Annotated in this window: 54 protein-coding genes (1 of these 54 cut by a window edge); 45 read left to right on the top strand and 9 right to left on the bottom strand. The window is 68.4% G+C overall.

Translation table 11 applies throughout. The annotated features are described in order from the left end of the window. From ACYVLV_RS00270 to ACYVLV_RS00235, 8 genes are all read left to right on the top strand, one after another. Positions 1–360, top strand: the end of a protein-coding gene (locus ACYVLV_RS00270; RefSeq protein WP_460806690.1) for a threonine aldolase family protein. 648 nt of this gene lie to the left of the window's left edge; only the last 360 of its 1,008 coding nucleotides appear in the window; its start codon lies off the left edge, out of view; the stop codon is at positions 358–360. Further along, complete coding sequence (locus ACYVLV_RS00265) at positions 357–1,199, top strand: phytanoyl-CoA dioxygenase family protein (protein WP_460806688.1); 843 nt, start codon at positions 357–359, stop codon at positions 1,197–1,199. Before ACYVLV_RS00270 ends, ACYVLV_RS00265 begins: the two co-directional genes overlap by 4 nt. 34 nt (positions 1,200–1,233) lie before the next feature. Then, a complete protein-coding gene (locus ACYVLV_RS00260; protein ID WP_460806684.1) occupies positions 1,234–2,778 on the top strand; it encodes a sodium-dependent transporter in 1,545 nt (514 codons plus the stop codon). Beyond that, the gene (locus ACYVLV_RS00255) at positions 2,775–2,909 is read left to right on the top strand and encodes a methionine/alanine import family NSS transporter small subunit (protein ID WP_460806682.1); all 135 of its coding nucleotides are present in this window, start codon (positions 2,775–2,777) and stop codon (positions 2,907–2,909) included. Before ACYVLV_RS00260 ends, ACYVLV_RS00255 begins: the two co-directional genes overlap by 4 nt. Before the next feature lie 45 nt (positions 2,910–2,954). Continuing rightward, complete coding sequence (locus tag ACYVLV_RS00250; protein ID WP_460806681.1) at positions 2,955–4,046, top strand: sigma-E factor regulatory protein RseB domain-containing protein; 1,092 nt, start codon at positions 2,955–2,957, stop codon at positions 4,044–4,046. Further along, positions 4,046–5,008 carry an ABC transporter ATP-binding protein gene (locus ACYVLV_RS00245; protein ID WP_460806678.1) on the top strand — a complete coding sequence of 321 codons (963 nt, stop codon included), beginning with the start codon at positions 4,046–4,048 and terminating at the stop codon, positions 5,006–5,008. The genes ACYVLV_RS00250 and ACYVLV_RS00245 overlap by 1 nt, the downstream gene beginning before the upstream one ends. Beyond that, positions 5,005–5,820, top strand: coding sequence for an ABC transporter permease (locus ACYVLV_RS00240; RefSeq protein WP_460806676.1), 816 nt, complete (start codon positions 5,005–5,007; stop codon positions 5,818–5,820). Before ACYVLV_RS00245 ends, ACYVLV_RS00240 begins: the two co-directional genes overlap by 4 nt. A 72-nt stretch (positions 5,821–5,892) precedes the next feature. Continuing rightward, positions 5,893–6,672: an esterase/lipase family protein gene (locus ACYVLV_RS00235; RefSeq protein ID WP_460806673.1), complete on the top strand. Its 780-nt coding sequence runs from the start codon at positions 5,893–5,895 to the stop codon at positions 6,670–6,672. A gap of 23 nt (positions 6,673–6,695) precedes the next feature. Here ACYVLV_RS00235 and ACYVLV_RS00230 read toward each other — a convergent pair whose 3' ends face one another. The 3 genes from ACYVLV_RS00230 to pknB all read right to left on the bottom strand — a co-directional run bounded on the left by ACYVLV_RS00230 (position 6,696) and on the right by pknB (position 10,670). Then, positions 6,696–7,550: an NADase-type glycan-binding domain-containing protein gene (locus tag ACYVLV_RS00230; protein WP_460806670.1), complete on the bottom strand. Its 855-nt coding sequence runs from the start codon at positions 7,548–7,550 to the stop codon at positions 6,696–6,698. A gap of 109 nt (positions 7,551–7,659) precedes the next feature. Further along, the gene (locus ACYVLV_RS00225) at positions 7,660–8,547 is read right to left on the bottom strand and encodes a deoxyribonuclease IV (RefSeq protein WP_460806667.1); all 888 of its coding nucleotides are present in this window, start codon (positions 8,545–8,547) and stop codon (positions 7,660–7,662) included. 26 nt (positions 8,548–8,573) lie between these two features. After that, positions 8,574–10,670 (bottom strand): Stk1 family PASTA domain-containing Ser/Thr kinase, encoded by a 2,097-nt coding sequence (pknB, locus tag ACYVLV_RS00220; protein WP_460806665.1) that lies wholly within the window; start codon positions 10,668–10,670, stop codon positions 8,574–8,576. Positions 10,671–10,842: 172 nt separating this feature from the next. On the opposite strand from pknB, the gene ACYVLV_RS00215 reads away from it, so the two are divergent. The 3 genes from ACYVLV_RS00215 to ACYVLV_RS00205 are packed head-to-tail and all read left to right on the top strand — an operon-like array spanning position 10,843 to position 12,228. Further along, positions 10,843–11,226, top strand: coding sequence for an Rv2175c family DNA-binding protein (locus ACYVLV_RS00215; RefSeq protein ID WP_460806663.1), 384 nt, complete (start codon positions 10,843–10,845; stop codon positions 11,224–11,226). Positions 11,227–11,236: 10 nt separating this feature from the next. Further along, positions 11,237–11,779 (top strand): guanyl-specific ribonuclease, encoded by a 543-nt coding sequence (locus ACYVLV_RS00210; protein WP_460806661.1) that lies wholly within the window; start codon positions 11,237–11,239, stop codon positions 11,777–11,779. Beyond that, positions 11,776–12,228: a barstar family protein gene (locus ACYVLV_RS00205; RefSeq protein ID WP_460806659.1), complete on the top strand. Its 453-nt coding sequence runs from the start codon at positions 11,776–11,778 to the stop codon at positions 12,226–12,228. Before ACYVLV_RS00210 ends, ACYVLV_RS00205 begins: the two co-directional genes overlap by 4 nt. 207 nt (positions 12,229–12,435) lie before the next feature. Here ACYVLV_RS00205 and ACYVLV_RS00200 read toward each other — a convergent pair whose 3' ends face one another. Next, complete coding sequence (locus ACYVLV_RS00200; RefSeq protein WP_460806658.1) at positions 12,436–13,596, bottom strand: polyprenyl synthetase family protein; 1,161 nt, start codon at positions 13,594–13,596, stop codon at positions 12,436–12,438. Positions 13,597–13,666: 70 nt separating this feature from the next. On the opposite strand from ACYVLV_RS00200, the gene metF reads away from it, so the two are divergent. Continuing rightward, positions 13,667–14,566 carry a methylenetetrahydrofolate reductase [NAD(P)H] gene (metF, locus tag ACYVLV_RS00195; protein WP_460806654.1) on the top strand — a complete coding sequence of 300 codons (900 nt, stop codon included), beginning with the start codon at positions 13,667–13,669 and terminating at the stop codon, positions 14,564–14,566. Between the two features lie 18 nt (positions 14,567–14,584). On the opposite strand, the gene ACYVLV_RS00190 is transcribed toward metF, so the two are convergent. Continuing rightward, entirely contained in the window at positions 14,585–15,892 is a 1,308-nt protein-coding gene (locus ACYVLV_RS00190) for a phytoene desaturase family protein (RefSeq protein WP_460806652.1), read from the bottom strand. Between the two features lie 10 nt (positions 15,893–15,902). Continuing rightward, on the bottom strand, positions 15,903–16,373 hold the full coding sequence (locus tag ACYVLV_RS00185; protein ID WP_460806650.1) for a YbaK/EbsC family protein: 471 nt from the start codon (positions 16,371–16,373) through the stop codon (positions 15,903–15,905). 60 nt (positions 16,374–16,433) lie between these two features. Here ACYVLV_RS00185 and ACYVLV_RS00180 point away from each other — a divergent pair, with 60 nt between their 5' ends. From ACYVLV_RS00180 to ACYVLV_RS00150, 7 genes are all read left to right on the top strand, one after another. After that, on the top strand, positions 16,434–16,874 hold the full coding sequence (locus tag ACYVLV_RS00180) for a hypothetical protein (protein WP_460806649.1): 441 nt from the start codon (positions 16,434–16,436) through the stop codon (positions 16,872–16,874). A gap of 196 nt (positions 16,875–17,070) precedes the next feature. After that, positions 17,071–17,517 (top strand): DUF6504 family protein, encoded by a 447-nt coding sequence (locus tag ACYVLV_RS00175; RefSeq protein ID WP_460806648.1) that lies wholly within the window; start codon positions 17,071–17,073, stop codon positions 17,515–17,517. Then, positions 17,517–17,975, top strand: a complete 459-nt coding sequence (locus tag ACYVLV_RS00170) for an SAV_6107 family HEPN domain-containing protein (RefSeq protein WP_460806647.1) — start codon at positions 17,517–17,519, stop codon at positions 17,973–17,975. Before ACYVLV_RS00175 ends, ACYVLV_RS00170 begins: the two co-directional genes overlap by 1 nt. Positions 17,976–17,981: 6 nt before the next feature. Then, complete coding sequence (locus tag ACYVLV_RS00165) at positions 17,982–21,890, top strand: DNA polymerase III subunit alpha (protein WP_460806643.1); 3,909 nt, start codon at positions 17,982–17,984, stop codon at positions 21,888–21,890. 28 nt (positions 21,891–21,918) lie between these two features. Further along, a complete protein-coding gene (locus ACYVLV_RS00160; RefSeq protein WP_460806641.1) occupies positions 21,919–22,644 on the top strand; it encodes a methyltransferase domain-containing protein in 726 nt (241 codons plus the stop codon). 36 nt (positions 22,645–22,680) lie between these two features. Further along, on the top strand, positions 22,681–23,874 hold the full coding sequence (gene dinB / locus ACYVLV_RS00155) for a DNA polymerase IV (RefSeq protein ID WP_460806640.1): 1,194 nt from the start codon (positions 22,681–22,683) through the stop codon (positions 23,872–23,874). 167 nt (positions 23,875–24,041) lie between these two features. Further along, positions 24,042–24,536 (top strand): DUF3040 domain-containing protein, encoded by a 495-nt coding sequence (locus tag ACYVLV_RS00150; protein ID WP_460806639.1) that lies wholly within the window; start codon positions 24,042–24,044, stop codon positions 24,534–24,536. A gap of 49 nt (positions 24,537–24,585) precedes the next feature. On the opposite strand, the gene ACYVLV_RS00145 is transcribed toward ACYVLV_RS00150, so the two are convergent. From ACYVLV_RS00145 to ACYVLV_RS00135, 3 genes are read right to left on the bottom strand one after another with little or no spacing between them, the layout of a single operon-like run. After that, on the bottom strand, positions 24,586–26,991 hold the full coding sequence (locus ACYVLV_RS00145) for a transglutaminase family protein (RefSeq protein ID WP_460806638.1): 2,406 nt from the start codon (positions 26,989–26,991) through the stop codon (positions 24,586–24,588). After that, positions 26,988–28,271 carry a DUF58 domain-containing protein gene (locus ACYVLV_RS00140; protein WP_460806636.1) on the bottom strand — a complete coding sequence of 428 codons (1,284 nt, stop codon included), beginning with the start codon at positions 28,269–28,271 and terminating at the stop codon, positions 26,988–26,990. Before ACYVLV_RS00140 ends, ACYVLV_RS00145 begins: the two co-directional genes overlap by 4 nt. Next, positions 28,264–29,292, bottom strand: coding sequence for an AAA family ATPase (locus ACYVLV_RS00135; RefSeq protein ID WP_460806635.1), 1,029 nt, complete (start codon positions 29,290–29,292; stop codon positions 28,264–28,266). The genes ACYVLV_RS00140 and ACYVLV_RS00135 overlap by 8 nt, the downstream gene beginning before the upstream one ends. Positions 29,293–29,660: 368 nt before the next feature. Here ACYVLV_RS00135 and mraZ point away from each other — a divergent pair, with 368 nt between their 5' ends. The 26 genes from mraZ to ACYVLV_RS00005 all read left to right on the top strand — a co-directional run bounded on the left by mraZ (position 29,661) and on the right by ACYVLV_RS00005 (position 57,242). Next, entirely contained in the window at positions 29,661–30,089 is a 429-nt protein-coding gene (gene mraZ / locus ACYVLV_RS00130; RefSeq protein ID WP_460806633.1) for a division/cell wall cluster transcriptional repressor MraZ, read from the top strand. A 288-nt stretch (positions 30,090–30,377) separates the two neighbouring features. Beyond that, positions 30,378–30,527, top strand: coding sequence for a hypothetical protein (locus ACYVLV_RS00125; RefSeq protein WP_460806630.1), 150 nt, complete (start codon positions 30,378–30,380; stop codon positions 30,525–30,527). A gap of 9 nt (positions 30,528–30,536) precedes the next feature. Continuing rightward, positions 30,537–31,535 carry a 16S rRNA (cytosine(1402)-N(4))-methyltransferase RsmH gene (gene rsmH, locus ACYVLV_RS00120; RefSeq protein WP_460806629.1) on the top strand — a complete coding sequence of 333 codons (999 nt, stop codon included), beginning with the start codon at positions 30,537–30,539 and terminating at the stop codon, positions 31,533–31,535. 4 nt (positions 31,536–31,539) lie between these two features. Beyond that, on the top strand, positions 31,540–32,232 hold the full coding sequence (locus tag ACYVLV_RS00115; protein WP_460806627.1) for a hypothetical protein: 693 nt from the start codon (positions 31,540–31,542) through the stop codon (positions 32,230–32,232). A gap of 59 nt (positions 32,233–32,291) precedes the next feature. Next, complete coding sequence (locus ACYVLV_RS00110; RefSeq protein ID WP_460806625.1) at positions 32,292–34,025, top strand: peptidoglycan D,D-transpeptidase FtsI family protein; 1,734 nt, start codon at positions 32,292–32,294, stop codon at positions 34,023–34,025. Positions 34,026–34,039: 14 nt separating this feature from the next. After that, a complete protein-coding gene (locus ACYVLV_RS00105) occupies positions 34,040–35,578 on the top strand; it encodes a UDP-N-acetylmuramoyl-L-alanyl-D-glutamate--2,6-diaminopimelate ligase (RefSeq protein ID WP_460806623.1) in 1,539 nt (512 codons plus the stop codon). Then, positions 35,571–36,959, top strand: coding sequence for a UDP-N-acetylmuramoyl-tripeptide--D-alanyl-D-alanine ligase (locus ACYVLV_RS00100; RefSeq protein WP_460806619.1), 1,389 nt, complete (start codon positions 35,571–35,573; stop codon positions 36,957–36,959). Before ACYVLV_RS00105 ends, ACYVLV_RS00100 begins: the two co-directional genes overlap by 8 nt. Next, the gene (gene mraY / locus ACYVLV_RS00095) at positions 36,956–38,065 is read left to right on the top strand and encodes a phospho-N-acetylmuramoyl-pentapeptide-transferase (RefSeq protein WP_460806617.1); all 1,110 of its coding nucleotides are present in this window, start codon (positions 36,956–36,958) and stop codon (positions 38,063–38,065) included. Before ACYVLV_RS00100 ends, mraY begins: the two co-directional genes overlap by 4 nt. Continuing rightward, positions 38,047–39,558, top strand: coding sequence for a UDP-N-acetylmuramoyl-L-alanine--D-glutamate ligase (murD, locus tag ACYVLV_RS00090; protein WP_460806612.1), 1,512 nt, complete (start codon positions 38,047–38,049; stop codon positions 39,556–39,558). Before mraY ends, murD begins: the two co-directional genes overlap by 19 nt. A 22-nt stretch (positions 39,559–39,580) precedes the next feature. Then, a complete protein-coding gene (gene ftsW / locus ACYVLV_RS00085; protein ID WP_460806611.1) occupies positions 39,581–40,822 on the top strand; it encodes a putative lipid II flippase FtsW in 1,242 nt (413 codons plus the stop codon). Between the two features lie 26 nt (positions 40,823–40,848). Next, positions 40,849–41,949 carry an undecaprenyldiphospho-muramoylpentapeptide beta-N-acetylglucosaminyltransferase gene (gene murG, locus ACYVLV_RS00080; RefSeq protein ID WP_460807386.1) on the top strand — a complete coding sequence of 367 codons (1,101 nt, stop codon included), beginning with the start codon at positions 40,849–40,851 and terminating at the stop codon, positions 41,947–41,949. Further along, on the top strand, positions 41,946–43,373 hold the full coding sequence (gene murC / locus ACYVLV_RS00075; RefSeq protein ID WP_460806609.1) for a UDP-N-acetylmuramate--L-alanine ligase: 1,428 nt from the start codon (positions 41,946–41,948) through the stop codon (positions 43,371–43,373). Before murG ends, murC begins: the two co-directional genes overlap by 4 nt. Continuing rightward, a complete protein-coding gene (locus ACYVLV_RS00070) occupies positions 43,366–44,157 on the top strand; it encodes a cell division protein FtsQ/DivIB (protein WP_460806607.1) in 792 nt (263 codons plus the stop codon). Before murC ends, ACYVLV_RS00070 begins: the two co-directional genes overlap by 8 nt. 221 nt (positions 44,158–44,378) lie before the next feature. Then, positions 44,379–45,599: a cell division protein FtsZ gene (ftsZ, locus tag ACYVLV_RS00065; RefSeq protein WP_460806605.1), complete on the top strand. Its 1,221-nt coding sequence runs from the start codon at positions 44,379–44,381 to the stop codon at positions 45,597–45,599. Between the two features lie 4 nt (positions 45,600–45,603). Next, entirely contained in the window at positions 45,604–46,290 is a 687-nt protein-coding gene (pgeF, locus tag ACYVLV_RS00060) for a peptidoglycan editing factor PgeF (protein ID WP_460806604.1), read from the top strand. Further along, positions 46,287–46,991, top strand: a complete 705-nt coding sequence (locus tag ACYVLV_RS00055; protein WP_460806603.1) for a YggS family pyridoxal phosphate-dependent enzyme — start codon at positions 46,287–46,289, stop codon at positions 46,989–46,991. Before pgeF ends, ACYVLV_RS00055 begins: the two co-directional genes overlap by 4 nt. A 61-nt stretch (positions 46,992–47,052) precedes the next feature. Then, positions 47,053–47,589: a cell division protein SepF gene (locus ACYVLV_RS00050; protein WP_460806601.1), complete on the top strand. Its 537-nt coding sequence runs from the start codon at positions 47,053–47,055 to the stop codon at positions 47,587–47,589. A 7-nt stretch (positions 47,590–47,596) separates the two neighbouring features. Further along, entirely contained in the window at positions 47,597–47,884 is a 288-nt protein-coding gene (locus tag ACYVLV_RS00045; protein ID WP_460806599.1) for a YggT family protein, read from the top strand. Positions 47,885–48,030: 146 nt separating this feature from the next. After that, positions 48,031–48,798 carry a DivIVA domain-containing protein gene (locus tag ACYVLV_RS00040; protein WP_460806598.1) on the top strand — a complete coding sequence of 256 codons (768 nt, stop codon included), beginning with the start codon at positions 48,031–48,033 and terminating at the stop codon, positions 48,796–48,798. A 174-nt stretch (positions 48,799–48,972) separates the two neighbouring features. Then, positions 48,973–49,884: a TraR/DksA family transcriptional regulator gene (locus ACYVLV_RS00035; RefSeq protein ID WP_460806597.1), complete on the top strand. Its 912-nt coding sequence runs from the start codon at positions 48,973–48,975 to the stop codon at positions 49,882–49,884. Between the two features lie 32 nt (positions 49,885–49,916). After that, on the top strand, positions 49,917–50,438 hold the full coding sequence (gene lspA, locus ACYVLV_RS00030; protein ID WP_460807384.1) for a signal peptidase II: 522 nt from the start codon (positions 49,917–49,919) through the stop codon (positions 50,436–50,438). Continuing rightward, positions 50,435–51,379 carry an RluA family pseudouridine synthase gene (locus ACYVLV_RS00025; protein ID WP_460806595.1) on the top strand — a complete coding sequence of 315 codons (945 nt, stop codon included), beginning with the start codon at positions 50,435–50,437 and terminating at the stop codon, positions 51,377–51,379. Before lspA ends, ACYVLV_RS00025 begins: the two co-directional genes overlap by 4 nt. After that, the gene (locus tag ACYVLV_RS00020) at positions 51,369–52,097 is read left to right on the top strand and encodes a GNAT family N-acetyltransferase (protein ID WP_460806593.1); all 729 of its coding nucleotides are present in this window, start codon (positions 51,369–51,371) and stop codon (positions 52,095–52,097) included. Before ACYVLV_RS00025 ends, ACYVLV_RS00020 begins: the two co-directional genes overlap by 11 nt. 19 nt (positions 52,098–52,116) lie before the next feature. After that, positions 52,117–52,896, top strand: coding sequence for an oxygenase MpaB family protein (locus tag ACYVLV_RS00015; protein WP_460806591.1), 780 nt, complete (start codon positions 52,117–52,119; stop codon positions 52,894–52,896). Positions 52,897–53,094: 198 nt separating this feature from the next. Next, positions 53,095–56,664, top strand: a complete 3,570-nt coding sequence (gene dnaE, locus ACYVLV_RS00010) for a DNA polymerase III subunit alpha (RefSeq protein WP_460806589.1) — start codon at positions 53,095–53,097, stop codon at positions 56,662–56,664. 56 nt (positions 56,665–56,720) lie between these two features. After that, positions 56,721–57,242 carry a hypothetical protein gene (locus ACYVLV_RS00005; protein ID WP_460806587.1) on the top strand — a complete coding sequence of 174 codons (522 nt, stop codon included), beginning with the start codon at positions 56,721–56,723 and terminating at the stop codon, positions 57,240–57,242. The last annotated feature ends 107 nt before the right edge of the window (positions 57,243–57,349 follow it).

Below are 57,349 nucleotides of genomic sequence, written 5' to 3'. Positions count from 1 at the left end.
AAGGACGCCGTGGCCGAGGCGAGGGTGTGGCGCAAGCGCTTCGGGGGTGGGATGCGGCAGACCGGGATCCTGGCGGCCGCGGGTCTCCACGCCCTGGACCACCACGTGGAGCGGTTGGCCGACGACCATGTCCACGCACGTCTGCTCGCCGAGGCGTGTGGTGTCGATCCGCAGTCGGTGGACACCAACATCGTGGTCGTGGAGCGTGAGGACGCCGCCGACGTCGTACGCCGGGCCGCAGAGGCCGGCGTACGCATCGCCACGGTCGGGCCGCGAACGGTACGGATGGTCACCCACCTCGACGTTGATCGCGAGCAGACCGAGCACGCCGCCAAGATCCTCGGTGACATTCTCCGGTGAGCGGGGACTACCAGACCGCCGACCACGCGCGGAAGTACGCCTCGACCGCGGGCACCCAGCCGCCCATGGACCCGGACCTGAAGCAACGCTGCCTGAACGATCTCGAGCGCGACGGCTACACGATCGTCGAAGGTGTCTTCGACGAGACGGAGTTGGCGGCGGTCCGCGCAGGGGTGGAGCCGCTCTTCGTCCACGACGGCGGTCGCAACGAGTTCGAGGGTCTGCGCACCCGCCGCCTCTACTCGCCTCTCGACGAGACGACCGTGCTCGACGAGATGGTCGAGCATCCGATCGCCCTCGGGCTTCTGGATGACCTCTTCGAACCCAACTACCTGCTCTCGCAGTTGCAGGTCATCGACATCGCGCCCGGTGAGAAGGCGCAACCGTTGCACCCGGACGACGCGTTCTACCCCTGGCCCCGACCACGTCCGGCGCTCGGCGCGGCGACGATCATCGCGGTCGACGACTTCACCGAGGACAACGGTGCGACCGTGGTGTTGCCGGGCAGTCACCTCTGGGACGACCACTATCCGACCGAGGACGAGACTGCCACGGCCGTGAAAGCGGTGATGCCGGCCGGCTCGATGCTGTTCTTCCTCGGGACCACCTGGCACGGCGGGGGTGCCAATCACACCGACCGTTCCCGGATGTGCGTCACCGCGCAGTACTGCCGACCGTGGTGCCGGCCCCAGGAGAACTTCAGTCTGTCGGTCAGCCGTGAGCGGGTGGCGGCGTCGAGCGAGCACGTACGCCGTCTGGTCGGCTACAGCATCCATCCGCCGTTCATGGGCTTCGTGCGAGGTCAGCACCCGAAGCGGCTGCTCGAAGAACTAGGGTGACCCAGAACACCCCAACTGACCCTCGGAGCAGCCGATGAGTACGCACAACGTCGCGGAGCAGGACGCCAGCAGGGGGTCTTTCTCCAGCCGCAAGGTCTTCATCTTCGCCGCCATCGGTTCGGCCGTGGGGCTCGGCAACCTGTGGCGCTTCCCCTACGTGGCCTACGAGAACGGCGGTGGGGCGTTCCTGATCCCCTACCTGGTCGCACTGCTGACCGCGGGTATCCCGTTCCTGCTGCTCGACTACGGGATCGGCCACCGGTTCCGGGGCTCTGCTCCGCTGTCCTTCGCGCGGTTGCGCCGCGGGGCAGAGGGCCTGGGCTGGTGGCAGGTCGGGATCTGTTTCCTGATCGCCGTCTACTACGCGGCGGTCCTCGCCTGGGCCGTGCGGTACGCCGTGTTCTCGGTCAGCCAGGCCTGGGGGTCGAAGCCCGAGGAGTTCTTCTACGGAGAGTTCCTCCAACTCGGCGATCCCGGCGTGAGTGCCTCGCCCGTCTGGGGCGTACTCGTGCCGATGCTCGTGGTGTGGGTCGTGGTGATCGGTGTTCTGCTGCTGGGTGTTCAGCGGGGGATCGGCGCCACCGCCGCAGTCGCGATCCCGATCCTGATCGTGTGCTTCACCATCCTGGTCGTGCGTTCCCTGTTCCTGCCCGGCGCCGGCGCCGGACTCGATTCGTTCTTCACCCCCGAGTGGGGCGCACTGCTTCAGCCGTCGGTCTGGGGGGCCGCCTTCGGGCAGATCTTCTTCTCGCTGTCGATCGGCTTCGGCATCATGATCACCTACTCCTCCTACGTCGACCGTGACACCGACATGCCCGGTTCGGCCGTGGTGGTGGGCCTGTCCAACTCCGCCTTCGAACTGCTGGCGGGTATAGGGGTCTTCGCGGCTCTGGGCTTTCTTGCCCAGGCCAGCGGCATGGCCGTCGACGAGGTGGCCGCCGACGGCATCGGGCTGGCCTTCATCGCCTTCCCGGCGATCATCAGCGAGGCTCCGGGCGGGGCCGTGATCGGAGTGCTCTTCTTCGGGTCCCTGGTGATCGCAGGCCTGACCTCGCTCATCTCGGTCATCGAGGTGGTCATCTCCGCGGTCCGCGACAAGTTCGAGATGACCCGGGCCGCGGCGACCGTCTGGGTCGCGGTGCCGATGGCGCTGCTGAGCCTGATGTTCCTCTCGACCACCAGTGGGCTCTACGTGCTCGACATCCTCGACCACTTCCTCAACCAGTTCGGGATCCTGCTGGTGGCCGTCGTGTCCATGCTCGTGGTGGCGTGGGGCGTCCGCGCCCTGCCGATGTTGGGGGCTCACCTCAACGACGGCGGCTCGATACCGATCGGGTTGTGGTGGCGGGCGCTCATCGGGGTCGTCACCCCGCTTGCGCTCACCGGCGTCCTGGTCGCTGCACTGTGGGCGGACATCAAAGACCCCTACGGGGGCTATCCCGCCTGGATGCTGCTGGTCTTCGGGTGGGGAGCAGCGGTGGCGGTGGCCGCCTTCGGCTTCCTGGTGGCTCGAGTGCCGTGGCGACGGGGCACCGACCTGTCCGATCCGGAAGTCGAACGAGTGGAGGGAAACCGATGAGCGCCTCAGCCATCGTGATGATGATCGTGTCCATGCTGATCATCTGGGGCGGTCTGGTGGTGGCGATCATCCACCTGAACCGCTCCACCACTGGACTGCCGGAGGGTTCCGAGGTCCATCGCGACCTGTGAACTAGGTCCGTTCGGCGTACGCACCACCCCCGTAGGCTCGAATGAATGACGCCCCTACGACGCTGGCTCCTCGTGGTGGTCGGCGTCGTGCTCGTGGTGACGGTGCCGCTGGCGGTCCGCGAGGTCCCGGCACCGAGCAGCAACGTGAGCGCTGGGGATCTCCTGGACCTGGTCCGCGGGTCGAGCGACCAGCCCTACAGCGGGTACGTCGAGAGTCGGGGGACCCTGGCGCTTCCCACGGTCGACAGGTTCACCGACGTCGGCGCGGTTCTGGGGGACGAGTCGAGGCTTCGGGTGTGGTGGCGCGGCGAGGACGCGTGGAGGGTCAACCGGCTCAAGCTGGCCGGGGAGACCGACCTCATCCACGTCGGAGACCTGACCACCGAATATGACTACGAGGACGCCACGGCGACCACCAGTGTCGACCCCGACATCCGCCTACCCCGGTCCTCAGACCTACTTCCGCCGCTCCTCGCGCGTCGTCTCCTGGGCGACGTCACCGACAACGACGTCGCACGACTGGGCACCCGACGGATCGCGGGTCGCGTCGCACCCGGGCTGCGGGTCACCTCCCCGGACGACACGAGTCGGATCGCGCGGGTGGACCTGTGGGCCGACCCCGACACCGGCGTACCCCTGCGCGTCGAGGTGTACGCCGTCGACGGGGTCGTCGCGGCGGTCTCGACGGCCTTTGCGGAGTTCTCGACCACCACGCCCGACCCGGACCAGGTGATCTTCGAGCCGTCCCCGACGATCGAGACGCAGTTCGACGAGGTCCTCGACATCGCCGACGCGGCCAATCAGTTCGCGCCGTTCATCCCACCCTCCGCAGTGGGCGGGCTGGCCCAGACCGACGCGACCCGGGGCGCGGTGGGCGTCTACGGATCCGGGCTGACGCAACTGATCACCATCCCTCTGCGGGGTCGGGAGGCCCGTCCCCTGCGTGACCAACTGCAGAAGACACCGGGGAGCACTCTGGAGCCCGAGGGCACGCTGGTCCCGTTCGGTCCGCTCGCCGTTCTGCTCACAGGGGAGGGCGACGACGGCGGTTGGCTGATCGCCGGAACCGTCAGCGGGGACCTGCTGGCCGCCTCGGCGCGCGATCTGTTCACCGACACCGTGTTCGTAGGAGACTGATGACCGATCCGGACCCCCGACCTTCGGTGATTCGCACGGAGGCCCTGACCAAGCGGTTCCGTTCCATCACCGCCGTCGACGCCATCAGCCTCGACGTCCGCGAGGGTGACGTCTACGGCTTCCTGGGGGCCAACGGCTCGGGCAAGACGACCACCGTGCGCATGCTGCTCGGCCTCGTCCTCGCCACCTCCGGGCACGCCGAGGTGTTGGGCCAGGCCATGCCGGCGGCGGCGGGCCGGGTGCTGCCGGACGTCGGCGCGATGATCGAAGGACCTGCGGCCTACCCTCACCTCTCCGGGCGGCGGAATCTCACCCTGCTCGACGCGATGGGTCGCGGATCCTCCCGTTCGGGGCGATCCACGCGCGTAGGCGAGGCGCTCGAGCAGGTCGGCCTGTCGGGTGTGGACGCCCGGCCGGTGAAGGCCTACTCCCTGGGCATGCGGCAACGACTCGGTCTGGCGGGGGCGCTGCTGCAACGACCGCGGCTACTGATCCTCGACGAACCCACCAACGGGCTCGACCCGCAGGGGATCCGCGACATCCGCGCGCTGCTGGTGCGTCTGAGCGCCGAGGGCACCACGGTGTTCCTCTCCAGCCATCTGCTCGCCGAGATCGACCTGATGTGCACCCGGGTCGGCGTGCTCGACCAGGGTCGGCTCGTCCTCCAGGACCGTCTGGAGAACCTGCGCGGCCCCACCGGCCGGGTGATCGTGAAGACCCCCGACGCGGGTCTGGCTCGCGAGGTTCTTGCAGACGGAGACCGGGCACGGGTGCAGGATGCGATCGGCGACCGTCTGGTCATCGCCGGTGCGACCGCCCCGGACCTGAACGCGCTCTTGGTGGCGGCCGGCGTACGCATCGGTGAACTGACCCTGGAGCGCCGGACGCTCGAGGAAGTCGTTCTCGAGGCCAGCACGGCCAGCGCGGATGTCCATGAGCCCACCCCGGGGGTCGCCTCGTGATCCGGGTCGAACTCTCCAAACTGCTGCGCAACCGACGGACCTGGGTGACGATCGCGCTCATCAACGCCCTGCCGGTGATCGTCGCGGTCCTCCTCGCGGTGACCAACCTCGGACCCCGACCCGGTGAGGGGCCCGCGTTCCTCTCCGCGGTGCTCACCGACGGCACCCTCTATCCGTTGGCCGCACTGGCCATCGTCCTGCCACTCTTCCTGCCGATCGCGGTGTCCATCGTCGGCGGCGAGGCGATCGCCGGGGAGTCCCAACTCGGCACGCTGCGCTACCTGCTGGTGCGTCCGGTAGGGCGCCTGCGCCTGTTGGTCGCCAAACTCGTCGCCGTGCTGGCCTTCGTCGTCGTCACCGTGATCGTGGTGGCGGTCGTGGCCTACGTCCTGGGGATCACCCTGCTCGGCACCGAGTCCCTGACGACCGGCGCCACGAGCGTCTCCGGCACCAGCTTCTCGACCCCGGAACTGGTGGGGCGGACCACCCTCGCTTTCACCTACGCGATGCTCTGCATGGCCGGGGTCGCGACGATCGCGCTGTTCCTCTCGACCGTCGCCGACCTCCCGCTCGGGGCCGCTCTCGGCACGATCTCGATCTTCATCGCCTCGACCCTGTTGCTGACCCTGGACGCGGCCGAGGTGTTCTGGCCCTACCTGCCGACCCGCTACTGGTTGGCGTTCGTCGATCTGTTCCGCGACCCCATCCTCTGGCGCGACCTGGTCAAGGGAACCCTGCTGCAACTGGTCTACATCGGAGCCTTCTTCGGCGCCGCCTGGGCGAACTTCGCCACCAAGGACATCGCCGACTGAGCTGACCGGGCCGGGTCATCGGACGGGTCCACAGGGCTTGGCCGCTGGGCACACCCAGGCAGACTCGGAGGCATGTCCCCGCAACGTCGTCGCCTGTTCATCGCTCTGGCGGGCCTCGTGGTCGGCGTCCTCGTCTTCATCGCCGCGGCCGCCCGCGTCACCGGGGACGATCCGGTCGAACCCGTCGACCAGGAGTCGGTCGGTCCGGTGCTGCTCCTGCCGGGGTACGGCGGCAACACCAACTCCCTCGAGGTGCTCCAGGCCGCGTTGATCGACTCCGGCCGGGACGCCCGCATCATCGACCCACCCGGAGACGGCACCGGTGACCTGGTTGAGCAGGCTCAGCAGGTGGAGCAGGTCGCCTCGAGCCTGGTCGCACAGGGCGCACCATCGGTCGATGTCGTGGGCTACTCGGCCGGGGGAGTCGTGGCCCGGGTGTTCGTGGACTCCGAGGGCGGCGGGTCATTGGTACGCCGGGCGGTCACGCTGGCCTCCCCGCACCACGGCACCGACATCGCGGCCCTGGCCGGGGGACTGGCCCCCGACGCCTGCCCCGCGGCCTGTGAGCAACTCGTTCCCGACTCCGATCTCCTACGGGGACTCAACGTCGACGACGAGACGCCCGCGGGACCGGAGTGGGTCAGTCTGTGGACCACCGACGACCAGACCGTCGTACCGCCGTCGTCTGGGAGCCTGGACGGAGCGGTGGACTACTCGATCCAGTCGGTGTGCCCGGCTCTGGTGGTCAGCCACGGGGACGTCCCGCGGACTCCTGCGGTGATCGCGATGGTGCTCGATGCGCTAGGGCCCGAGACACCGCTGGTGCCGACAGCGGAGAGCGTCTGTTCCTGAACTCAACCGGTGAACGGCGACCGTCAGGCCGCGGTGCCGAACAGCAGGACTTCGCTGATCGCGGTGTAGTCGCGCGATGCCGGGCCCGACCCCGGGTCGGTGACCGCATCGATGGTCATCGTGACGGTGGTGGTGGTGACCGGATCGATGTCGATGCTCTGCATCGTGCGGTCCTCGGCGAAGTCCTGACGCACGGTGGTGCCGTCATCGAAGGTCCAGGTGACCGACTCGATACGTCGGTTGCCGTCGTACCAGTCGAGCGATCCGGCGCTCTTCGCGTAGCCGTTGATGAGCCCGACGCGGGTGAGAACGGCTCGCGCAGGGAAGGTCAGGGTGATCTCACCACCGGTGGCGTCGCCCGGGGTTCGCCACGTGGTGCCGGGGAGGCCGTCGACCATGTTGGCCGCGTCGTAGCGGACCAGATTCCTCGAGGTGTCCCGGCCCGGTGAGGCTGTGCCCGGGACCTCGGGCATCGCGAACCGGATGAGGTCCTGCGGCTCCTCTCGCTCCTCCTCAGGACCCTGCGTCCTCGGCTCCGCGGGCCCGCTCGCCGAAGGCGCTCCGCCGGAAGCCGCAGCCAACTCGGCGGCCGTCGGTTCGGAGTCGTCGCCGCTGGCGCCACCCAACAACCACGCACCTACCCCGGCGGCCCCCGCCAACAGGACGAGGCCGATCACGAGCACGGGCAGCCAGGCGATGAGGGGTCGTCCCTCGACCTCTTGCCGGTGCGGAGACGCAGCAAACGGTCGATCGGGCGGCAGATGGGACGTCGGGTCGGGGATCAGTTCGGGATGGGGTTCACCGTCGATCGGAGTCCCACAGTTCAAGCAGAACCGGCCCACGTCGACGCGGTGGCCGCAGACCCTGCAGGTGTCCATCTCGCCTCCCATGGTCGATACGGCCAGCCCGGACCCCAGTCAGCCTACGGGGGTGGACCGACACCCGGAAACGAGCAGACGATCCGCAGCCGAACCCCAGCCGGACGACTCACATCGCGGTGGAGGCCCGCAACTCTTTGAGCAGCGGCAGGTCCGGGTCGTCGGCCGTGCGCGACCCCGGGGTCTCCAGGATGAACGGAACGCCCTCGGTGGCCGGGTGAGCGAAGAGTTCGGCGAAGGCACCGGTGCCGATGTGCCCCTGCCCGATCTTCTCGTGCCTGTCCTTCATCGCTCCGCGAACGTCCATCGAGTCATTGGCGTGGATCAGCCGCAGTCGGTTCGCTCCGCCGATCTCGACGATCCGGTCGACGGTGGACGTGGCCCCGCCGTCCTCGTCGAGCGGCGCCCCGGCCGCGAACACGTGACAGGTGTCCAGGCAGATCCCGGCCTTGGGGTGGTGGTCGAGCGCCTCCAGGTAGGGGTCGAGGTCCTCGACCCCGGCGCACAGGCTGCGCCCCTGCCCGGCGGTGGGCTCCAACAGCAGCCACGGTGCAGCGTCGTCCGCGATCGTCTCGAGCAGAGGCAACAGACCCTCGCGCACCTGACGCATCGCCGCGGCGTACCGCGCGGTGGCGCCCTCGCGGTCATTGCTGGGATCGACGTACGACCCGGTGTGCACGACCACCCCCTCGGCCCCGATCTCGGCGGCCCGCTTCAGGTTGTGCGCCACCAGCGCGACGGACTTCTCGTACGTCGCCGGGGTGGGGGAACCGAGGTTGACCAGGTAGGGCGTGTGGATGAAGGTGCGGATCCCGCCCTCCGCGGCGGAGGTGCGAAAGGCAACGTCCTCGGCAGGTTTGCCCGCCGACAGTGCCCATCCCCGGGGGTTGCCGACGAAGACCTGCAGGGTCTCGCAGCCGAGCTCCTCGGCGTCGGCCAACGCGCCAGCGGCCAGACCCTTGCCGACCAGGACGTGGGTTCCGATGGGATTGCGCATGGGCGCAGGCTAGTGCGGTGCGGCGCTCAGACCACGTTGAGGGTGATGGTGCTGCCCTTGGGGACCAGCTCTCCCGAACCGGGGTCGGTGCTGAAGACGAAGCCCAACGGGTTGGAGCTCCTCGACTGCACCTCGACCTCGAAGCCGAGGTCCTCGAGCCGGTCGGTGGCCGCACTCACCCCGAAGGCCCGAACCGAGGGGACCTCGACCAGTTCGGGACCCTTGGAGACCACGAAGGAGACCGACTCGCCTCGGAAAACGGTGCCGCCGCTGGGGTTCTGGGAGATCACGGCGTCCTTGGCGACGTCGTCACTGAACTCCTCGGAGGCGACCTCCGCGACCAGCCCGCGCTTCTCGTAGGCCGCGCGTACGTCCTCGATGTCCTTGCCGACCCAGTCGCCCACGTTGATCGGTTTGCGGCCCTTGCTGATGATCAGATCGACCGCAGCGCCGGGACGCAGGGTGGTCCCCGACGCGGGCCTGCTGCCGATCACGACCCCCGCGGCCACCGTCTCGGAGAACTTCTCCACGCTCTCGTCGTAGGCCAGGCGCACCGTGAGCAGGGCGTCCTGAGCCTCATCCTCGGTCATGCCCGCGACCTCGGGGACGTCGTAGCGTTCCTTGCCGAGGGACAGTTGCAGGGTGAGCGACCCGTCGCTCAGCACACGGGATCCGGCGGCCGGATCACTGCTGATGACGGCACCGGCCGGCACGGTCTCGGAGTACGTCGGGTCGTCGTACTCATAACCCAGGCCGGCTGCATCCAACTTCGCCTCGGCGGCGGACTGCTCCATCCCCAGCACCCCGGGGGTTGTGGTGTAGCGAGCGAACCCGAACCAGTACGCCGCGCCGCCCCCGCTCAGGGCGAGGACCAGAGCCAGTAGGAACAGCAGAGGCCCCTTCTTGGGTCGCTTGCCGCGCGCTGGCTTCGAGGATCCTCCCCGGCCCGCGGCGGCCGAACTCGCCACCCCGGAGGGCGGGGAGGGCGGACGGGGTCCTCGTTCGCCTCGCTGCGGGGTCGCAGGAGAAACCGGTGGTGGGTCGGCCACCGGGTAGGTCACGGTGTACTCCCGGTCGTCGGGCTCGTGGTCCTCGGGGGAGGGCCCGCCCGCCGGGGTCGGCGCCAACAGCGTCGCCATCTCCTCCTCGTCCCACGGCTCCGGCGTGGTGTCCCGCAGCTGACGCGTGGTGGAGGTCAGGGCCAGATCCTGGGTCAGTTCGGGATCCTCACGGACCCCGGCCGCCAGCGCGTGGCTGACCCGGTGCACCTGATGGAGCAGGACCGATGCGTCGGCGGGACGCTGCCCACGGTCCCGGGCGGTGGCGCGCGCGACCAGGGCGTCGACGTACTCCGGGATGCCGGGGACCAGGCTCGAGGGGGCGGGAACGTCCTCGTGAACGTGCTTGTAGGCGACCTGGATGGGGGTCTCGCCCTCATGGGGTTTGGTTCCGGTCAGCAGTTCGAACAGGACGACGCCCGCGGCGTACACGTCCGCTCGAGCGTCCGCGCGACCCTCGATGACGAGTTCGGGGGCCAGGTAGGAAACGGTTCCGATCAGGACCCCGGCGGTCGCGGTGTGCTGGGTGTCGGCGCTGATGGCCTTGGCCAGACCGAAGTCGGCCACCTTGATACGACCGTCGTCGGCGATCAGGACGTTCTCGGGTTTGATGTCGCGATGGATGATCTGGGCGCGATGGGCCGCGCTCAGGGCGGACAGGATGGGTTCGACCAGTGCCAACGCCTTGGACGGTGACATCGGAGCTTCCTTGGCGATGGTGTCGCGCAGCGTGTGACCGTGGATGTACTCCATGGCCAGGAACACCACGCCGTCGTCGTCGCCCTGGTCGTAGACCGACACCACGTTGGGATGGGAGAGCTTGGCCGCCGAGCGCGCCTCACGCACGAAGCGGGTGGCGAAGTCGTCGCCCTCCCCAAGCCCGGCGTGCATGATCTTGATCGCCACGGTTCGGTCCAGGCGAAGGTCGGTGGCCTCGTAGACCGAGGCCATCCCGCCACGGGCCACTCGCCCGGCGATCCGGTAGCGACCTTCGAGTAGCCGCCCGGTCATGGGGTCGCCAGATCGAGCGTCGTTGCCGTTGGTGGCGTGACGATCTGATGGCACGGGCGACCCTCCTGCGACCGGATGGGGAAGGATCCGGGGTCTCGATCCTACGGATGCGCACCCGATTTGGCTCGTGTGCGGGGAGTGCGGCGTGGCGTGAGGCATCTCGCACCCGGGGCAGCAGGCGCTTCACGGTGGCCGGGATTCGTGCCTGAGGTGATATCAAGTGCTTATGAGCGCTCCCCTCGCCGATGCCGACCTCGACGCACTCGTTGCCGATTGGATCGATTGGGCCGAGGCGGCCCGACGGTTGGGTGTCACGGTCTCCCGCGTCCGCACCATGATCCGTGAACACGAGTTGGCGGCCGCCGTACCCCGGGAGGGTGCGGGGCAGCAGATCCCGGCGGACTTGATCCAGGACACCGACCTGGGCCCCGGCCCCGTCAAGGGCCTGCCGGGTCTGTTGACGGTGCTGCACGACCAGAACTTCGACGACCGCGAGATCATCGCGTGGTTGTTCATCGTTCAGGAGGACCTGCCGGGTCGCCCGATCGACGCGCTGCGCGAGAACCGCGGGTCCGAGGCCAAGCGCCGCGCACAGTCGATCGACCTCTGAGGCCACGGCAGTGACGACGCCGACCGATCACTGGCAGCGCAAGCCGAAGAAGAACAAACAGCGCAGCGAGTTCCTCGGCATCCTGCTCGTCCTGGCCGTCGCCATCGGGATCTGGCTGATCAACGGCCGGGACCCGGGGACCCCGACCGCTGTCCTGCCCTCACAGGAGTCCACCGTGAGCGCAGGGGTGCGGCCCAGCGCCCCGCCCACGTTCTCCTCCTCGGGGAAACCCATCGAGGAGTCAAGCGAGGCCTCGGACGTCGACCCCGACTCCGGACTCCCGCTGATCTCCGAGTCGGAGCTGCCTGAGGAAGCGCTGGATGTCCTCGACCGGATCGACGCTGGAGGACCCTTCCGTTACGACAAGGACGGTTCCCGTTTCGGGAACTTCGAGGGGATCCTCCCCGACGAGTACGACGGCTACTACGCGGAATACACCGTCGACACTCCTGGCGTTTCGCATCGGGGGGCACGCCGGATCGTGACCGGTGCCAGCGACGAGTACTACTGGACCCAGGACCACTACGAGTCCTTCTCCCGGATCGCGCGTTGAGCGGACTGGCGCCGGTTCTCGCGGGCCGCGAGCCCACAGGCATGTTCCGCTGGGCCGCGGAGTTCACCGCGCAGGATCTGACCACCACCTTGGAGGTGGCCGGCTGGCGCCTGGCTTCAGTGGACGGCGCCTACGCCCAGACCAAGGCCGAGGTCCTCGCCGCCCTGGGGGTGGCTCTGGACCTCCCGGACTACTACGGCGCGAACTTCGACGCCCTGGCCGACTGCCTGGGTGACCTGGAGACCCCCACGGTCCTGCTGTGGGACGACTGGGGTCCCTTCGCTCGGGCCGACGAGCGCGCTTTCTCGATTCTCCGTCGCATTGTCGAGGGCCGCGCCATCGACACCAACTCCACGAACCCGACCAACCCCATCAAACCCACCAACCCCGGCTTCCTCGTCCTGCTCCGCGGCGAGGGCCCCGATCTGGACATCCCCCTCCTCGACTGACCACGAAGTTCGTCAAATGGGGCGCCGAGGTTCGTCAAATGGGGCGCTTGATCGCGTCTGGCTGATCTCGCGTACCCATCTCGCGAACTTCGTGTCCCCATCTCGCGAACTTCGCGTCCCCATCTGGCGGACTTCGTGTCCCCATCTCGCGAACTTCGCGTCCCCATCTGGCGGACTTCGTGTCCCCATCTGGCGAACTTCGTGGGGCTAGACGGTGCGACGGGTGGCGGCGGCCGCGAGCTGACGCAGTACGCCGCACGCCCGCTCGTCCAGGGATGCCGCACCGGAGGGGTCTGGGTCCAGGGCGGTCACGGCCACCGAGGTGAGTTGCTCGATCACCGCCTCGACCTGGGCGTTGGCGCCCGAGGCATCGATGATCCGACGCAGGTCGTCGACGGCCGCGGGGGAGAGGTCGGTCCCCAGCCCGGCGTCGAGGGTGGCCGCGTCCTGGCGGTCTGCCGCGTCGAGGGCCAAGGCGACCAACACCGTCCGCTTGCCCTCGATCAGGTCCCCGCCAGCCGGCTTGCCGGTCGCCGCCGGATCGCCGAAGACGCCGAGAAGGTCGTCGCGCAGTTGGAAGGCCTCGCCGACCGGGAGCCCGAAGGAACTCAGCCGCGCCAGGACGTCCGGGCCACCACCGGCCAGGGCGGCGCCGATCTGCAGGGGTCGTTCGATGGAGTACTTGGCGGACTTGTAGCGCAGCACCGTCATCGCGGCGTCGACATCCGCCCGACCCCGGGCCTGCACCGAGACATCGAGGAACTGCCCGGCGATCACCTCGGTGCGACAGTCGTCGAAAACCTCCAGTGCCGGTCCGACCCGCTCCCAGGGAAGCCCGCACCGGCGCAGCATCTCCTCGGCCCAGCCGAGGAGCAGGTCTCCGAGCAGGATCGCCGCGGCGGCGCCGTACTGCTCGGGATCCCCACGCCAACCGTCTCGACGGTGCTCGGCCTCGAAGGCGCGGTGCGTGGCCGGCCGACCACGACGGGTGTCGGAGGCGTCCATGTAGTCGTCGTGGACCAACGCGCTCGCGTGCAGCAACTCCAGCGCCGCACAGGCCCGCACCAGCGCGGACGGGTCCGGCGTGGCGGGGGCCGCCGCGTGGTAGCCCCACCAGCAGAACGCAGCCCGGAATCGCTTGCCCCCACGCACCGCTTCGCGAGCGGACCGCACGAGCCGTTCGGCGTCGGGGCCCAGGGGAGCCAGGCGAGCAGCCTGGTCGTCGAGGAACGCATCCAGGGTCGTTTGGATCTCGGCCCGGAAGGCGGTTCCGTCCCAGGGCCCATCCGCGGGCCCATCAGAGGGCCGGACGTCTGACCCGTCAACTGGATCGACGGGCGGTTGATCGGGGGCACCAGAGACGCTCACGTTTGCGAGACTAGTAGCCGTACGTAAGACACATCGGGCCGGGCCGACGCTCCCCTCATAGACTTGGGGCATGACTCAGGACCAGCAGCCGGCGAGCCGCCGCATCGGCGAACTCATCCGAGCCGGTGAACGATCCTTCTCCTTCGAGTTCTTCCCGCCCAAGGACGACGAGGGCGAGCGGATCCTGTGGAGGTCCATCGGCGAGCTCGAGCCGCTGTCCCCGACCTTCGTGTCGGTCACCTACGGTGCCGGCGGGGCGACCCGCGACCGCACGGTGGCGATCACCGGGCGTATCGCCCGGGAGACGACCCTGGTGCCGATGGCGCACCTGACCTGCGTGGGCCACACGACCGACGAGATCGGGGGGATCCTGCGGGAGTTGTCCGACGCGGGGGTCCAGAACGTGCTCGCCCTGCGCGGGGATCCGCCGGCCGGTCCGGGGACCGCGTGGACCAGCACCCCCGGTGGCGTCGAGTACGCCTCGGATCTGGTGGCCTTCATCCGCAGGAGCAGCGACCTGGCGGTGGGGGTCGCGGCCTTCCCCGAGGGGCACCGCGACGCCTCGGACCTGGACGCCGACACTGCCGCGATGAAGGCGAAGTACGACGCTGGCGCGGACTTCGCGGTCACCGAGATGGTGCTGCGGGCCAATGACTACTTCGCCCTGGTGGAACGGTGCCAGGCCATCGGCGTCGACTTCCCGATCATCCCGGGCATCATGCCCATCCTGAACGTGAACTCCATGCGCAAGATGGTGGAGTTGTCCGGTCGCGAGATCCCCGCGGAGGTGACCGCCCGGATCGAGCCGCTGGCCGACGACCCGGCGGCGGTTCGCGCCGAGGGCATCGCGATCGCGACCGAGTTGTGCGACACCCTGCTCGAGCGGGGCGCGCCCGGCCTGCACTTCTACACGTTGAACCGCTCCAAGGCGACGCGAGAGATCTACGCAGGCCTGCAGGCCACCGTCTGAATCAGATCACCGTCTGAGTCAGGCCGCACCGATCGACTGCGCCACCAAGGCGGCGGAGAGCCCGACGAGGTGTACGCCGGACCCAGGTGTGGAGTGGGCCCCAGCGGCGTACACGCCGGGGATGGGCGTGGTCGGCCCGAGGCGGTGGCGCACCGTGGCCCGGCCCTGCCACATCACTCCCATGGGAGACCCACCCCACCCCTCGACGAGTTCGCGGGGACTGAGGTCGATGCGGGAGACGATGTTCTCGCGCACGTCGATGCCGTGTCGGGCGAGTGCCCGCAGCACGTCCTCCGCCAGTTTGCCGCGGCCGTGCACCGTCCAGGCGTGCTGGCCCTCGGGCGCGACGCCACCGGTCCGGACGATGAGCATCGGGTCGCTGTGCAGGACCACCTCGTGCGGCAGATCGGGGACGTCGCCGTCGAGCCCGAGGTGAGCGATCACCGGGGGGATGGCCGGCATCGAGGCGGCGACGTACGACGCCAACGCGGGTAGCCGTCGAGGGTCGATGGCGCACACGATGTGGTCCGCGGCCACCTCGCCGACCGCGGTGCTGACCGCGACCCCTCGTCCACCGCGCACCACGATGTCGCGCGCCTGGTTCTCGAGCAGCACGGTGACCTTGCGGGTCGCCAGCCGTCGCTCCAGGGCTGCGGTGAGTTCGCCCATGCCGCCCGGGACCTCCCAGCCGCCGAAGCACTGCTCGAGATAGGCCTCCAACCCCATCCAGGCGGGCACGTTGCGCAGGTCGTGGCCCTGGGCGACGAACGGGTGCCCGGCGACCACGGCGAGGCGTTCGTCGCGGAACTGACGACGCAACCGCTTGTGCAGGGTCTCCCGACTGCTCAGCAGCGCAGCGACCTCACGTGGGCGGTCCGCGGCGGCGGTGGGGACCTCGAAGTAGTGCCGGCGCAGGGTCTCCCAGACCTCGTTGAACGAGTCGACGTACCCCGCCCAGATCTTGCCGAGCCCGGGCCCGAGCTCATCGAAGGCGGCGACCTGGGCGACCACCGACCCGCCGGGGAGGCGGACCGAGGTCTTGTCCTCGAAGCGGTGTTCGCGCAGGACCTCCAGCGGCTTCAACTCCGCCTTGAGTTCGGCCTCCAGGGGCCGCCCGGACTTGCGGAAGAGATCGCGCATCACGGCGGGAACGATCAGCGAGGTGGGGCCGCCCTGCCAGGTGAACCCGTCCTGGGTGACCGGTGCCATGGCTCCGCCCAGCACCCGACCCGACTCCAGGAGAGTCACCTCGTGGCCGAGTTTGGCCAATCGTGCGGCACTCGCCATCCCGGCGAGCCCGCCGCCGATCACCACCACCTTCGCCATGCCGCTGACCCTAGACGTCGATGGTCACCGCGCCGGTCATGGCCACGATTTCGGCGTACGTCGTGGAGAACACAGCTGCGGGATGGCCGGCGGCGGCCCACAGCACGTCGTACCGCTCGAGCCAGGAGTCCAGGTAGGTGGGCACCGGCGAGGGATGGGCGATGGGGGAGACTCCGCCGATCGCCTGTCCGGTGTGCTGTTTGACGAAGTCGGGCTTCGCCCGCGACAACCGGGGTACGCCGATCGCCTGCGAGGCCTTCGCGGTGTCGACCCGGTGGGCACCGGAGGTGAGGATCAACACAGGAGCACCCTCGGCGTCGAAGAGCAGGCTGTTCGCGATCGCCCCCACCTCACAGCCCAGGGCCTGGGCAGCCAGTGCGGCCGTGTGGACCGAGTCGGGCAGGATGACGACCTCGCCGACACCACCGCGGCGGAGATGCTCATCTCGGAAGCGACTGATCGAAGGATGCTCGGTTGCCATGGATGGGACCATAGGGGAAGTCGGTCACGACGAGTCCACAGTGCGAGGGAGAACCAGACAGTGAAGTTGCCGGATTCGGTGCTCCGTGCGATCTGGGGCCTGCGCGCGTTGGTTCTCGTCGGAGCCGTGACCGCAGCGCTGGTCGTGGTCTTCCGGGACGATCTGATCGCCTCCTGGTCGGTCGGGCACCCGATCGACAGCGCGATCAAGCCGCCCGCCTTCGTGCCGGTGGCCCTGGTGTTGTTCTTGGTCACCGCCGGGCTGATCCTGGTGCTGGTGCCCTTCCTGCGCACCGCCCACCCCTGGGCGCGCTACTCGTTGGTGTCGATCGTGCTGGCGGTCCTGTTGGCGACCGTCGCCGGACTCCGCACGGACCCTCCGGTGGTCTTCGTGGTGATCTCGGCCGCCTCGATCCTGCTCGAGTTCGTCATCCTGGCCCTGCTGTTCCACCGGGACACCAGCGCTTTCCTGCGCGGGTCGACCATCGCCATCGACGCCTGAGGGCGACTCGCGCAGGGCCATCGGCCCGGTCCTCCACAGCCTGGGTGATCTGTCCTTGACGGGATGTCGGTGGGCGGGTGTACCTTGCAGATGTTCGAACACGCGTTCGAACGACTCGGTGAGGCGATCTCGATCTGCACCGCCGAGCCTTCATCCCTGAGCTCTGTTCTCGGGGGCGGTTCGAGAGGAGAAGGCGATGCGACGCTACGACGATCCGGTGGAGGTGCGCCGAGGTTGGGTGAGCAACTCCGGGCCCGACGGACTGAACGGTCAGGACGGTCAAGGCGGTCAGGAGGGCCCCGAGCAGTTCCTCTGGCGCGGGAGGCTGTGGAAGGTGCGCACGGTGGTGGCCCAGTGGGTCGAGACCGGACCGTGGTGGCTGGGTGCGGACGCACGAGCGACCCGCAGTGAACTGGTCGGGGAACTGGTTGGGGAACTGGTCGGTGCCGAGACCGGCCCCACGGGAGGACCCACCCAACTCCCCACCCAGCCCCGTTCGATGGGGGAGCTCCTCGAGGAGTGCGAGATGTGGCGGGTGGAGGCCTCGCGTGCCATGGGGACGGTGCCCGGCTCCAGCGGCGTCTTCGACCTCTCCTTCAGCTGGTCCGATGCGTCCTGGCGACTGGTCGGGTGTGTGGACTGATGACGCTTTCGACCCGGCCGGTGGAACAGGCCAATCCCTACGCCCTTCCCGCGACCACGCATTCCTATCTGCTCCGGTCGGCGGAGTCACTGAGCGAGGCGATGGCTACCCCCGACATCCCGACCCGTTACGCCTGCGCCCATGTCGCCGCGCTGCGGGCGGCAGCAGCATTGCTCGCGGCGAGGGCGCAGCCGGCGCCGGCCCGACGACGCCCTCAGAAGAACGCCTGGGTGCTGTTGAGCGAGGTGGCTCCCGAACTCGCCGAATGGGCCCGGTTCTTCGCGGCCGGTGCGGCGAAGCGGGCCGCGGCGGAGGCGGGATCGATCCGGGTGGTCACCGAGCGTGACGCCGATGACCTGGTGCGTGACGCCGACCGGTTCCTCGGAGTCGTGGAGCAGATGCTCGGACTGGTTCCGCACGCACCCGCACAGGTGCGCCTCGTCCGACACGTGAGTTGATGCTGAGTGTCCGACCCGTTCGTCCACCTTCACGTCGCCTCCGGCTACTCCCTGCAGTACGGCGCCTCGCACCCTCACGTCCTGGTCGAACGAGCCGTCGAGCAGGAGATGGACACCCTCGCGCTGACCGATCGGGACGGCACCTACGGTGCGGTCAAGTTCGCCAAGGCCTGTTCGCAGGCCGGGATCAACCCGGTCCTGGGGGTGAGCCTCGCCTACCGACCGGTGGGGTGGGCATCGGGGCAGAACCCGAGCAGAAGCCCCACGAGGAACCCCGTCCGAGGCGGCGCCTACCGCGATCAGCCCGTCGAGCAGGGCGGACTGCCACGGGCACGGTTCCTGGCGTCGGCCGACGGGCCAGGGGGTGGCCGGGCAGGGTGGGCTGCGGTGTGTCGGTTGATCTCGGCGGTCCAGTTGGCGGGGGACCGGGGGACTCCGGTGCTCGACCTCGAGACGGCGACCGACGAGGTCCGTGAGCTCCTGGCGAGCAGCAACCTGATGGTTCTCCTGGGCAGCGACTCCGGATTGGGTCCTGCGGTGACCCGTCGTCGTGACGACCTCGCGGCGGCCGCGCTGCGGGGGTGGCAGGAGGTGGTGCCACGCTCCCATCTGGTGGTGGAGGTGGTCTCCCACCGGTTGGGGGCGACCGGTCAGGGGTGGGGCCCGGGCACCACCGCCCACGCGGCGCGACTCTCGAGGATCGCCGACCGGGCCGGACTCGGCGTCGTGTTGACCAACGCGGTCCGCTACGCCGACCGCAGCGACGCGGTCACCGTGGACGTGCTCGATGCGGCACGACGGCTGGTGGCCCTGGATCGGCGGCATCTGGACCGGGTCAACGCCGAGGGCTTCTTGAAGTCGGGCAAGCAGATGTACGAGATCGCCGAGGAGATCTGCCGGGCCGGTGGGTTCCAGGGCAGGTCCGGTGGCGACCCTGCCCGGTCACTGTTGGCGGCGACCCGCGCGGTCGCCGACCGGTGCGCGTTGGATCCGCGTCGTGACCTGGGCATGGGGGAGGTGCACTTCCCAGAATTCGGAGGCGGCGACGCAGACGGGTCCTTGCGCGCTCGCTGCGAGGGGGCGATCGGCCATCGGTACGGATCGGCCCCCCGACAACGGATCTGGAAGCGACTCGACGACGAGCTGGAGTTGATCCGGGGACTCGGCTACGCGTCGTACTTCCTCACCGTCGGCGACGTCACCGATCTGATCAAGCAGATGGGGGTGCGTTCTGCCGCTCGGGGATCCGGCGCCGGCAGCCTGGTCAACTACCTCCTCGGGATCTCGGGGGTGGATCCCATCCGCCACGGCCTGCTGATGGAGCGTTTCCTCTCACCACTTCGACGCGCTCTTCCCGACATCGACATCGACGTGGAGTCGGCGCGACGGCTGGAGGTCTATGAGGCGATCCTCGACACCTACGGCGGGGAACGATGCGTGTGCGTCTCGATGATGGACACCTATCGCGTCCGGCACGCGGTGCGTGATGTCGGGGCGGCGTTGGGGATGCCGCCGGCGGAGATCGACACGATCGCGAAGATGTTTCCCCACATCCGGGCCCGTGACGCCCGGGCCGCCCTGCGGGATCTTCCCGAGTTGCGGGCCGCCGGCCTGGCCGAGGAACGACTCGACCTGATGTTCGGTCTGGTCGAACGCCTCGACGGGTTGCCTCGCCATATCGCGATGCACCCCTGCGGGGTGTTGCTCTCCGATGCGACCCTGCTCGACCGCACCCCGGTCGAGGCCAGTTTCGCGGGTTTTCCGATGAGCCAGTTCGACAAGGACGACGTGGAGGAGTTGGGTCTGCTCAAACTCGACGTCCTCGGGATCCGGATGCAGTCCTCGATGGCCCATGCCCTGGCCGAGATTCGACGCACCGACGGCGTCGAGATCGATCTGGACGACGAGGTCCAGGTGCCCTTCGACGATCAGCCGACCTATGACCTGATCAGTTCGGCCAAGACCCTGGGGATCTTCCAGATCGAGTCACCGGGCCAACGCGAACTGGTCGGCAAGTCCGGGATCGAGACCTTCGGCCAGATCATCGCCGACATCTCGCTGTTCCGGCCCGGCCCGGTCAAGAGCGACATGATCACCCCCTATCTGGAAGCCAAACAGGGGTGGAAGAAGCCGGTCTACTTCCACCCCGATCTGCGACCGATCCTGGCCGACACCAACGGGGTGGTCGTCTTCCACGAACAGGTCATCGAGCTGATCGCTCAACTCACCGGCGTCGGGTACGCCGAGGCGGACGAGAAGCGCCGGGCCCTGGGGAGCCCCGAAGGCATGAGTGATGTGCGGATCTGGTTCCACCCTCGGGCTCTGGGGCGGGGCTACCCGTTGCCGGTGGTGGAGAAGATCTGGTCGGTGATCGAGGCGTTCGCCTCGTTCGGTTTCTGCAAGGCCCACGCCGCGGCGTTCGCGCTGCCCACCTACCAATCGGCCTGGCTCAAGACCCACTGGCCGGCCCACTTCCTGTCCGGGATCCTCACCCACGACCCGGGGATGTATCCCAAACGACTGATCCTCGACGACGCCCGGCACCTCGGCATCACCGTGCTGGGCCTGGACGTCAACGCCTCCGAGAAGACCTACTCGGTGGAACCTCTCCGGGGGGCTCCGCCCCCCGGAATCCCCCCGAAGAACACGGAGGCGCTTCGCGCCCGCTCATCCGGTTCCGTAGAACCAGGCGAGCTCCGCTCGCGGTTCTACGGAATCCGACTCTCCCTCTCCGAGGTCAAGGGGATCAGCGAGGCCGAGGTCGACCGGATCGTGGCGGCCCGACCCTTCACCTCGCTGACCGATCTGTGGCACCGGACAGGGGTCTCCCGGCCGATCATGGAGCGACTGGTGCTGGCCGGTGGCTTCGACGCCACCTACGGGACCGGATCCACGCCCTCCTCGGCGGGAGCCGACGACGGGGTACGCCGTCGTGGTCGGGTGACGCGCCGCGACCTGTTGCTCCAGGTGGCAGAACTGGACCGACAGTCCAGATCGATGGCTCGGCAGGCGCGTGGCCGCGGCTCCTCACGCGGACTGCGAGGGTCGGCGCCGGCTCGCGCACGGGCGGTGCAGGCGGCACAGGTGCGGGAGGCGGCGCTACGCAACAGCACGGACTCCCGATCCCGAGAGGAGCATCAGCACTCAGATGGGGGTCCGGAGCGACACCCGCTGGCCGAGGCCGGGGTCTGGGCGAAGGCGGCCGCACAGAGTCGCGCCACCCCGGCCGCGAGTGAGGTCACCTCGGTGCAGCTCTCCCTCGATCTCGGTGACGGACCGCGGGAGGGTGAGGTCTCCGGGCTCCCGGAGATGACGGCGGCGGAGTCCACGGCCGCCGAGCTGGAGATCCTCGGACTCGACGTCAGCCGACACGTCCTCGATGCCTACGCCCCCTTCCTCGACGAGCTCGGCATCACCCGCAGCGCCGAGCTGCTGAGTCGCCGCAGCCACTCGGAGATCCTGGTCGCCGGCGTCAAGGTCGCCACCCAGACCCCACCGATCCGGTCGGGCCGCCGGGTGGTGTTCCTGACCCTCGACGACTCCACCGGACCGGTCGACGCGACGTTCTTCGAGGACGCCCAGGGCTCGTACGCCACAACGGTCTTCCACTCCTGGCTGCTGGTGGTCCGAGGTGTTCTGCGGCGAACCGGCCACCGGGGGGTCTCGCTACGAGCCACCGGCTGTTGGGAACTCTCGGCGTTGCACGCGCATTGGCAGCACCACGGGATCGAGGCGGTGCACGAGCAACTGGCGATCGTGCCTCCCCGCCTGGGTGAGGAACCCGCCCAGCGACGGGTGCTGGTGCACTCCAACGGCTCCAAGATGTCGCCCTACTCCGATATCGGGCCCGCCGGGGAACCCACCAAACAGGTCTCACGTGCTCTGTGGCACCGCAGCCCGGGGAGTGCCGGATGAGGGGAGAGATGGGACTAGGGTGGAAACCATGTCGGCCAGTGAGAGACGAGGTGCCGCCCGGACCGCTGTTGTGTGGGACGGGTTGCGACCGGTGCTCGAAGCATTGTCAACCGGTCAGCACGATCAGGCACCCGCCCGGGTGCTCGACATCGGGGGTGGCACCGGAGGATTCGCGGTCAGAGTGGCTCAGCTCGGTCACTCGGTCACGGTGGTCGATCCCAGTCCTGACGCGTTGGCCTCCCTCGATCGCCGCGCCCGTGAGCTCGGGGTCCAGGTCACCGGCGTCCAGGGCGACATCGACGGGCTGCCCAACCTGGTCGGTCCGGCCGACCTCGTGTTGTGCCACGGCGTGCTCGAGGTCGTCGACGACCCGGCGGCGGCCCTGGTTCGGATCCGCGAGGTGCTCCGCCCCGGCGGGGTGCTCAGCCTTCTGGTCGCCCAACGGCACGCGGCGGTCATCGCCCGCGCCATGGCCGGACACTTCACCGCAGCGTTGGCGTTGCTCGACGAGACCGCGCCGCAGGGCCGGGCCGGTCGCCGGTTCACCGCTGCGGAGACGACGTCTCTGCTCACCGACGCCGGTTTCGAGGTCACCTCGACCCACGGGATCCGGATCTTCGCCGACCTCGTCCCCGGCTCCCTGCTGGACCTCGAGCCCGGTGCGACGGCCGCGCTGGTCGAACTCGAACGGGTCGCAGCAGAGCGCGAGGAGTACCTCCCCCTCGCGATGCAGTTGCACCTGCTCGCGACCTAACGCACCCCGCTGGACCAGCGGCGTGGGGGTGGCCCGATGAGTGTGCCCACCCCGATCCTGCACGTGGACATGGATGCCTTCTACGCCTCGGTGATGGTGCGCAACCGGCCCGAGTTGCAAGACGTCCCGGTCATCGTGGGCGGTGGTCACCGAGGTGTGGTGTTGTCGGCCAACTACCTCGCCCGTCAGTACGGCGTTCGCTCGGCGATGCCGGGGGCTCGGGCACGACGGCTGTGTCCCCAGGCGGTGGTGCTCTCACCTGACTACGACACCTTCTCGACCGTTTCGGTGGCGGTGATGGAGAACTTCCGTCGGGTCACGCCCCTGGTGGAGGCGATCTCGCTCGACGAGGCGTTTCTCGATGTTCGCGGCGCCATCCGCAGACTCGGTTCCCCGATCCGGATCGCCGAACAGATCCGGGCGGTGATCCACGACGAGCAGGGCATCAACTGCTCGGTCGGTGTCGCTTCCTCGATCTCGGTGGCCAAGCTGGCCAGTCGTCGGGCCAAGCCCGACGGGATCGTGGTCGTGCGACCCGAGGAGATCACCTCCTTCCTGCACCCGCTCGATGTGGGGGACCTGTACGGCGTCGGGGAGAAGACCCGCACGATGCTGCACCGGCTGGGGCTGATCACGGTCGGCGACGTGGCGCACACGCCCCTGCGCACCCTGCAACGAGCGGTGGGACAACACCTGGGCAGTCACCTCCACGAGTTGGCCTGGGGGGCGGATCGTCGGGAGATCGTTCCCGCCAGCGCTGCGGTGTTCGGTCAGGGGGAGGGGGACCCGGAGAAGTCGATGGGGGCCCAGGAGACCTTCGGCCGCGACACCGACGACCGCGAGGTGATCCTTCGGGAGATGTTGCGACTGACCGCCAAGGTGACCCATCGGATGCGAAGTGCTCAAGTGGCTGGTCGCACCGTAGCCATCACCGTCCGCTTCGCAGACTTCACCACGATCACCCGATCACGCACCCTGGCCGAGGCCACCGACGTCACCCAGGAGATCTACCGCGCGGTGGTGGGTCTCTATGACGCCCTCGGTCTGCAACGGGCCCGGATTCGGCTGGTGGGGGTCCGTGTCGAGGGGCTCATGGCCCGCGACCGGGTCCACCGTCAACTGGTGCTCGGCGAGCCCGAGCGCGGGTGGTCGGAGGCCGATCGGGCCGTCGACCGTGCCGCACGACGCTTCGGCACCAGCATCGTGCGACCGGCGAGCCTGTTGGGTTGACGGCGAAACACCGGCCTGTGACTGGCTCGTGGCAACGGCCCGCGGCGCCGGTCATGAGATTTCGCCATGATTTTTCGACCTGTCCTACCGGTATCTCCTGCCGCCTGCCTAGACTTACCGAGACGTCACGTGTGCGACGAGTACCATCTGGACCCTGGAGGACAACGGTGCCACTCTCGGAAGAGGAGATTCGACTGCTCGAGCAGATGGAGCGCGCCCTCGTCGAGGAAGATCCCAAGTTCGCCTCCACCCTGCGGGGCACCACGATGCGCCGGTCGGTTCGCCGCCGAGCGATACTCGCGGGCCTCGGTTTCGCGGTCGGCATCGCCGTGCTCATGGCCGGCGCCATCACGACCCTCTGGTACCTCGGCGTCGCCGGCTTCGTGATCATGCTCGGCTCCGCCACGGTTGCCCTCAGCGCGATGAAGGGTCAGACCGCCACCGCGGCAGACCCCACCCGCGTCGAGCACGAGTCCGGATTCGGGGTCATCGAGGGAGGCCGAGCCACCTCATCGCAGAAGACGGGTGGCAAACCCGGCAAGTTGAGCAAGTTGCGCGGCGGGGGAGCCGGACGTGCTCGTCCCCGCAACACCTCTGGGTCCTTCATGGACCGCATGGAGGAGCGCTGGCGGCGTCGCCGTGAACAGGGCGGCGGCTTCTAGCCTCCCGCCCCGCTTCAGCCAGCCTGACTCATCTGATCAGACTGGTTGATCACGACATGTGCTCGACGGCACCGACGGGTGCAGGTTCCCGCGACCCGACCTCTCCTCGCGAGCCCCTCGTCGGCTGCGTCACCGAGGCGGGCAGCCATCGGGCGCGACGTCGTACCCGCGGGGTGGCTCCGTGGCGCAGCGCGTCGGAGCAGGTGGTCGCCTCGGCGGTGAAGAAGCCCGGATGCGCGGGCGGCGTCTCGGCGTAGCGCAGGACCTCGAGTTCGGCGACCAGACGGTCCAGCGCGACCACCGCATCGGGGGCCAGCCCCGGTCCACGGGCCGGGCGCTCGGGGGCGATGTGGTCCTCGGGTGCGCCGAAGTACCCCACCAGGACGTCGCGGGTCTCGCGGGGGGAGCGGTCCCTGGGCCAGGGCACAGCCAGGTCCGCCGCCGTCGCCTCGAGTTCACGCCAGGCGCCCTCGACACCCTCGGTCAAGCGCCGGTCACGCTGGCGGGTGCGAAGTGCTCCCGGTCCGAACACCACGGCGCCGAGCAGCAGTAGTCCGCCGAGGACGCCCAGGATCCGGATCCAGGGCAGGGTCTGATCCGATGAGGTGGTGGTGGGGTCGCTGGACTCCGGCAACGGTGCTGCGCTGGGGGAGGGGACGTCGGGCTGTGGGCTGCGGGTCTCCGGCCGTTCGGTCGGCGCCGTCGGGGCGGGCGCAGCAACCTCACGGTCGCGGGTGTAACTCGGCGCCTGTGAGTTCTGACGGTCCGACGGGGTCGGCTCGAAGAGCACCCAGCCGAAGCCGTCGAAGTACAACTCCGGCCAGGCGTGCAGGTCGAACGCGCTGTACTCCCAGGTGTCGCTGGAGCCGATCTGATCGGGACGCAGGAAGCCCACCGCCACCCGGGCCGGGATGCCCAGGGAACGGGCCATCACGGCCATGGACGCGGCGAACTGTTCGCAGTACCCCACCCGTCCCTGCGGGGAGAGGAACTGTTCCAGGGCGTCGACCCCGTTGGCGGCCGCGGCGTCCTCGATGCTGTATTCGAAGTTGTCGCGGAACCAGTTCTGCAGAGCCACGGCCTTGTCGTAGCGATTGACGGCGTCCCCGGTGACCTCGAGGGCGAGATCGCGCACCAGGTCCGGCGTGCCGGACGGCAGCTCGGTGTACTCCTCACTCACCCCGACCGTCGAGGTCCGGGCCTGAGCCAGGGCATCGCCCCGCAGCTTCAGATCGACCGCCGTCATCGAGTAGGAGAGGCCCGCGGTGTCGAGATCATCGTCACTGGCGATGAAGTCCATCGTGCGCGGATCGAAACGCCAGTCGCCGGCCGCCTCCACCGAGGAGACCGGGGCCTGGGTGGGTAGCCAGGTCGACTCGAAATCCTCGTTGATGGAGACGTCGTAGGAGTAAGAGGTCCGCTCGATCGAGTTCGACACGCCCTCGAGGGCCGGCATGCCTCCGTTAGGGACGTTCGCGGTCGGAACCTGCCGGTCACCCGAGCTCCATTCGGCGTCGCGGAAGCGGTTGAGCACCGAGATGCGTAGGTACTCCGGCCGGGGATCATCGGTGCGGATCTGCAGCAACGGGATGTCGACCTCGCGGCGCAGGTCGCGGCGCAGGTCGGCGATCGGGTTGTCCACGGTGATCGAGTTGTCCCCACCGTTGCCTGCCCCGAAGTCGAAGACGCTCAGCGTCATCGTGGGGATGGCGAGGGGGACGATCAGGGCAAGGGCGGTCGCGGTGCCTCCGATGACCCCGGCACTGCTCCGGGCGGCGCCGGCCCGGACGCTGAAGCCGGTCACAGCGGTGGTGGGCGCATCGTTCGCGGGGTGGCTACCGGCGTTGAGCGAGTGGCCCCAGCGGTTGATCTGTTCGGTCTCGTGGAGATAGAGCAGGGCGAGGAACCCGCTCGCGGTGACGGCGAAGATCCACCAACTGATCCCGTCACCCAGCATGCTCAACGGCAGGCTGTAGACGGTGAGCAGGGGGAGTCCGGCCAGGGGTACGCGCCGCAGCGTGCAGGCGAAGAAGTCCACGAGCAGGATGCAGACGAGCCCACCACCGATCAGCAACGGATAGACCCCGTTGCCGGGTGCGTCGCCGGGCACCGGCGAGGCGTACTCCTCGGCGGCCCGGCCGGCGTCGGCGAAGCCGCTGATCAGCTCGTTCCAGCCAGCCCCGATGGGGAGCGGGTTGCCCGTGATGAACAGGCTCAGGGCCATCGTGGAAACGATCAGTTGGACGACCACCACGACCGATCCCGGCAGTCGCCACCAACGGGTCAGGGTGCCGGTTCCGGCCACGACCACACCGAGCGCGACCAGCGGCAGCACGTACGGCGCGGAGACCTCGACGAAACCGCGCCAGGAGAGCATCGCCGCGCAGGTGGTCGCGGCCGCGGCCAGGCCGAGCGCGAGGAGGCCGGGCAGAGTGCCTCGCGTGGGACCCGTCACGAGGTCACCTCCGGTGCGGTCGCGGCAGAGGCGGTCCGGGAGGTGCCGGCGCGACCCAACTCGGGCCAGACGGCGTCGAGGCGTTCGCCCGACGACAGTGAGACGGCGCGCCAACCGTGGCTCAGCAACAAAGGGGCCGAGGAGGAGTTGCTCGCCCTACGGGTGGCGCCCGGAGATCCCCAGCTGTTGACGTCCAGTGCCACCGCCAGAGCCGAAGCCGTGTGGTGGCGGATCTGCCGCAGGAGGGGGACATCGGACGGGTCCACCTGACCCAGGACTGCCACCAGAAGACCCCCTGCGGTCTGGTCCCTGAGCCACCCGGAGCTGAGGCTCGTGGCGGGGAGGGCCTTGAGCGTGGCCAACGATTCGAGCAGAGGACCGGTGCCCAGGGTGGTGTCGCGAGACAGGAGGGTGCCGGGGTCCTCCCCGCTCGCGGTGACCAGTCGTACGACGAAGCCGCGTTGGTGCAGGTGCTCGGCGATGGAAGCCGCGCAGGAGACAGCGGTTTCCAACGAGGATGCGATCCCCTGACCGCGGTGTGAGGCGCTGCGGTTGTCGAGCAACACGGTGGCGCGCGACTGCCACGGCTGTTCCTCCCGCCGGACCATGAGTTCACCGGTCCGGGCCGATGAACGCCAGTGCACGCGTCGTAGATCGTCTCCACGGCGATAGTCGCGAACGGTGACATCCTCGGCCGACCCGGTGGTGAACGAGCGAGGTCGATTGTCACCGGACCCGCCCCAACCGCCGCCGAGCTGGATCGCGGGTAGGGGCACGGTTCGCGGGGTCACCGTCAGCGGCGCCGTGGTGCGAAAAGCTCGACCGAGTTCGACCAGCCCGAACGGGTCCGAGACCCGGACCGACATGGGACCGATCTCGAAGTGGCCGCGAACCTCGGACCGGACCTGATAGCTCACATGACGCTTCCATCCGTGCCCGATGCCGTCCAGCACGAAGCGGGGACGCGTCCCCAGGACGTAGGGCACCTGGTCCTCCAGAAGGAGTACGCCGCTCGGGGTGCGCCCTTCGTTGGTCAACGTCAACTCGACTCGAGCCGGGGAGCCAGCCACCACCAGATGCGGGCTGACGGTGCGGGTCAGCGCCAAGCGGTAGCGGCTGCGGCCGAGAACGATCGCGGTGAGGAGTGGGAGGGCCACGATGAGCACCCCGACCCGGTTCAGTGCGGGCTGGCCCAGGATCACCGCACAGACGATGGCGGTGATCCCTGCGGCCACGAAGGCGCGACCCCGAACGGTCAGCCCGGCGAGTGCTTCACGCACGGCGACGCACAGCCGGACGGTCTCCCTGCTCCGCGTGGGGAACCGGCACGGTCGTCAGGATCGAGTCGAGGACGTCGGCAGCCGAACGGCCGCTCATGGCCGCCTCGACACTGAGCATCAAGCGGTGGGTGAGGACGGGCTGGGCCAACCGGCGTACGTCGTCGGGCAGCACGAACTCGCGCCCGTTGATTGCTGCGAAGGCTTTGGCGGCCCGGGTCAGGTGCAGCGTCGCCCGGGGCGAGGCGCCGAGAGTGAGGTGATCGCTGGTGCGGGTGGCGCTGGCCAGAGCCACGACGTACCGCTGGACGGCCTCCGAGACGTGGACCTGGGCCACGATGCTGGTCAGCTTCCGGATTTCGGCGGCGTCCGTCACGGACTCCAGGTCGTCGAGCGGGTTGCTGTCGGTGTGGCCACTGAGCATCGCGATCTCGGCCGATTCCACGGGGTAGCCCATCGATACGCGCGCCATGAAGCGGTCCCGTTGCGCCTCGGGGAGGGCGTAGGTGCCCTCCATCTCGATCGGGTTCTGGGTCGCGATCACCATGAAGGGACGCTCCAGGGTGTACGTCGCGGTGTCGACGGTCACCTGTCGCTCCTCCATGCACTCCAACATGGCGGACTGGGTCTTCGGGCTGGCCCGGTTGATCTCGTCGCCCACCACGATGTTGGCGAAGATCCCACCGGGCCTGAACTCGAACTCGCGGGTGTTCTGGTTGAACACCGACACCCCGGTGACATCCGAGGGCAGCAGATCAGGGGTGAACTGGATCCGGCGCACCGACGAATCGATGCTGCGAGCCAGGGCCTTGCTCAACATGGTCTTGCCGACCCCGGGGACGTCCTCGAGCAGCAGGTGACCTTCGGCGAGAAGGACCACGAGAGCCGAGTCGATGACCTCCCGCTTGCCTTCGATGACGTGCTCGATGTTCGTCCGGATCCGGCCCACCACGTGCGCGAGCGTTTCCAGGTCGGCGCCGGGGGAGGGCGCTGACTGGTCCGGTGAGGGAGCCGGTGAATCCACGCGGAGACCTTTCGCTGCGGGGTGGACGCCGGACGGCGCCTGGCGAGTCGTTCCAGCGTAGACGACTCCCCCCACGACCCCCCACGTCTGAGCAGGCCGAATCCACCGCGCCCCACTCCACACCACCCGGAGCGCCGGAGGAGGCCAGCGAGGTGCTTGAAGAGCGATTTCAGGCCCGCAGGTCCGCCCCCGGTCCGCAGGAGCGGCGCCCTCGATCCCCGCCCTCGGGCCGTCCTGGGCCGTCCTGGGTGCGTGCGGGGCGAGAAGTGGGAACAAAGTGGTTGACGGTGGGGGAAAGTGGAGTAGTGTGGGGGAAAGTGGTGAAGATGACCGGTCCGGTGGGTAGGCGTAGCTGATGGAGGTGCCCGATGCGCTTCATGGGCACCTACACCCCCAAGTTGGACGAGAAGGGCCGGTTGTTCCTCCCCGCCAAATATCGAGAGCCGTTGACGGAGGGAGTGGTCGTGTCACGTGGACAGGAAAACTGCCTCGTCGTCTGGCCTCCCGAGGTCTTCGACCAGGAGGCCGCAAAGGCTCGCGAGCTGCCGCAGACCAGCCGCTCCGCCCGTGGCTTCAGCCGCATGCTCTTCTCCGCCAGCGAAGAGGTCGTCCCCGACAAACAGGGCCGCATCGGCATCGCCAGCGTGCTGCGCGACTACGCCTCGCTCGAGAGGGAGGTCGTCGTCATCGGTAACGGCAACCGGCTCGAGATCTGGAACCCCGTCGCGTGGGCGGAGTACCAGGCCGAGGAAGCACGACGGTTCGCCGAGCTCGACGACGACGAAGCCGGCGACTGATCTTCCTCAAACACACCACCCAGCACCACCCGGCACCACCGATGACAACTGAATAGCTGACACCGCAGAACGAGGTCTCTGACCCGCTCTCGCCCGGCACCTTCTGGGGTCACTTCCCCGGCACCAGAAGGATCGGCACTTCCCACCGACCGTCCCCTGGACTCGGCCGGGAGCGGGCAGGGACCTGGTTCGGCGGCGCAGCACAGCAGGACAGATCAAGTGAGAAGCGCACGAGTTGCACGTACCACCAGAAGCGCCCAGCGATGGGTCACCAGAAGGGTCGAACCGATGAGCATCACCCCCGCGATTCGCGATGAGGTCACCCGTCCTCGGGTGCGCCAGCAGGCGCGGGACGCGGTCGCGGTGATGGCGTTCTCGGCGGCCTGCTCGATAGGCCTGGTCCTGTTCCTCCTCCTCGTGGTCCAGTTGGGGCGCTGAGGTCCCCTCATGAGTCCTTCCACTCACGACCCGGTGCTCCTCGACCGGGTCGTCTCCCTCGTGCGGCCGTCCTTGACGGCTCATGATGATCAGGGGAACGACCAGGGGGAGGGGGCCGTCTTCGTCGACGCCACCCTCGGCCTGGGCGGACACTCCGAGGCCGTCCTGCGCAGCTTCCCGGGAGTTCGCGTGATCGGCATCGACCGCGACCCCGAAGCACTCACTCGGTCGCGCGACCGACTGGCGGCGTACGCCGATCGGTTCACCGCCGTGCACGCGGTGTACGACGAGATTCCTCGCGTGCTGGCGGACCTCGGACTTTCGAGCGTGGACGCGATCTTCTTCGACCTCGGGGTCTCCTCCATGCAACTCGATCTCAGCGAGCGAGGCTTCGCCTACTCGATCGACGCGCCGTTGGACATGCGCATGGACAACACCGTCGGTCAGACGGCCGCGGACGTCCTGAACACCTACGACGTCCCGGCCCTGGCCCGGGTCCTGAGCGAGTTCGGCGAGGAGAAGTTCGCCCGCAAGATCGCCCGGGCGGTGGTGCGCCAGCGCGAGCAGAGCCCGTTCGTCACCTCGGGCCCCTTGGTCGAGTTGCTGTACGCCGAGATCCCCGCACCGGCCCGTCGTACCGGTGGGCACCCCGCCAAGCGCACGTTCCAGGCCCTGCGGATGGAGGTCAACGACGAACTCGCTGTCCTGCGCCGTGCCCTACCCGCCGCGATCGAGGCGGTCGGGGTCGGTGGCCGGGTCGTCGTCGAGGCGTACCACTCGCTCGAGGACCGCCTGGTCAAACATGCCTTCGCCGAGGTCACCCGCAGCACGGTGCCCGTCGATCTGCCGTTCGTCCCCCAGGGGTCCGAACCGGCCTACCGACTGGTCACCCGCGGATCCGAGAAGGCCGATGAGACAGAGACGGCGGCGAACCCCCGGGCCGCCTCTGTGCGGCTCCGTGCCGTGGAACGACTGCGTGACCCCCGATCAAGCCCAGTAGAGGAGTGACCCCGTGAGTAGTGCCAGCCCCCGCATGGGCACCAGAACGGCCCCGCTGACCGGTGCCGCGGCGACCATCGAGCGGGTGCGCCTGTCGGTGGTGCCGCGCAGGCGTCGTCGAGCTCCGCGCATCCCCTTCGTGACCCTGGTGGGCCTGATCCTGCTCGGCGGCGTCGTGGGGCTCCTCCTGTTCAACACCTCCATGCAGCAGTCGTCCTTCGCGACGACCGCCCTGGAGACTCAGGCCACCAACCTGACCGCCCGCGAACAGACCCTGCGCGTTGAGCTCGACGAGCTGCGGGACCCCCAGCGGGTGGCCGAGCGTGCGGTCGACCTCGGCATGGTGCTCCCGCCGTCGTCGGCGATCCTGCATCTGCCCAGCGGTCGCATCGAAGGGGAGCCGACGGCGGCCACCCCCGAGGACGGCGTACGGATCGCACCGACCCGTCCGATCAAGCCCAAGGCCCTGGCCCCCGACCCGATCCGCGTCACGGCGAAGCCTGCGACCCGCACTCCCCAGAACGACAACCAGAACAACCCGGCGCGCGACACGGCGGCCAGCAACGCCCAAGCCGGCACCCGGAACGGTAGAACCTCCACAGAGGCCGGTCAGAACCGCAGGGCCGACGCCGAGCAGAACACCAACACCACCAACCGCAACGACCAACAGCGCCCGGCCAGTCAGACGCCGAACCGGAACCGCTGAGGCAGGGACCGATGACCCGACGTACCGCACCCGCTCGGACCCGTCTTCGCGGATCCCCGGTGCTTCGACTGCAAGTGGGGTTCCTGCTCATCTCGATGGTGCTCTCGGTCTTCGCCGTGCGCCTGGTGCAACTGCAGGGGATCGACCCGAGTTCCTACGCCCAGATGGCCGCGGCCGACGGGACGGTCAACGTCGTCCTGCCCGCGGATCGGGGTGAGATCCTGGACCGCAACGGCCAACCCCTCGCCGCCTCGGTGGAGGGCCTGATGGTCATCGCCGACCCCTTCACGACCGAACCTCGCGCTGCGGAGTTGGCCAAGTTCCTCTCCTCGCGGTTGAGCATCGACTACTTCACGACGCTGAACCGTCTCCGGACCCAGGAGAGCCGTTTCCAGTACGTCGCACGGCAGGTCCCTGCGACGCTGGCCCGCAAGGTCGTCAGCGACGCCCAGGACGAGGGCTTCAAGGGCCTCTCCACGGCTCGCGACCCGGTCCGCGTCTATCCCGGCAACGATGTCGCGGCCAACGTGATCGGCTTCCTGGGAACCCCCCGCAAGGACGGGACCTCTCGTCCGCTGGCCGGCCTGGAGCAGACCTTCGACGAGACGTTGTCCGGGGCCGATGGCGAGGCTCGCTACCAGGTGGGCGCCGGCAACCGGATCCCCCTGGGCGATCGCACGGTCAAGGAAGCGGTCAACGGCAAGGATCTGCAGACCACCCTCGACCGTGACATGCAGTGGTACACCCAACGGGTGCTGCGCCAGACCGTGCGCGATGCCGGGGCTGAGTCGGGCTTCGCGGTGGTGATGGACAGCCGGACCGGAGAGATCCTGTCGTTGGCCGACGACCCCACCTTCGACGCCAGCGCACCGCTGGAGTCATCTGAGGACCTCTTCCGGTCCAAGGCGCTCAGCAACGTCTACGAACCGGGGTCGGTCCAGAAGGTCCTGACCATCGGAGCCCTCGTCGACGCCGGCAAGGTGACGAGTCGGACCAAGTTGCGAGTCCCGGGAGTCCTGGACCGTCAGGACCGCCCGATCCGCGACTACTTCGAGCACGACCTGCTCAAGCTGACGATGGCCGGCGTGATCGCCAAGTCCTCCAACATCGGTACGGTGTTGGCGGCCGACAAGTTCAACGACGGCCAACTGCGTGGCTACCTCACCAACTTCGGGTTGGGTCGGCGTACGAATATCGGCCTGGGCGGCGAAACCGCCGGCCTCCTGCCGGACGGCAGCCAGTGGACAAGCCAGGCTCAGGACCGCATCGCCTTCGGCCAATCCCTGTCGGTCAACGCCATCCAGATGGCGGCCGCGGTCAACACGATCGCCAACGACGGGGTGCGGATCGACCCCAGCCTCATCCGCGGCAACGCCACCCTGGACAACGGCACCGAGGTCGGCACCGACCTAGCGACCTCGCGCCAGGTCATCAGCGCCGACGCGGCCAACCAGACGATGAAGATGATGGAGCGCGTCATCGACCCCGAGGTCGGAGTCGCCCCCGGGGCGGCCGTGGCGGGCTACCGGGTCGCCGGCAAGACCGGGACCGCGCAGCGGGTGGGCGAGACGTGTGGCTGCTACGACGGCAGCACCACTGTCTCCTTCGCCGGGTTCGCCCCGGCCGACGACCCGAAGTTCACCATCTACGTGGTCGTCCAGGCGCCGCGCAGCGGTGGCGGTGGTTCGGTGGCCGGCCCGGCGTTCTCGAAGCTGATGACGTTTGCTCTGCGCCGCTACCAGGTTCCCCCGACGAACACGCCCGCGTCGAGACTTCCCACCGAGTGGAGATGAGCCAGACTCCTCCCGTGACCTCCACTCGTCCTCGCCGCGTGCACGCTCGGTCCGTGCGTGCGTTGTTGCCCGACGCCCGTCTCGCTCGCACCGGGTCCGCCCAGGAGGAGGTGTTGGTCAGCGGCATCTCGCTCGACTCGCGTCGGATTGAACCGGGCGATCTGTATGCCGCTCTTCCCGGGGCGGCGGCGCACGGGGCCGACTTCGTCAGCCAGGCCGTGGACAATGGTGCGGTGGCGGTCTTGACGGACCCCGAGGGTGTCACCCGCATCGGTTCTCTGGACGACCTCGCCGTGCCCGTCCTGGTCCTGGACGATCCTCGGGCAGGTCTGGGTGAGTTGGCGGCCGAGGTCTACCAGCGGCCGGCCTCGAGCATGGCCACCATCGGGATCACCGGAACCCAGGGAAAGACGACCACGACTCTGCTCGCCGAGGGCGGTCTGGAGGTCGCCGGGATCCCAGCGGCAGCGATCGGAACCGTGGGAACCCGGATCGCCGGCCAGGCAGTCCAGACCTCGCTGACCACGCCGGAGGCCCCGGACCTCCAGGGACTGTTCGCCGTCATGCGCGAGCAGGAGGTGGCCGTCTGCGTCATGGAGGTCTCGAGCCATGCGTTGGTCCTGGGCCGGGTCGACGGCATCGTGTTCGACGTCGCGGTCTTCTTGAACCTGGGACGAGATCACCTCGACTTCCACACCGATGTCGAGGACTACTACGCCGCCAAGGCCAGCCTGTTCACCCCCGAGCGGTCTCGGCGAGCGGTCATCGACATCGACACCGAGTTCGGTGCACGACTGGCGCAGGAGGCGACGGTGCCGGTCCGCACCCTGTCCACTCGGCGGCCCGACGCCGACTGGACGGTGTCCGAGGTGCGGCTCGAAGCGACCGGGTCCTCGTTCCTCGTGCATGGTGCCGGCGAGCCGATCGCCGTTCGCTGCCCCCTTCCCGGCGACTTCAACGTCGCAAACGCCCTGGCCGCGATCGCCGGCTGTGCCGAAGCCGGCCTGGATCCACGTCGGGTCGCCGAGGGGATCTCCCAGGGCGGCGGGGTGCCCGGTCGTCTCGAGCGGATCGAGGCAGGGCAGGACTTCGCGGTGGTGGTCGACTACGCGCACAAACCCGACGCCGTCGGTGCGGCTCTCGCGACCCTGCGCCCGCTGACCGATGGGCAACTGATCATCGTGCTGGGTGCCGGGGGAGATCGCGACGCGGGCAAGCGCCCGTTGATGGCGGCCATCGCGGCTGAACACGCCGACGTCCTGCTGGTGACTGACGACAACCCACGCACCGAGGACCCCGCAGCGATCCGGGCCCAGATGTTGGCCGGGATCGACGGCGTGGAGCAGCCGACGGCGCGCGTGATCGAGGTCGGAGACCGCCGAGCGGCGATCAACCAGGCCATCGCCATCGCCCGGACGGGTGACATCGTGATCATTGCCGGCAAGGGACACGAGACCGGTCAGATGATCGGGGCGGTGACCCACCCCTTCGACGACCGCGTGGTGGCGCGGGAAGCGCTCCTCGCCCGCGAGGGTCAGGTGCACGATGATTGAGATGACCCTCGGCGAGATCGCCCGCGTCGTAGGAGGAGACCTGACGCGCCCGGCCGACGCCGACCTCCTCGTTAGCGGTGCGGCGTACGTCGACTCGCGAGCCCCGGAGGCGAACGGTCTCTACGTCGCGATCGTGGGGGAGCGGGTCGACGGGCACGACTACGCCACCGGCGCCCATGCGGTGCTGGGAACCCGCGACACCTCGGCGCCCACCGTCCTGGTCTCCGACCCGGTGGTGAGCCTCGGGAAACTGGCGCGGCACGTCCGCGACCGATTGGGCCTGACCGTGTTGGCCATGACCGGGTCGCAGGGCAAGACCGGGACCAAGGACGTGTTGACCCAGATCCTGGCTTCCTGTGCCCCCACCGTCGGCACGGCCGCGAACCTCAACAACGAACTCGGCGTACCGCTCACCGTGCTGCGCGCCACCTCCGAGACCACTTATCTGGTCGTCGAGATGGGAGCCCGCGGGGTCGGCCACATCGCCTACCTGTGCGAGGTCGCCCGACCGGATGCGGCGGCGGTGCTGAACATCGGGACGGCTCACCTCGCGGAGTTCGGCAGTCGCGAGCAGATCGCCGTGGCCAAGGGGGAGATCGTCGAGGCCCTCACCGACGACGGCACGGCCGTGCTCAACGCCGATGACCCGCTGTGCGCCGCGTTGAGTGCGAGGACGACTGCGTCCACACTCAGCTTCGGCGAGTCCGGTGACATCTCCTGGTCACAGTTGGTTCAGGATGACCGCGGCCGAGCCTCCTTCGAACTCGCCTACGGTGGGGAACGTCGGCACGTGGCCCTGCAACAGTCCGGAGCCCATCAGGTGGCGAACGCCGCCGCTGCGGTGGCCCTCGCGATGGCGGTCGGGGTGCCCTTCTCCGTCGCGGCCGAAGCCCTCGACGAGGTCCGCAACACGTCGCGCTGGCGCATGGAGGTCACCGAGCGACGCGACGGTCTCATCGTGGTCAACGATGCCTACAACGCCAATCCGGCCTCGATGGTGGCCGCGCTCGACACGCTGGTGGCCATGGGTGGGCCCCCGCGCCGGACCATCGCGGTGTTGGGCGTGATGCTCGAGCTGGGCGAGGAGGCGCCCCAGGCGCACCTCGAGGTCGGCCGGGCCGCCGGAAGCAGGGGCGTCGATGTCGTGGTCACGATCGGCGAGGGCGCCGCAGGCATCGCCGAGGGAGCCTTCCTGGCCGGCAGTGAGTCGATCGTCACGGCGGGGCGGGCTGAAGCACTCGCGTGGTTGCGCAACAATGTGGGGCCGCAAGATGTCGTTCTGATCAAGGCATCACGCGGTGCGGGTCTTGAGGTCATCGCCGATGGCCTGCTCGATGACCCCGACCACACCAGCCCCGAAGGAGCGTCCGGCCCGCTATGAGAGCAATTCTGCTTGGTGGCGGTCTGTCCCTGCTGATCTCGCTGCTGGGGACACGGGTGGCGATCAACGTGTTCACCCGGTACGGCTACGGCCAGGAGATCCGCGAGGACGGCCCGGCCACCCACCACACCAAGCGCGGCACGCCCACCATGGGCGGGGTCGTCATCATCCTGGCCACCGTCGTGGCGTACTTCGCGGCGAAACTCATCACGGTCGACGCCCCCTCGGCCTCCGCGTTGTTGCTGCTCTTCTTGTTCGTCGGGCTGGGGCTGGTCGGTTTCCTCGACGACTACATCAAGGTCGCCAAGCAGCGCAGCCTCGGGCTCAACAGCCGGGCCAAGATCGGCCTGCAGACTCTCGTCGCCGTCACCTTCGGCTTCTTGGCCCTGTCTCCGTGGCTCGAGGACGAGAACGGTCGCACCCCCGCCTCGCCGAAGGTCTCCTTCCTGCGAGAGATCGACTGGCTGATCCTGCCGACCTTCCTGGCGATCATCCTGATCTGGCTCATCGTGGCCGGAACCAGCAACGCCGTGAATCTCACCGACGGCCTCGACGGGCTGGCCACCGGGGCCAGCGTCATGGTCTTCGGGGCCTACACCCTGGTGAACATCTGGCAGAACAACCAGTTCTGCCAGGACATCCCCAGCGCCTCCTGCTACAACGTGCGAGATCCGTTGGACCTCGCGGTCATCGCCTCGGCCATCACCGGGGCCTGTTTCGGTTTCCTGTGGTGGAACGCCTCCCCGGCGGCGATCTTCATGGGTGACACCGGTTCGCTGGCTCTCGGCGGAGCTCTGGCCGGTCTGGCCATCCTGACCCGCACCGAACTGCTCCTGATCATCATGGGCGGCCTGTTCGTGCTGATCACCCTCTCGGTGATGATCCAGGTGAGCGTGTTCAAGATCAGCCGCTCCAGTGGTCTGGTGCGGAAGATCTTCCGCATCAAACCCGGCCACCGGGTCTTCCGGATGGCTCCGCTCCAACACCACTTCGAGATGCTGGGATGGGAGCAGGTCACCGTGGTGATCCGCTTCTGGATCCTCGCCGGGCTCTTCGTGGCTACCGGTCTCGGGGTCTTCTACGCCGAATGGGTCTCCCGCCTGTGACCGGGGACCTCGACCTCGCGTCCTGGAACCGGACCAGTGACTGGAGCCGGGTGCGCGCCGTGGTCGCTGGATTCGGCGCGTCCGGATTCGCGGCGGCCGACAACCTGCTCCACCTCGGAGCCCAGGTGACCGCGCTGGCGGAGGGCGCCACGGAGGAACAACGCGAGAAGGCCGAACTCCTCGAGATCCTGGGGGCGACGGTGCGGTTGACCGCCGGGGCCACCGCGGTGCTGCCCGAAGACATCGACCTCGTCGTGACCTCGCCGGGTTTCCGACCCGACAGCCCGCTGCTGGTGGCCGCCCGCGACCGTGGGATCCCGGTCTGGGGAGAGGTCGAACTCGCCTGGCGGCTGCGGGACCCCGAGTCTGCGGCACCCTGGCTGTGCGTCACGGGCACGAACGGGAAAACGACCACCGTCCAGATGCTCGACTCCATCCTGCGCGCGGCCGGACTGAGGAGCGTCGCCGCCGGCAACGTCGGACTGCCGCTGGTCGAGGTCGTGATGGATCCCACGCCCTACGACGTCATCGCTGTGGAACTCTCCAGCTTCCAACTGCACTACAGCCACTCGCTCTCTCCCCAGGCTGCGGTGGTGCTCAACGTAGCCGAGGACCACCTGGACTGGTACGCCTCGATGGACGAGTACGCCGCCGACAAGGGTCGCGTCTACGAGAACGTGCAACTCGCGTGCGTCTACAACCGCGAGGACCCGGTGACCGAGGAGCTCGTGCGGGAAGCCGACGTGATCGAAGGCGCCCGCGCCGTGGGCTTCACCCTCGGGATGCCGGGGCCCGGGATGCTCGGCCTGGTCGAGGACCTGCTGGTGGATCGGGCCTTCATCGAGCAGCGTCAGCACAACGCCGCCGAGTTGTGTGCGGTGGGAGACCTGGCCTCCCAGGCGCCCCACTTCGTGGCCAACGCCCTCGCTGCCGCCGCCTTGGCTCGTGCCCACGGGGTCGACCAGGCCGCGGTGCGTGAGGGCCTGCGGTCCTTCGTGCCCGACGGCCACCGCATCGCTGTCGTGGCCGGCCCCGAACATCCGCAGACCGAGGACTCTCGGATCTGGGTGGACGACTCGAAGGCCACCAATCCACACGCCGCCCGCTCCTCGCTCCAGGCCTACGACAAGGTGGTCTGGATCGCCGGGGGACTGGCCAAGGGCGCCCGGTTCGACGACCTGGTGAAGGATTGTCGCGATCGCCTGCAGGGGGTGGTCCTGTTGGGCCGCGACCGGGCTGTGATCGCGGAGTCGCTTTCACGACACGCTCCCGATGTGCGGGTGATCGACATCCCGGACGGCGAGACTGGCGGGGTAGACGATGAGGTGGCCCTGATGGGCCGGGTCGTCGACGCGGCCGCGACCCTGGCCGCGCCGGGAGACGCGGTCCTGTTGGCACCCGGATGTGCCTCCATGGATCAGTTCACCGACTACGCGGCACGAGGAGATGCGTTCGCAGCGGCAGTACGCGAGCACCTCTCCACCACCACGTAGGAACGAAACCGCAGGGAGACCGATGACCACCGTGCACCCGGAGCAGGCACCCCCGGTGGCCGTAGCGTCGGCGGTGCGACCGATCCGTGGTCTGACGGCAACCGTGCGTGGGGTGCTGGACCGGCCCCTCACGACGTACTACGTCCTGCTCGGGTCGGCACTGATGCTGTTGACCATCGGTTTGATCATGGTGCTGAGTGCGTCCAGCGTCTACTCCTTCAAGGAGAACGACGGTAACTCCTTCGCCGTCGTGGAACGACAGTTGATCTGGGTCGTCATCGGACTTCCTGCCGCCCTGATCGCGAGTCGGATCCCGCACCGGTGGATCCGGCGACTGGCCTACCCGGCCTTCTCCATCTCGGTGCTGCTGCTCATCGCCACGGCACAGTTCGGCGTCGAGATCAACGGCAACACGAACTGGCTCAAGTTGGGTCCCGTCGTGATCCAACCCAGTGAGATCGCGAAGTTGTCGTTGGTGATCTGGGCGGCTCACATCTACGCCAACAAGGACCGTCGTCTGTCCAGCCTGCACCAGATCGTGGTTCCGGTGGTGCCCGGTATGTTGCTCGCCACCGGCCTGGTCATCCTGGGGCGCGACCTCGGCACGGCACTGGTGTTCTTCGCCATCCTCATCGGGATGCTCTGGGTCGTCGGGGCACCGATGCGGTTCTTCGTCCTGGCCACCTCGGTGGTCAGCGTCGGCGTCTTCGCCCTGGCCACCGCGGACCGTGAACGCTTCTCCCGCATCACCACCTTCGTCGACCCGTTCAAGGACTTCGAGGGCACCGGGTGGCAACCGGCCCACGGTCTGTACGCGCTGGCCAGCGGCGGCATCTTCGGTCAGGGCATCGGCGCCAGTCAACAGAAGTGGGGCACGCTGCCGGAGGCACACACCGACTTCATCTTCGCCGTCCTGGGTGAGGAACTGGGACTGGTGGGCACTCTGCTCGTGTTGGGGCTGTTCGCCTCGATCACCTACGCCGCACTGCGGATCGCCCGCGAGACCGCCGACCCGTTCGTCCGGTACGCCAGCTTCGGGATCATCATCTGGCTGATGGGCCAGATGATCATCAACGTCGGCATGGTGCTCGCCCTACTGCCGGTGATCGGCATCCCGTTGCCGCTGATCTCCTACGGCGGTTCCAGTCTGCTCCCGACCCTCGCCGCGCTCGGTCTGCTGGTGGGTTTCGCGCGCCGTGAGCCCGAAGCGGCCCGGGCGCTGGCTGCGCGCAAGCGCACCCGTAAACCCGTGCGTGTTCGATGAGCCCAAACCCCATGAACCCAGGCCCGATGAAGGTCCTCCTGGCCGGCGGTGGAACGGCCGGTCACACCTCGCCGCTGCTCGCGACGGCCGACGCTCTTCGCCGGTTCGACCCGGACGTCCAGATCACCTGCCTGGGGACTCCGCGTGGCCTCGAGAACCGAGTCGTCCCCGAGGCGGGATACGACCTCGAACTCGTGCCTCCGGTGCCTCTTCCCCGTAAGCCCGGCATGGATCTGCTCCGGGTCCCGGCTCGCCTGCGCGGAGCGGTGCGCGAGACGTTGGCCATCCTGGACCGGGTGAAGCCGGATGTGGTGGTCGGTTACGGCGGTTACGTCTCGATGCCCGCTTACCTCGCAGCACGTCGTCGACGCATCCCGGTGGTCGTGCACGAGCAGAACGCCCTGCCGGGTCTGGCCAACAGGGTCGGGGCTCGGGTGGCCACCCGGGTCGCGGTCAGCTTCCCCGACACCCCGCTGCGCAAGGCCGAGTATGTCGGGCTGCCGATCCGGCGGATGATCTCCACCCTGGATCGTCAGGCCTCGCGAGCAGAGGCGCTGGCGCACTTCGGTCTCGATGCGCACCGACCCACGCTCGTCGTCACCGGGGGTTCGCAGGGCGCCCGCCGACTGAACCAGGCCGTGAGCGGAGCCGCGGCCGAGCTGATCGGATCCGGGGCTCAGGTGTTGCACGTGATCGGTCCGAAGGGCGAGGCCGATCCACAGGTGCCCCCGGGCGCGGGGCCCTACGTGGTCGAGCGTTTCGTCGACCGGATGGACCTCGCCCTGGCCGCGGCCGACCTGATGATCTGTCGCGCCGGGGCCTCGAGCGTCACCGAGGCGGCGGCCAGCGGCGTGCCCGCGATCTTCGTGCCCCTTCCCATCGGCAACGGCGAGCAGGCCCAGAACGCCAAGCCGGTTGTCGAGGTCGGTGGGGCGCTGCTCGTCGATGACGCAGATCTCACCCCGGCCTGGGTGATCGCCCACGTCCCACCCCTCCTGCACGATGCCGAGCGCCTGCAAGCCATGAGTCAGGCGGCGGCAGGTCGGATTCCCCGCGACGCCGACGACGCGCTCGCGCGGATCGTTCGTGAGGCGGCCGGGGCTCCCCACTCCGGAGGTGCCCAGTGAGGATTCCCGTCCCCGAACACATCCCCACCGCCACGGATCTGGGCCGGGTCCACTTCGTGGGCATCGGCGGGGGAGCGCTGTCCGGCATCGCCCGGATCATGTCCGCCCGAGGCATCCAGGTCAGCGGGAGCGACGACCAGGACACGCCGTTTCTCCCGTCGCTGCGCGAGCGGGGCATCACCTGCCACCTCGGGTACGACGCCGCTCATCTCGGCGATGCGGACAGCGTGGTGGTCACCACCGCGGCGAGGGAGGACAACCCCGAGGTCCTCGAGGCGCGTGCCCGCGGACTGCGCATCCTGCCCCGCTCGGCCGGTCTGAAGTCGGTGATGGACGACCAACGAGTCATCGCGGTCGCCGGCACCCACGGCAAGACCACCACCACGTCCCTGCTCACCACCGCACTGCTGGCCACCTCGGCCGATCCGACGTACGCCATCGGCGGTGTCCTCACCGCGACCGGACTCAACGCCGACGCGGGTTCCGGCCCGTTGTTCGTCGCGGAGGCCGACGAGAGTGACGGCGCCTTCCTGGTCTACGAGCCGTTCGCCGCGATCGTGACGAACGTCGATGCCGATCACCTCGACCAGTGGGGGACCGAAGAGGCCTACACCGCGGGTTTCGACGAGTTCGTCAGCCGGATCGATCCCTCGGGTTTCCTGGTCTGCATCGCCGATGACCCGGGAGCGGGCCGGCTGGTCCGGGTGGCCGAGGAACGAGGTCTGACCGTGCACTCGGTGGGTGAGGACGCAGCCTCGGAGGTCCGCGCCATCGACCTGGCCTTCGCGGGTGAGACCTCGTCCTTCACGGTGGTGGACAACGGGGTGGAGCTCGGACGGATCACCCTGAAGATCCCCGGACGCCACTACGTTCTGGATGCCTTGGCCGCACTGACGGTGGGTCTGCGTCTCGGTCACGACTTCGACGAGCTGCGAGCCGGCCTGGAGTCCTTCGCGGGGACCCGCCGACGAATGGAGGCCAAGGGCGCCGCGAGCGGGGTCCGCGTCTACGACAGCTACGCCCACCACCCCGTCGAGATCGCCGGAGACCTCGCCGCTGCCCGCGCCGTCGCCGGCTCGGGCAGGTTGGTGGTCATCTTCCAACCGCACCTGGTCTCCCGGACCAGGATCTTCGCCGTCGAGATGGGCCGTGCTCTCGCCGCAGCAGACGAGGTCGTGGTTCTCGACGTCTACCTGGCCCGTGAGGATCCCGACCCCGAGGTCACCGGCGCCCTGGTCGCGGAGGCCGTCCCCCTACCGGCGGAACGGGTTCACTACGTCCCCGACCTCACCCAGGCTCCCTCTCGTGCGATCAGCGTGGCTCGATCCGGAGATGTCGTGCTCACCCTCGGCGCCGGCAACGTCACCGAGATCGCCCCCCAGGTGCTCGAACTCCTCACCATCGCCGAGGGACGTGATGGCTGACCGTCAAGGTGGGTCCTCCGGCACCCAACTCACCAAGCCTCCTCGTGGCCAGGAGGCGCCCGACCGGGCCACTTTGAGCAGCCGCCGACGGTTCGCGCGTCGCCAATGGACCCGGCGGTGGCTCGCCTGGCGCCGACTGCTGGCGCTACTGGTGGTCCTCCTCGTCGTGGTCGGCATCGTGCACACCGTCTACTTCTCTGATCGCCTGGCGGTGGAGAAGGTGAAGATCACCGGGTCGCAGGAGTTGAGCGACGACGAGGTCCTCGACGCCGCCGAGGTGCCCCTCGGCGAACCCTTGGCCACCACCGATCTGTCGGCCATCGAACTACGGGTCTCCTCTCTTGCACGGGTGCGTTCCGTCGAGGTCTCGCGTCAGTGGCCGAACACCCTGGCGGTGTCGGTCTCAGAGCGAGAGCCGGTCGCGGTCGTGTCCATCGGTGGACGACTCCAGGCGCTGGACCGTGAGGGCGTCGTGTTCGCGTCCTACCGTCGCCCACCCCCGGGGTTGCCGCTGATCGAAACCTCGATCGGTACGGGCTCGGAGGCTCTCGCCGAGGTCGCCTCGGTGGTGGTGGCCCTGCCCACCGGTCTGCGCGCTCTGGTGGATTTCGTGCGGGTCGACAGCATCGACACGATCAGCCTCAACCTGCAGGACGGTCGCACCGTCCGGTGGGGGAGTGCGGAGCGCTCGAGTCAGAAGGCGAGTGTGCTCGAGGCACTGCTCGGCCAGGAGGCGGCCGTGTACGACGTCACGGTGCCAGAGCAGCCCACCATCAGCGGCTGACCCGCTTTGATCCGGCTCGCTCTCACGCGAGTCGCTCTCGCCCCGAAATTGGTGGCGACCCACGGCGTGTCTGCGCCATCGACGACGGGCGGCTACCTACTGTCTTCTTCACGCAGAGGTTGACATAACTATAACCCTCAGCCTGAGGGTCAGGGTTCTGGGATCTCTCACTTCCCCGCCTAAGACGAACATCACGAACCAATACGAGAGGTGAAGCCGCCATGGCAGCTGCACAGAACTACCTGGCCATCATCAAGGTCGTGGGCATCGGCGGAGGCGGGGTCAACGCCGTCAACCGGATGATCGAGGTCGGCCTGAAGGGTGTCGAGTTCATCGCCATCAACACCGACGCCCAAGCGCTGCTGATGAGTGACGCCGACGTCAAGCTCGACATCGGGCGCGAACTCACCCGCGGGCTCGGCGCCGGAGCCAACCCGGACGTGGGCGGGCAGGCCGCCGAGGATCACGCCGACGAGATCGAAGAGGTCATCAAGGGCGCCGACATGGTCTTCGTGACCGCCGGAGAGGGGGGCGGAACCGGCACCGGTGGCGCCCCCGTCGTCGCCCGGATCGCCCGTTCCCTCGGGGCGCTGACCATCGGTGTCGTCACCCGACCGTTCGCCTTCGAGGGTCGTCGCCGCGCGAACTCCGCCGAAGAGGGCATCGCCCAGCTTCGCGAAGAGGTCGACACCCTCATCGTCATCCCGAACGACCGTCTGCTGTCCATCAGCGACCGCAGCGTCTCGGTGCTCGACGCCTTCAAGCAGGCCGACCAGGTGCTGCTCCAGGGCGTCTCGGGCATCACCGACCTCATCACGACCCCGGGCCTGATCAACCTCGACTTCGCCGACGTCAAGTCGGTCATGGCCAACGCCGGGTCCGCCCTGATGGGCATCGGCTCTGCGCGAGGTGACGACCGGTCGGTCTCCGCTGCCGAGATGGCGGTGTCCAGCCCGCTGCTCGAGGCGTCCATCGACGGCGCCCACGGAGTGCTGCTCTCGATCGCCGGTGGTTCCGACCTCGGTCTCTTCGAGATCAACGAGGCTGCCGCGCTGGTGGCCGACGCCGTGCACCCCGAGGCCAACATCATCTTCGGCGCCACCATCGACGACGCGTTGGGCGACGAGGTGCGGGTCACCGTGATCGCGGCCGGTTTCGACGGCGGCACCCCCAAGCGACGTGAGGAGGGCAGCGCCCTGCGTCGCGACAGCAAGCCCCAGCAGACCCAGGCCGAGACCCGTGCCGCGGTCGCGTCCACCCCCGCCCGTCCGGAGCGTCAGCCCGAGCCGGTCGCGTCGACCCCTCGACCGCGTCCGGTCGAGGCATCCCCGTCCCCCGCTCCGGTCCGCCCGGCTGCCCCCGCACCGTCGACGCCTCGTCCGGCTCCCCGGCTGCCGCAGTACGACGAGGACGAGCTCGACGTGCCGGACTTCTTGAAGTAGGCGCGTGTTCCACTATCGCGACTCTCGTGAGGGCGACGTCCGCGTGGACGTCGCCTTCACTGATTCCTCCCTCGACCTGCAGGGGCTGGGTGCATCGTTCCCCGCGGACCTAGCAAGCGTCGAAGCTGCGTGCGGTGTCCGATTCGCGCGGATGAACCAGATCCACGGAGCCGAGATCCTGGTCGTAGAGGAGCCCTCGGGCGGACCTCACGAGTCGGTGGCCACCGCTGACGGACTGGTCACCACCCGCCCCGGGGTCGGCCTGATGGTCCGGGTCGCCGACTGCGTCCCGATCCTCCTGGCCGACGTCGGCACCGGCGTGGTGGGCGCCGTGCACGCCGGCCGAGCAGGGGTGGCGGCCGACATCATCTCGACCGCCGTGACCACCATGCGGTCCCACGGGGCGAAGAACCTCGTGGCCTGGGTGGGTCCGCACGTGTGTGGAAGCTGTTACGAAGTCCCCGAAGCGATGCGTGATGACGTCGGTCGGGTGGTCCCGCAGACCAGGGCCACCACCCGGGCAGGGACGCCGTCGCTCGATCTGGGAGCCGGGGTTCTGGCCCAACTCACCGACCACGAGGTCGAGGTCCACTTCACCGGAGGTTGCACGATGGAAGATTCGCACCTGCACTCCTACCGTCGCGACGCCGGTCAGTCCGGCCGGGTCGCCGGATTGGTGTGGCTCTCATGACCGAGCGCAGCGAAGAACTCCGCGATCGACTGGCCCAGGTCACCGACCGGATCGAGAGAGCCTGCGCCGCCGCCGACCGGGCGACCAGCGAGGTGAGCCTGGTGGTCGTCACCAAGTTCTTCCCCGCCTCGGATGTGCGCATCCTGGCCGACCTCGGGGTCACCGACGTGGGGGAGAACCGCCATCAGGAGGCCGAGGCCAAGGCCCAGGAGTGCGCAGACCTGGATCTACGGTGGCACTACATCGGTGGCCTCCAGAGCAACAAGGCGGCGGCGGTGGCGGCCTACGCAGACGTGGTGCAATCGGTGGATCGTCGCAAGTTGCTCAGTGGCCTCGTCAGTGGTGCGCAGCGAGCAGGGCGCGAGAGCCTCGATGTCCTGATCCAGGTCAGCCTGGACGGTCCGGACGCGACCTCGCGCAGCGGAGTGGCGCCCGACGCCCTTCTCTCCTTGGCCCGCGACGTGGTCGATCACGACACGCTCCACCTGCGGGGCCTCATGGCGGTGGCCCCCTTGGGCGAGGACCCCGATGAGGCCTTCTCCCGGTTGGCGCCGATCCGCACCGAATGGCTGGAGACCCACCCCGGCGCCGATTGGCTCTCGGCAGGGATGAGCGGAGATCTGGAGGCGGCGATCAAGATCGGCGCGACACACGTGCGCGTGGGCTCCGCGGTCCTCGGATCGAGGCCCTCGGTCCAGTAGGGTCCGAACAGAGTCAATAGGCACTCCAGCCGGGGTGCAGTGAGTTCGAGAGGTTGCAGTCATGAGCGGTTCGATGCGCAGAATCGGTGAGTATCTCGGTCTGCTGGAGGACACCGGTCGCTACGACGACGAGTACGGCTACGAGGGTGAGGACCACCCCGCCGGCGAGACGGCTCCGGTTGCGGCCGCGCCGCGTCGAGGCCCTCGTCCCGCTGCGGCTCCGGTCGGAGCCGAAGCCAGGCCCGCACCCGTGGCGGATCTCAGCGAACGCCGCCGCCCGATGCCGCCGGTCAGTGGACCGCAAGGAGTTGTGGCCGAGTTGTCGCGAATCACCACGTTGCACCCCCGCACCTACAACGAGGCCCGCACCGTCGGGGAGAACTTCCGAGACGGTGTGCCGGTCATCATGAACCTCTCGGAGATGGACGACGCGGACGCCAAGCGCTTGGTGGACTTCGCCGCCGGACTCGTTTTTGCCACCCGTGGCACTATCGAACGCGTCACCAACAAGGTGTTCCTGCTTTCTCCGCCCAACGTCACGGTCGCCGCCGAGGACAAGGAACGGATCGCAGGAAGCGGTTTCTTCAACCAGAGCTGAGTGTGAGTTGCAAATAGTTGCCCAGATCCTCCTCCTGCTGATCTGGATCTTCATCGGCTTCATGTGGATCCGCTTCATCGTGGACTGGGTGCAGGTCTTCGCCCGTTCCTGGAGTCCCACGGGACCCCTGCTCGTGGGTCTCGAAGTCGTGTACTCGGGGACCGATCCACCGATCAAGGCACTGCGGAAGGTCATCCCGCCGCTGCGGCTGGGAAACTTCGCACTCGACCTGAGCTTTATTCTGGTGATGGTCACCGCATATGTTCTAGCCAGCATCGTCAGCGGATTCGTCTGAACCACGTTCATCGGCGGGTCACTTCTGACCGGTGCGTCACACCTGCCCCAAGTGAACCGCTATGGTTCGCCCAACGGGCCGCGCACGACCCAGAACGACAACCAACCAAAAAGTCCAGCGAAACAAACAATGAATTGGGTGAGGTCATGCCGCTGACGCCTGAGGACGTGAGTAACAAGCGATTTACTCCGGTCCGGCTCCGTGAGGGCTACGACATGGGTGAGGTCGACCAGTTCCTCGACGAGGTCGAGGCCGAACTGGCTCGACTGACCAAGGACAACGACGATCTGCGCTCGAAGCTCTCGGCTGCACAGTCCGACTCTCCGTCCGCGAGCGAGCCCGTCACGGCGGCCACTCCCGTGGTGGAGAAGAAGGCCCCCGAGCCGACGCCCGAGCCGGAGCCCGCTCCGGTCGTGGCGGCCGCAGCCGCACCGGCAGCAGCACCCGAGACCATCCGGGTCGAGACCGTCCCGCAGGCCTCCAACGCTGCCGCTCGGCTGCTCGAGTTGGCCACGCGCAACGCCGACGAACTCGTCGACGAGGCCAAGAACGAGGCCGACAAGATCGTGGGCGAGGCCCGCACCAAGGCCGAGCGCCTCGAGAGCGAGTCCAAGAGCAAGGCCGATCGGGTCGAGTCCGACGCTCGCACCCGTGCGCAGATGCTGGACTCCGAGACCGCCGAGCGTCGTACGCAGCTGTTCGGTGATCTGGAGAAGGAGCGCGACAAGCTCAGCGCCGACGTGGACAACCTGCGGTCCTTCGAGCGCGAGTACCGCTCGCGTCTGAAGAGCTACTTCTCCCAGCAGCTCGAGGCCCTGGACAACGGTGCCTCGGACGAGGCGGGTGCTCCCACCGAGGAGCCGCCGGCTCCCAAGCGGCTGCGCTCGATCCTCGGCGAGGACGAGGGTCAGTAGAAGCTCCGATAAGCACGTTGACGGCGGTCGATCCCCTGGGATCGGCCGCCGTTGTCGTCCTCACCCCAGTGGGTGGTTTGCGGTGCGCCTCTTTGAGTGGCCACGGCTGCCGGGCTACCCTCCGCTCAGCCCGTGACTCACCCGCGGTCACGAATGACGAGAGGCTCCACCTTCATGGCTCGCAGTACCAGGAAGTCACTGGCCGACGCCGCGTCCGGCGCGCGCAAGTTGATTTCACGAGGTTCCAAGAAGGCGGCTCCGGCCAAGAAGGCGGCCCCCGCGAAGAAGGCGGCCCCCGCGAAGAAGGCGGCCCCCGCGAAGAAGGCGGCCCCGGCCAAGAAGGCGGCCCCGGCCAAGAAGGCAGCCCCAGCGAAGAAGGCGGCCCCCGCGAAGAAGGCGGCCCCCGCGAAGAAGGCGGCCCCGGCGAAGAAGGCGGCCCCGGCCAAGAAGGCGGCCCCGGCCAAGAAGGCGGCCCCGGCCAAGAAGGCGGCCCCGGCCAAGAAGGCGGCCCCCGCGAAGAAGGCGGCCCCCGCGAAGAAGGCAGCCCCGGCCAAGAAGGCAGCCCCGGCCAAAAAAACAGCCCCAGCGAAGAAGACAACCCCAGCCAAAAAGACAACCCCAGCCAAGAAGTTCGAGCCCACCAAGAAAGCCACGCCCGTGAAGAAGAACGCTCCCGCCAAGAAGGCTGCGCTGAGCGCACTGGTCGTCAAGGAGGGCGAGGACGACTGGACGAAGGCGGAACTGGCCGAGGTCCTCGATGAGTTGAACAAGGACCGAGTTCACGCCAGCGAGATCGTCACCGCCCAGGAGCGGGAACTCGACGGGCTCATGCGTGACGCCGGCGACGGCGCCGGGCACGATCAGGCCGACATGGGCGCGACCAGTTTCGAACGTGACTACGAACTGACCGTCCTGGCCAACGAACGCGACAAGGTGGCCCAGATCGACCGGGCGCTGACCCGCATCGACGACGGCAGTTACGGGGTCTGCGAGTCCTGTGGTCACGCCATCGGCAAGATGCGGTTGATGGCCTTTCCGCGTGCGACACTGTGCATGTCATGCAAGCAGCGGGAAGAACGTCGCTAGAGCGGATCTCGTCGGGCGGCGCCCCGAGCGTGATGCGCCTCCGAGTCATCTTCGCGGGGGTCGCCCTGGTCATGTACACCACAGATGTGGTGTCCAAGATCGTGGCCGCCGATCGCCTGGCGGGTCGTGGCGATGTGTCGGTCATCGGGGACGTTCTGACGCTGCGGCTGGCCCGCAACCCCGGGGCGGCCTTCAACGCGGGAGTCGAGTACACCGTGGTGATCACCTTCATCGCGATCGTCGCATCGCTCGCGGTGCTGTGGTTCAGCCGACGCATCGGCAGCCTCGCCTGGGCCCTGGCCCTGGGATTCCTCCTTGCGGGGATCACCGGGAACCTCACCGACCGGATGTTCCGGGCACCCGGTCCCTTTCGCGGTGAGGTGATCGACTTCCTGATGCTGCCCAATTGGCCGATCTTCAACGTGGCAGACATCTGTATCAACGTGGGTGCGGGGCTGATCCTGCTGCAGGCGTTCCGCGGCATCCGCCTCGACGGCACCCGCGACCCCGAACGAAACAGCGATTCGTCGCGAGACCCGGAGGCCACATCGTGAGTGAATCGGGAACCGTCGAGCATCGCAGTCTGCACGTTCCGGAGGGTCTGGCCGGCGAGCGCGTGGACGCGGCGATGGCCCAGATGTTCGGCCTGTCGCGCACCCGGGCCGCTGACCTCATCGCCCGCGGGCTCGTGCAGGTCGACACCTCGACGGTCAGCAAGAGCGAACGGGTGCTCCCCGGGGCACAGATCGAGGTGACCATCCCCGTGGAGGTCGACCCGCTGATCGTCGTCCCCGAGCTCGTCGAGGGCATCAAGATCATCCACGACGACGACTCGATCGTAGTGATCGACAAGCCGGTCGGTGTCGCCGTCCATCCTTCTCCCGGTTGGAAGGGGCCCACGGTGGTCGGCCACCTCGCCGGGGCCGGATTCCAGATCGCGAGCAGCGGCGCCTCGGAACGACAGGGGATCGTGCAACGCCTCGACGTCGGCACCTCCGGGGTGATGGTCATCTGCAAGGGTGAGCGCGCCTACTCCGTGCTGAAGAACGCCTTTCGCAACCGCACGGTCACCAAGACCTACCACGCGCTGGTTCAGGGCCATCCGGACCCGCACGAAGGCACCATCGACGCTCCGATCGCCCGTCACCCCGGGGCTGACTACAGGTTCGCCGTACTCGACGGTGGCCGTGAGAGCGTCACGCACTACGAGACGCTCGAGGCCCACCGCTTCGCGAGCCTGCTCGAGGTGCGACTGGAGACCGGCAGGACCCACCAGATCCGGGTGCACATGTCGGCGTTGAAACACCCCTGCGTCGGCGACCTGACCTACGGCGCCGACCCGTCCCTGTCGCGCCGACTGAAGCTCGAGCGGCAGTGGTTGCACGCGGTCCGTCTGGGCTTCGAGCATCCGGACACCGGGTCCTACGTCGAGTACGAATCGACCTACCCCGAGGACCTCGCCCACGCGCTCGAGGCCATTCGAGATGCCAACTGAAGAGTTCACCCTCCGCCCCGGCGGGCGGCAGGATCTCTCGGCCATGGCCGAACAGTTCGTGCGGGTGCGTGCGGCCTCCGTGCCGCAGATGCCCCCGGGCGCGTACACCGTCGACGACGTCCGCGCGCACTTCGAATCCTGGGACCTGAACCGTCGAGAGGTCTGGGTGGCCGAGGCCGATGGACGGATGATCGGTCAACTGGTCATGGACGGCGACTGGCTCGAGGGTCTCTACGTCGAACCCGACGCACAGCGCGTCGGGGTGGGGTCTGCGTTGCTCGACATCGCCAAGATGCGTCGCCCCGCCGGATTCGCGCTGTGGGTGTTCGTCACCAACCGCCGTGCGCGGTCGTTCTATCGCGCCCACGGGCTCATCGATCTGGAGGAGACCGACGGCTCAGCCAATCCGGAGGCAGCCCCGGATGTGAGGATGGCGTGGCCCGGCGGGAACCCGCTGAACTTCCTGCGCCGAAGCATCGACGAGGTCGACGAGCAACTCGGTGACCTGCTCGCCCGCCGGGCTGCCTTGACCCGGGCGGTGCAGCCCTACAAGGTCTCGCCGGGACGAGATGCGGCGCGGGAACGGGAGATCGCCGCCGGGGTGGCCCGCCGCGCTCCCGCCCTCGGCGAGGAGAGGGTGCAACGGATCATGGATGTGATCATCACCGAGTCGTTGGGAAGTCTGAGCGACTCGGGCCCGGGGGACCGTGACGACTGAGCGGTCGAGCATCGATCAGATGCCGACTCCGCTCCTGGCCAGGGCGGCCACCGCTTACCTGGCACTGAGCGGGGCGGCCAATGTGGTGATGCAGCTCTCCCGGCCCGAGATCGGGTACGCCGTGGCCGACAGTCAGGTCGAGGGGGCCCGCCTCTTCGACGACCCACGCCGTCGGTTGCGCAGCACGATCGGCTACCTCGCGATCGCCACCAGGGGCACCCCGACCGAGCGCGCGTCGTACCGCCGGGCGACCAACCGCTCCCACGCCCAGGTCCCGGGCGCGTTCGATCCCGAACTGCAGCGGTGGGTTGCGACCTGTCTGTTCCACGGGCTGGAGGAGGCGCATCTCGCTGTGTGGGGCGACCTGGGTGCGCTGCAGCCCGCTTTCCTGCGAGAGGGGGTCGTCCTCGGATCGATGCTGCAGGTCCCCGTGGCCCAGTGGCCCTCAGACCGATCCGAGTTGGCGCGCTACTGGCGAGCGGGGTTGACCGAGGTCACCATCGACGCGCACGTCCGCGACTACCTGCGCCGGGTGGTGCGCATGGAGTACGCCGGCCCCCGGGTCGCCTCGGCGGTGGGGGAGCGAAGAACCTGGCTGACCACCGGGTTCCTGCCACCACCGATCCGGGAGCAGATGCAGTGGTCGTGGTCGGCCAACGACCAGGCGCGCTTCGACCGGCTCACCGGCCGTTTCGCGAGCGTGGTGCGACGAGCCCCGCGGGCCGTGCGGCAGGCTCCGTTCGACCGGGTGCATCGAGGCGTTGCGCGTCGCCTGGCGGCGGGGGAGGCTCCGTTCTGACCCGAACGCCGAAGTGGTGGACCAGCCCTGGTCGATGTCGGTGCCGACTGCCAGGATCGGGGTCACCGGTCGCGTAGGCTAGTGGTCCTTCCCCCAGGATCGACCGATATCGACCGGTATCAACGGCTCATCAGCCGTGGAAGATGCTGCCTGCCCGCCTGCTCAACCCCGGTCTCACCCACAGGAGCGCCCCGCACGATGTCGATCGGATCACCCGGCTCCACGGACAACTTCGTCCACCTGCACGTCCACACCGAGTACTCCATGCTCGACGGTGCCGCCCGCCTCGGCGACCTGACCGAACGAGCGGCGGAACTCGGCATGCCCGCCGTGGCCATGACCGACCACGGCAACGTCTTCGGCGCCTATGAGTTCTATTCCAAGGCCAAGGCCGCCGGAGTGAAGCCGATCATCGGGATCGAGGCCTACTTCACGCCGAACATCTCCCGTTTCGAACGCAAGGGGGTGAACTTCTACGACGGCGGGTCCGACGACGTCTCGGCCCGTGGTGCGTACACCCACATGACTCTGCTGTCCGAGTCGACCGAGGGCATGCACAACCTCTTCCGGATCTCGACCGGTTCCTGGGCGGACGGGTTCTTCAAGAAGCCCCGAGCCGACCGGGAACTCCTGGCCCAGCACGCCAAGGGCATCATCGGCACCACCGGCTGCCCGTCCGGTGAGGTGCAGGTCCACCTGCGCTACGGCAACTACGACGCGGCGCGCAAGGCGGCAGGGGACTTCCAGGACATCTTGGGCCGGGAGAACTACTTCCTCGAGCTGATGGACCACGGGCTCGACATCGAGAACCGGGTGCGCGACGGACTCTTGAAGTTGGCCGCGGATCTGAAGATCCCGTTGCTGGCCACCAACGACTCCCACTACGTCCGGCAGGAGGACGCTCGCAGCCAGGAGCATCTGCTGTGCATCAACTCCGGCTCCACGATGGACATCCCCGCCGGTGACGGCCCCGGGCAGCGGTTCGCCTTCAACGGCGACGGCTACTACCTCAAGTCCGCGGCTGAGATGCGCGACCTGTGGGTGGGCAAGTACGACCTGCGCGAAGCCTGCGACAACACGCTGCTGATCGCCGAACGCTGCGATGTCTCCTTCACCGAGGGCAGCGGCACCTATATGCCGCGCTTCCCCTGCCCGGAGGGGGAGAACGAGGACTCCTGGCTGGTCAAGGAGATCGAGACCGGTCTGCGGGTCCGCTACCCGCAGGGCATCCCGGAGAAGGTCCGCAAGCAGGCCGAGTTCGAGACCGGGGTGATCACCTCGATGGGGTTCGCCGGTTACTTCCTCGTGGTCGCCGACTTCATCAACTGGGCCAAGAGCAACGGTATCCGGGTCGGCCCCGGTCGTGGTTCGGGGGCCGGTTCGATGGTGGCCTACGCGATGCGGATCACCGACCTGGACCCCCTGGTCCACGGGCTCATCTTCGAGCGGTTCCTCAACCCCGACCGGGTCTCCATGCCCGACTTCGACATCGACTTCGACGAGCGTCGTCGTGGCGAGGTCATCAAGTACGTCACCGAGAAGTACGGCGACGAGCGCGTCTCCTACATCGTCACCTACGGGACGATCAAGGCCAAGCAGGCCGTCAAGGACTCGGCACGCATCCTGAACTATCCCTTCGCGATGGGTGACCGGATCACCAAGGCCATGCCGGCCGCGGTGATGGGCAAGGACGTCCCGCTCCAGCAGATCTTCGACCCCGAGCACAAGCGTTTCGGCGAGGGTGGTGAGTTCCGTGGCCTCTACGACAACGACAACGACGTCAAGAAGGTCGTCGACACCGCGATCGGGATCGAGGGTCTCAAGCGGCAGTGGGGGGTGCACGCGGCGGGCGTGATCATGTCCAGCGAGCCTCTGGTCGACATCATCCCGATGCTCAAGCGCCCGGCCGACGGCGCCATGATCACCCAACTCGACTACCCGACCTGCGAGAACCTCGGGCTGATCAAGATGGACTTCCTGGGGTTGCGCAACCTCACGGTGCTCGACGATGCGGTCAAGAACATCGCGGCGAACCGCAACGAGGAACTGGTCCTGGAGGATCTGACCCTCGACGATGCGGCGGCCTATCAACTGCTCGGCACCGGCAACACCCTGGGCGTCTTCCAACTCGACGGTGGCCCCATGCGGGGGCTGCTGCGTCTGATGCGACCCGACAACTTCGAGGACATCTCGGCCGTCCTGGCGCTCTATCGACCGGGACCGATGGGGGTCGACTCTCACACCAACTACGCCCTGCGCAAGAACGGCAAGCAGGAGAGCACCCCGATCCATGCGGAGCTCGAGGAGCCTCTCTCGGAGATCCTGGGCAAGACCTACGGCCTTATCGTCTACCAGGAACAGGTCATGGCGGTCGCCCAGAAACTCGCGGGCTACACCCTGGGTCAGGCCGACCTCCTGCGCCGAGCGATGGGCAAGAAGAAGAAGGAGGTCCTCGACGCCGAGTACGTCCCCTTCTCGGACGGCATGAAGGCCAACGGCTACTCACCGGCCGCGATCAAGGCCCTGTGGGACGTGCTGGTCCCCTTCTCCGACTACGCCTTCAACAAGGCGCACACTGCGGCGTACGGCCTGATCTCCTACTGGACCGCCTACCTCAAGCAGCACTACGCACCCGAATACATGGCTGCCCTGTTGACCTCGGTGAAGGACGACAAGGACAAGATGGCGATCTACCTCAACGAGTGTCGCCGCATGAAGATCCAGGTGCTCCCACCCGACGTCAACGAGTCTGCCCACGACTTCACCCCCGTCGGCAACGACATCCGCTTCGGGCTGACCGCGATCCGCAACGTCGGCTCCAACGTCGTCGACGGCGTCGTCGGCGCGCGGGGCGACAAGGGTCGCTACCTCGACTTCAACGACTTCTTGGAGAAGGTTCCGCTCGGGGTGTGCAACAAGCGGGTCATCGAGTCCCTGGTCAAGGCAGGCGCCTTCGACGACCTCAAACACCACCGCCGTGCGTTGGTTGCGGTCCACGAGACGGCGGTGGACCAGTACGTCGACATCAAGCGCAACGAGGCGATCGGCCAGGACTCCCTCTTCGCCGGCCTCGACGACGAGAGCGACTCCGGTGGTTTCGGCGTCACCGTGGCGATCCCGGAGATCGACGAGTGGGACAAGCAGACGTTGCTGGGCCACGAGCGCGACATGCTCGGCCTCTACGTCTCCGACCACCCGTTGCTCGGTCTCGAGCACGTGCTGGCCAACGGCACCGACTGCACCATCGGTGCCCTGATGCTGGATGAGGAACGGGCCGACAACTCCACGGTCACCGTCAGCGGACTGGTGACCTCGGTGCAGCGCAAGATCACCAAGAGAGGCGATACCTGGGCGATGGTGACCCTAGAGGACCTCGATGGCGCGATCGACGTGCTGCTGTTCCCCAGCGCCTACCAACTCGCCAGCACCTACCTCGTCCCCGACGCCATCTTGACCGTGAAGGGGCGACTGAGCCGGAGCAAGGACCAACCCGAGCTGCACGGTCAGGAGGTGACGGTGCCGGATCTGTCGGACGGTCCGACCGGCCCGGTCCAGATCAGCCTGCCGTCGACGCGGTGCACACCCCCGATGGTTCACCAGCTCAAGGAGGTCCTGGCCACGCACCCCGGGGTCACCGAGGTCCGGCTGCGCCTGCTGACCCGGGCCGACATCAAGGTGATGCGGCTCGACGATCGGTTGCGGGTCTCGCCCAGTCCAGCCCTCTTCGCCGATCTGAAGGCTCTCCTCGGTCCGGGCTGCTTGGGCTGACCTTTCTGGGCTGACCGGCGGGGGAGCGGGTTGGGAAGTGCGCCTATCCTTCTCCGGTGACCCACACAGCAGAAGCGTCGCCGCCACGCTCGGCGGTGGCGCGTTCAGCGCGGCAGTCCGCGATCATTCTCGCCGCGTTCGTGGTGGCCGGTGCGGTGGCGGGGCTGATCTGGCACCAGGTGTGGGACGCGCCTACCGGTGTCGTGGCTCAAGGCTCCTGGAAGGTCACCAGCGAGGACGCCTACCGGACCTTCTTCAGCGCCACCGGGTGGTTCGTCGTACTTTCCTCCGTCTTCGGCCTGGCGCTGGGACTGGTCACCGGACTGCTCACGCGTGAGCGGGAGTTGGTTGCTCTGGTGACGGTGACGGTGACGAGCGTCGTCGCGGCGTGGATCATGTGGCGCACGGGTCTGGCGCTGAGCGTTCCGGACCCCGAGGTTCTGGCCCGCAGGGCCACCGACGGAACCATGTTGGAGGGCCGCATCTCGGTGGGCAGTTGGAGTCCGTTCCTCGCCTTCCCCATCGCCAGCCTCTTCGGGTTGTTCATCCCGTTCGTCACCCTCCAAGGTCGACACTGACGCCGAGTCGATGCTCCTATGACCTGTCAAGCGGCTTGTGGGTGTTGGTGGAGGTTGCGTAGGTCGGTGCGGAGCAGGGTGAAGAGTTCGCGTGCGAGGTAGCGTTT

The sequence above is a fragment of the Nocardioides salsibiostraticola genome, assembly GCF_054783655.1.
The sequence above is the reverse complement of the archived record's forward strand: the minus strand, read 5'-3'. Positions and strand labels throughout refer to the sequence as shown.

What these genes read in the sequence shown, in the direction of transcription:
- ACYVLV_RS00260 (WP_460806684.1), top strand. Translation starts at nt 1,234, where the DNA reads ATGAGTACGCACAACGTCGCGGAGCAGGACGCCAGCAGGGGGTCTTTC.
- ACYVLV_RS00255 (WP_460806682.1), top strand. Translation starts at nt 2,775, where the DNA reads ATGAGCGCCTCAGCCATCGTGATGATGATCGTGTCCATGCTGATCATC.
- ACYVLV_RS00250 (WP_460806681.1), top strand. Translation starts at nt 2,955, where the DNA reads ATGACGCCCCTACGACGCTGGCTCCTCGTGGTGGTCGGCGTCGTGCTC.
- ACYVLV_RS00245 (WP_460806678.1), top strand. Translation starts at nt 4,046, where the DNA reads ATGACCGATCCGGACCCCCGACCTTCGGTGATTCGCACGGAGGCCCTG.
- ACYVLV_RS00235 (WP_460806673.1), top strand. Translation starts at nt 5,893, where the DNA reads ATGTCCCCGCAACGTCGTCGCCTGTTCATCGCTCTGGCGGGCCTCGTG.
- ACYVLV_RS00230 (WP_460806670.1), bottom strand. Translation starts at nt 7,550, where the DNA reads ATGGACACCTGCAGGGTCTGCGGCCACCGCGTCGACGTGGGCCGGTTC.
- ACYVLV_RS00225 (WP_460806667.1), bottom strand. Translation starts at nt 8,547, where the DNA reads ATGCGCAATCCCATCGGAACCCACGTCCTGGTCGGCAAGGGTCTGGCC.
- ACYVLV_RS00215 (WP_460806663.1), top strand. Translation starts at nt 10,843, where the DNA reads ATGAGCGCTCCCCTCGCCGATGCCGACCTCGACGCACTCGTTGCCGAT.
- metF (WP_460806654.1), top strand. Translation starts at nt 13,667, where the DNA reads ATGACTCAGGACCAGCAGCCGGCGAGCCGCCGCATCGGCGAACTCATC.
- ACYVLV_RS00190 (WP_460806652.1), bottom strand. Translation starts at nt 15,892, where the DNA reads ATGGCGAAGGTGGTGGTGATCGGCGGCGGGCTCGCCGGGATGGCGAGT.
- ACYVLV_RS00185 (WP_460806650.1), bottom strand. Translation starts at nt 16,373, where the DNA reads ATGGCAACCGAGCATCCTTCGATCAGTCGCTTCCGAGATGAGCATCTC.
- ACYVLV_RS00175 (WP_460806648.1), top strand. Translation starts at nt 17,071, where the DNA reads ATGCGACGCTACGACGATCCGGTGGAGGTGCGCCGAGGTTGGGTGAGC.
- ACYVLV_RS00170 (WP_460806647.1), top strand. Translation starts at nt 17,517, where the DNA reads ATGACGCTTTCGACCCGGCCGGTGGAACAGGCCAATCCCTACGCCCTT.
- ACYVLV_RS00160 (WP_460806641.1), top strand. Translation starts at nt 21,919, where the DNA reads ATGTCGGCCAGTGAGAGACGAGGTGCCGCCCGGACCGCTGTTGTGTGG.
- dinB (WP_460806640.1), top strand. Translation starts at nt 22,681, where the DNA reads ATGAGTGTGCCCACCCCGATCCTGCACGTGGACATGGATGCCTTCTAC.
- mraZ (WP_460806633.1), top strand. Translation starts at nt 29,661, where the DNA reads ATGCGCTTCATGGGCACCTACACCCCCAAGTTGGACGAGAAGGGCCGG.
- ACYVLV_RS00125 (WP_460806630.1), top strand. Translation starts at nt 30,378, where the DNA reads ATGAGCATCACCCCCGCGATTCGCGATGAGGTCACCCGTCCTCGGGTG.
- rsmH (WP_460806629.1), top strand. Translation starts at nt 30,537, where the DNA reads ATGAGTCCTTCCACTCACGACCCGGTGCTCCTCGACCGGGTCGTCTCC.
- ACYVLV_RS00100 (WP_460806619.1), top strand. Translation starts at nt 35,571, where the DNA reads ATGATTGAGATGACCCTCGGCGAGATCGCCCGCGTCGTAGGAGGAGAC.
- mraY (WP_460806617.1), top strand. Translation starts at nt 36,956, where the DNA reads ATGAGAGCAATTCTGCTTGGTGGCGGTCTGTCCCTGCTGATCTCGCTG.
- murD (WP_460806612.1), top strand. Translation starts at nt 38,047, where the DNA reads ATGGGTCTCCCGCCTGTGACCGGGGACCTCGACCTCGCGTCCTGGAAC.
- ftsW (WP_460806611.1), top strand. Translation starts at nt 39,581, where the DNA reads ATGACCACCGTGCACCCGGAGCAGGCACCCCCGGTGGCCGTAGCGTCG.
- murG (WP_460807386.1), top strand. Translation starts at nt 40,849, where the DNA reads ATGAAGGTCCTCCTGGCCGGCGGTGGAACGGCCGGTCACACCTCGCCG.
- ACYVLV_RS00070 (WP_460806607.1), top strand. Translation starts at nt 43,366, where the DNA reads ATGGCTGACCGTCAAGGTGGGTCCTCCGGCACCCAACTCACCAAGCCT.
- ftsZ (WP_460806605.1), top strand. Translation starts at nt 44,379, where the DNA reads ATGGCAGCTGCACAGAACTACCTGGCCATCATCAAGGTCGTGGGCATC.
- ACYVLV_RS00055 (WP_460806603.1), top strand. Translation starts at nt 46,287, where the DNA reads ATGACCGAGCGCAGCGAAGAACTCCGCGATCGACTGGCCCAGGTCACC.
- ACYVLV_RS00050 (WP_460806601.1), top strand. Translation starts at nt 47,053, where the DNA reads ATGAGCGGTTCGATGCGCAGAATCGGTGAGTATCTCGGTCTGCTGGAG.
- ACYVLV_RS00040 (WP_460806598.1), top strand. Translation starts at nt 48,031, where the DNA reads ATGCCGCTGACGCCTGAGGACGTGAGTAACAAGCGATTTACTCCGGTC.
- ACYVLV_RS00035 (WP_460806597.1), top strand. Translation starts at nt 48,973, where the DNA reads ATGGCTCGCAGTACCAGGAAGTCACTGGCCGACGCCGCGTCCGGCGCG.
- lspA (WP_460807384.1), top strand. Translation starts at nt 49,917, where the DNA reads ATGCGCCTCCGAGTCATCTTCGCGGGGGTCGCCCTGGTCATGTACACC.
- ACYVLV_RS00020 (WP_460806593.1), top strand. Translation starts at nt 51,369, where the DNA reads ATGCCAACTGAAGAGTTCACCCTCCGCCCCGGCGGGCGGCAGGATCTC.
- ACYVLV_RS00015 (WP_460806591.1), top strand. Translation starts at nt 52,117, where the DNA reads ATGCCGACTCCGCTCCTGGCCAGGGCGGCCACCGCTTACCTGGCACTG.
- dnaE (WP_460806589.1), top strand. Translation starts at nt 53,095, where the DNA reads ATGTCGATCGGATCACCCGGCTCCACGGACAACTTCGTCCACCTGCAC.